This is a genomic window from Streptomyces sp. NPDC030222 (genome assembly GCF_055573115.1).
Map to the genome: position 1 here is coordinate 1 of NZ_JBVICA010000018.1, position 54701 is coordinate 54701.

The following is a 54701-nucleotide window of genomic DNA, read 5'->3' on the forward strand; positions in this document are numbered from 1 at the left end:
ACGCCCGGTTACATTCCGAACCCGGAAGCTAAGCCTTTCAGCGCCGATGGTACTGCAGGGGGGACCCTGTGGGAGAGTAGGACGCCGCCGAACTATTATTCAGCCGCTGCCCCGGACCTCAAAAGGTCCGGGGCAGCGGCTTTTTGCGTTCTAGGATCGGATCATGGAATTCGTGATCCGGCCCATCCGTGCGGACGAGTGGCAGAAGGTCAAGGAGCTGAGGCTCGCGGCGCTGTCCGACCCGGCGGCACCCGTCGCCTACCTTGAGACCTTCGAACAGGCCGTCCTCCGGTCGGACATGGCGTGGCAGGAACGCGCGGCCGGCTCCTCGCACGGTACGGAGAGCCTCCAGTTCGTGGCGGAGGCCGCCGACGGTGAATGGGTGGGCACCGTAGTCGTCCTGATCGAGCGTGAGGGAGAGGACGACTTCTTCGAGGGGAAGATCCAGATGCCCCAAGGGCATCTGGTGGGGGTATTCGTCCGGCCGGAATTCAGAGGGACCGGGCTGACGCAGCGGCTGTTCGCCGCGGCGCTGGAGTGGGCGTGGTCCGTGGAGCAGCCCCGGTTGGAGCGGGTACGGCTGTTCGTGCACGAGGCGAACTCACGGGCCCGTGCTTTCTACCGCAAGGCCGGCTTCGTCGAGACGGGCACCACCGTCCCGGTCCCGGGCGATGTGACGTCCAAGGAGTTCGAGATGGTGGCCCGCCGGGACGGCGGTACCCCGACGACCGGTGGGAGCAGCACGACCGGCACGAGCGGTCCCGGCTCGGACTGACGTATCAGCCTAGGCCGAAGTCGAAGCCGCGGCCCGCGCCGGAGGTCCGGGCGGATGCCTGTGGCCAGCGGGCGCGGCCCTGCTCCCGTGAGCGGAGGAGTGCCAGCGTGGGCATGCCCCGTTCCTCACCGGATGCGAGGAGCTCCGGGAGCAGGGGCAGCGGTGCCACCGCGGCGACGTCCTCCAGCACCAGGGTCATTGGTGGGTCGAGCCGACCGTCGGATGACCGTGCGGCCATGCGGCGGCCGTGCTCGACCACGCTTGATACGAGAGCGGTGAGGAAGGGCATCGCACCAGGGCGGGACCGAGGATTCTCGATCGCTTCGCCCACCACGTAAAGACTTCCCCCTTCGTCCACAAATGATTCCAGGACGAGCGAATCTGCCCGATTTGGTGTGCAGGCTTCCCGAATATGTACTGAGGAGAGTGACTCCAGGGCCCGGGACACCAACTGCTGGGCGATGTCCCGCCGTTCCGTGTGCGCGGTCAGGGCCGACTCCAGCAGTCCGGCGATCCCGGCGGCGGCCTTGGGGTGCGTACGCAGGATGCGTACCGCCTCCTGGGCGCCGCCGCCCTGGGCCCAGCGATGGACGTGCTTGAACGCGCGGCCGTCCACCGCGGCGGCGTGCAGCCAGCACCGCAGCAGTGTCTCGGCGGTGTCCGCCATCGCCGCATCGATCCGGGCCAGGGGGCGGACCGGTGCGAGCAGGGCTGCCGCGCGGGCCGCGGCGGTCTCGGCGGACTCGCAGCCGCTCGTCGGCGACCAGTGGAGCCGGGCGGGCGTGTCGCACAGATGGCCCGGGTCGTAGACGAGGGCCGGGCCGAGTTTGGCGCGGGAGTCCTTCGTCTCCGCCCAGACGGAGGGATCGGAGGTGACGACGAGGAGGGGGCCCTCCGCGACCCTGATGGCCGCCACGGCGGCGGGACGCCGGGTCTGCGGCCCGCCGTAGACGACGGGCGCTTGCCGGACGGCCGCCGTCCCGGTGTCGTGCCCGGCCGTGGCGGGCGGTGCGGCCGCCACGGTGGCGGTGGGTGAAGGGGCCGGGACATCCGTGACCGCCACGGATTCCTGCGGCCGGACAGCAGCCCGGGTGTCGACGGCTTCGGCTTCCCGGGACGGGTCGCTCCCCATGCGTACGCCGACGGCAGGTGCCCTTCCGGCAAGAGCCTCACGAGACGGAGCCTCGTGGTCCGCTGCTGCCCGATCGGAGGCGGACCGGGAGGCAGCCGAAGCGGTGGCAGACACGGCATCAGGCCCCGCAACCTGCTCCGGAACCCGCCCCGGAGCCGGAGCCGAACCGGGCTCGTCATCCAGCTGTCGATCCCCGGCCGCGGCCGCCGCCCGGCGCCTGGACAGCTGTTTCCGGGCGCGGCGGCGGGCGATCGCGGTCATCGTGGCGATGGTCAGCGTCAGCAGGACCATCAGCTGGCCGATGAGCAGCCCCCAGAACAACCCGTACCCGGAGAGTTCCGTCGCCGGGACCTGCGGCCAGGCGCCTGCTATGTCGTGCGGCTGGGACGCCAAGTGGCGTATGGCGAGGGGCGTATGGGCGAACGTCACACCCGCCGGCCAGGCGCCGTGGGTCAGCAGGGCGGCCAGGCCGGTCGCCGACCAGGTGAGCAGCGCCAGTCCGAGGAGGAACCCCAGCAGGCCGACGAGGAGCCCGTCGGGGATGCCTCCGGTCCCGGTCGACGCCTCGCGATGCCCGGTCGTGCGCGCCTCGCGCATGTCAGGCGACCGTCGAGCGGGACGACGGGGAGTCGTTCATCTGCTGTTCCATGAGCGCCGCGCGGCGTTCGGCGTCGAGTTCGGCGGCCAGCGCGTCCTCCGACAGCGGCGGTGTGCCCGAGGACTCCGTCATGGCGCGGTCCGTGTAGACCAATGGCCGTTCCCGTTCGGTGACCAGGTGCTTGACGACTTGGACGTTGCCGTTGACGTCCCAGACCGCGATGCCCGGCGTGAGCGTCGGGATGATCTCGACGGCCCATCGGGGCAGGCCGAGGACCTGGCCGGTGGCTCTCGCCTCGTCCGCTTTCTGGGCGTAGATCGTCCGGGTCGACGCCATCTTGAGGATGGCCGCGGCCTCCTTCGCCGCCGCACCGTCCACGACGTCCGACAGATGGTGGACGACCGCGACGAACGACAGGCCGAGCCGTCGTCCGAACTTCAGCAACCGCTGGAAGAGCTGGGCCACGAACGGCGAGTTGATGATGTGCCAGGCCTCCTCGACGAGGAAGATGCGCTTCTTCCGGTCGGGCCGGATCCAGGTGTGCTCCAGCCAGACTCCGACGATCGCCATGAGGATCGGCATGGCGATGCTGTTGCGGTCGATGTGGGAGAGGTCGAAGACGATGAGCGGGGCGTCGAGGTCGATGCCGACGGTCGTCGGACCGTCGAACATGCCGCGCAGGTCACCGTCGACGAGCCGGTCCAGCACCAGGGCGACGTCCAGGCCCCAGGCCCGTACGTCGTCTATGGCGACGTTCATCGCCTCGGCGGATTCGGCCTCGGGGTGGCGGAGCTGCTCCACGATGTCGGTGAGGACCGGCTGCCGGTCGACGATGGTCTCGTTGACGTAGGCGTGGGCGACCTTCAGGGCGAAGCCGGACCGTTCGTCCAGGCCGTGCCCCATCGCGACCTCGATGATCGTGCGGAGCAGCGCCAGCTGACCGGTGGTGGTGATCGACGGGTCGAGCGGGTTGAGGCGGATGCCGTCGTCGAGGGCGGCCGTCGGGTCGAGCCGGATGGGCGTTATCCCCAGCTCCTGCGCGATGAGGTTCCACTCGCCGACACCGTCCTCGCCCTGGGCGTCCAGGACCACGACCTGCCGGTCGCGGAACCGCAGCTGCCGCAGGACGTACGTCTTCTCCAGCGCCGACTTGCCGTTGCCGGACTCGCCGAGGACCAGCCAGTGCGGGGCCGGGAGCTGCTGCCCGTACAGCTGGAACGGGTCGTAGATGTAGCCCTTGCCGCTGTAGACCTCGCGGCCGATGATGACTCCGGAGTCGCCGAGTCCGGGCGCGGCCGTGGGGAGGTACACGGCCTGGGCCTGGCCCGTGGAGGTGCGGACGGGCAGGCGGGTGGTCTCCACCTTCCCGAAGAGGAAGCTGGTGAAGGCATCCGTCAGCGCGGACAGTGGATCTCGCACGGCGGCACTGCCCCTTTCTAGCGTCGGATGCCGGTGGCGAACGGCAGGGTGTTCACGAACGCCCGGTGGTGCTCGCGGTCGCACCACTCCAGCTTCAGGTACGACTTGCCGGCGGAGGCGCGGATCGTCCGCTTGTCGCGGGCGAGCGCCTCGGGGGAACGGGACGACACAGTGATGTACCCGACGAGGTTGACGCCCGCCGCGCCACTGGCGAGATCTTCACCCCGCTGGTCCAGCCTGCCGTGCGCGGCGACGTCACGCGGGTCGACCGTCCGGTTCATCTTGGCGGCGCGGCTGGCCTCCGCCTCGTCGTTGGTCTTCTCCGTCAGCATCCGCTCGATGGCGACCTCGGTGGGTTCGAGGTCCATGCAGACGGCGACCGTGCGGATCACGTCCGGGGTGTGGACGAGGAGCGGGGCCAGGAAGTTGACGCCGACGGGGGTCATCGGCCATTCCTTCACCCATGCGGTGGCGTGGCACCAAGGCTGGCGGGTCGACGACTCGCGGGTCTTCGCCTGGAGGTAGGTCGGTTCGACCGCGTCGAGTTCTGCGGGCCAGGCGTTGCGCCTGCTCATGGCCTGGATGTGGTCGATGGGGTGGTCCGGGTCGTACATGGAGTGCACGAGGGAGGCCAGCCGGCCCTGGCCGAGGGGCTGGCGGACGCGGATGTCGGCCTCGGCGAGGCGGGCGCAGATGTCGGTGAGCTCGCGGGCCATGACGACGGCGAGTCCGGCGTCGCGGTCCAGTTTGCGGCCCCCGTGGGGCCGGGCGGCGCGGGCCATGGCGTGGGCCTCGGCGGCCAGGTCGCGGCTGTAGTGCATACAGGCGACGAGGTAGGCGCGGTGCTGCTCGCTGGACGTGGACACCATCGACTGGAGCTGGTCGTAGGAGTCCTGGAGCCAGGTCGGCGCGTGTGCGTCGCCGCGCTGGGCGACGTCCTTGGCGTGGGCGTCGGGGTCGGCGGGGAGGGTACGGGCGAGCATCTGGAGGCGGGTCACGAACCCGTCGCCGTTCGCGACGTGCTTGAGCAGCGTGCCGAACCGGTCGACGAGGGCCTCCTGGTCCTCGCTGTCGCGCAGGCCGACGCCGGGCCCCTCGATCTCGATGGCGGCGGTGACGGTCCGCCGGTCGGCGTGCAGCAGCACGGCGATCTCGTCGGGTCCGAACGGCGCGGCGAGCCAGGTGATCCGCCCGATGCCGGGCGGCGGCCCGATCTCCACCTCGCGCCCGTCGGAGCGGGTGCCGGCCTCCATGGCGCCGGAACGGTACGTCGTCCCGCTGCGCAGGGTGCGCTTGTACGAGCGGTTGATCTCGAACCACTTGTAGAAGGTGCGCTGCTTGTACGGCACGTACACGGCCGCGAGGGCGAGCATCGGGAAGCCGGTCAGCAGGACGATGCGCAGCGACAGAAGGGGGACCAGCAGCCCGCTCATCATGCCGAGGAACGCGCCGGCGATGATCAGGGCGATCTCGCCGGTCTCGCGGTTCTTGCCGACGATCGCATTCGGCCGGGCCCGGCCGATGAGATACGTGCGGCGGGGCGCGATGGTCGGGGACTGCGTCGTCAACGCCCTCCACCTCCTGTGCTGTTGTTACCGGTGCTGCGGGAGCTGTGCGGGGTGCCGCCGGCCGGGCCGGCGCTCCGCGGGGCGGGCGCGGACACGGCACCGCCGCCTCCGCCCCCGGACGAACCGCGGCTGCTGTGGGCCGCCATGCCGCCGGACATCGCCTCGGCGGGGCGGGCCGACCCCCCGCCGCCGGAACGGTCGTGACTGCGGCTGCTGTGCGTCTTGATGCCCTGGGAGACGAGCGCGGCGGGCGAGCTGATGACGGCCGCGGCCTGGGCGCCGTCGGTGGCCTGCTTGCGGTTCGTGCGGGCCGCGGCGATCTCGTCGCCGAAGCCCGGTACGAAGCGGTAGATCATCGCCGACGCGAAGATGGCGAGCAGGATGATCGCCAGGCCGGACACCACGGCGGAGAGGGCGGTCGGTCCCTCCTCCGTCGCCAGCGCACCGGCGAGGCCGAGCACGATCACGATGACCGGCTTGACGAGGATGACCGCGATCATGATGCCCGCCCAGCGGCGGACGTGGCCCCACATGTTCTTGTCGACGAGGCCCGCGTAGACGATGGTGCCGAGCAGCGCGCCCACGTAGAGGAGTGCGGCCCTGATCACCAGTTCCAGGCAGAGGACGCCGGCGGCGAGCACGGTCACCAGCGACACGACGATCAGCATGATCGGTCCGCCGCCGATGCCCTCGCCCTTCTTCAGGGCCTCCGCGAAGGACCCGAAGAACACGTCCGTCTGGCTTCCGGTCCCGCTCGCGATGATCTCCGTGACCCCGTCGGTCGCCGACACGACGGTGTACAGGACGAGCGGCGTGAACGCGGACGCCAGGACGGTCAGCCAGAGGAACCCGATCGCCTCGGACAGCGCGGTGGTGAGCGGCACGCCCCGGATGGCCCTCTTCGCCACGGCCAGCAGCCACAGCACCAGCGTCAGGAACGTCGCGGCGGCGAAGACGATCGCGTACTGCTTCAGGAACTGGGGATTCGTGAAGTCCACGTCCGACGTCGCCTTCACGGCCTCGGACAGCTTCCCCACGATCCACGCCCCGGCATCGGCACACCCCTTGGCGAGGGAGCTGAGGGGGTCGAGGCTGTCGGCGGGGGCGAGGTCGGAGGGGGAGCGGGTGGGGGTCCGGGTGCTGTCGCCGTTTTCGCAGTAGTCGCGGGCGGGACCGCGGATGAGGTCGCAGGGGTTGTTGCTGGAAGTGGGAGTAGGCGTGGGTGTGGGCGCCGCCCACGCCTGTGCTGCGAGCAGGATTGTCACGGGAAGGCTTGTCGCCGCGGCAGCGAGAGCCCTCGGGCGGCTAGCGCGCATACGTGAACCCTCCGAACTGCTTCACAGCCTCGGCCATCTCTTCGGCTGTCGACGCCCTCTGGTCACGGCTCACAGGCGCCGGCCCGTCCTTCTGCGAGAAGTTCGTGACCTTCCAGTCCCCATTGACCCACTTCAGCTCGAAGGTGTTGGTGTACCAACTCTCGGATACGGGGTTCTTCGACCCCTCACCGGCGAGGCCGAACAGGGCGGAGTACCAGACAGCCACGCTTGCCGTGTCGCCGCTGAATCGCTCGACTCGGGCGCCCGCCGGGTTGGACCGCGAGATGAAGATCTGGCCCTTCGGTGCGCTGCCGTCAGGGCTGAGGCCGATTCTGGTGAGGAAGTCCTTGCCTGAGTACAGCTTGTCGAGGTCCCCTTGGCGGGCAACTGCCACGTCGGGTGCGTACACCTGGTTCACGATCGCGTGGCGGCGTTCCGCGTTGAACATGCCGTCCGACCCCAGCGCCACCGCGTAATTCGCTGCCGCGCTCTGCGCCCCCTGCTCGTCCTGGGCGTAGCCCGAGGGGATGCCGTCCGTGAGGGCCTTCACAGGGCGGACGCCCGTCGCCGCGGTGGAGTCGGCCTGGGGTCGGTCCGCGCCGGCGTTGGAGGCCGTGTCGCTGCCCGGCCCCCGGTTCGCGAAGGCGATCGCGGCGACGAGGAGGACGACGACGGCGACCACCGTGATGAGTGAGCGGGAGTTCCGGGCGGGGCGCCGGGCTCCGCCGTAGATCTCGCTGTGGTGGCTCTCGGGCAGCCGGGTACGGGTCTGGCCCGTGCCGCCGAACGTCTCGTCCGCGTGTTCGTCGTCGGGACTCATGCCGCGTACGCCCCCTCAGCCCCTCGCTCTTGCGCGCAGTAGTAGTACGACGGTAGCCGTGCCGGATTCCGTGCGGGCGCGGTGTGGTGAGTCGACATCAGGGAAACGCAACCTCTGTCGGTGGGCACGACGGACGGATGGTGTCGGGGTGGACGACGGGACCTGGGCGGCCGACCCGGAGGGTCAGACGGCCATCCCGTACACGATGGTGAAGAGCGTGCCCAGGGATCCGATGATGAAGACGCCCGTCAGACCCGCCACGATGAGACCCTTGCCCTGTTCGGCGCTGAACGTGTCCCTCAATGCGGTGGCGCCGATGCGCTGTTTGGCCGCACCCCACACGGCGATGCCGAGGCAGATGAGGATGGCGACCGCCATCACCACCTCGATCATCACGCGCGCCTCATTGCCGAGGCTTCCGAAGGGCCCCCAGTTCGGAGCGATCCCGCCGATGATCGTGGTGATGTCGCCCTTCTCGGCTGCCAGGTTCATGTAACTCACCGCCCCTGTTGGGTTGTTCGGACCCCTGCCCCCATGGCACGGGTCACGTTCTATCTTCCCTGATGAAACCGCATTCTTAGGCCGACTTGGCGGCTCTCTTTGCCCCCTTCCCCGTGTGGGGTCGGTCGCACCGCGCTGACCTGCGGCGGTCCGGGGATGACGGCCACCCGCATGATCACTCTGTGTACCACGGAGGGTGACCGTGGGCAACGACTGTCGTTGGAGCACCCTTGGGGCGAGTGTGGACACGCGGCATCGGCATACGGCAGCGCCGCCGCCATCACGTGACCCGGCGAAGGCGTGTCGCTACCGCAGCAGCTTGCCGTCCCGATCGTGGCCGGCCCCGAGCGGCGAACTGTCGGGGATGGTGTCTGTTCGCCGGGCCTCCGCTCCGTATATCTGCGCAGTCATCGGAGGGTTGCTGCCGTTGCCTGGTGGGGCGCTCAATCCATATTGATCAGAAACGGTTTGGGTTCTGGGTTGTTGGGCGGGCGTGAGCGACTTGGTGGGGGACGCGCGGCATCTGTCGCCGTCGGTGCAGGGGGCCCTGCGGGCGGTGGCAGCTCTGGTGGCGGGACGGGACCGTGAGGACGTGGCGGCGGCGTTCGGGGTGTCGCTGAAGGCGGTCGACACGTGGTGGGCGAAGTGGCAGGCCGGGCGGGGCGGGAGGCGCTGGTCATGACCCGTGGCAAGCCGGTCGGGGTGCACCAGGTGCTCGGGGGGCCGAGCAGCCCATGAGTTTCTGATCAATACTTCAAGCCATCCCCAAGGCCAAGGCCGAGCCCATTGAGTCCTCCCCTGCCCGGCAACGTGTATGCCGCCGTGCGTAGCGGCATGGCGCACTCGACGCTTCATGGGGAATTGAGGCTTCCGCAGGGGCAAATCAGGACCAACAGCCGAACAGGCTATGGCTAAATCCACACGCGGAAGCTCTGATGTTCCTCAAAGAACTTTTAAACACACTCGGTTACTCATAGGTTTAGGGCAGTTACACGGAGGGCGGGTAACCCCTTTCTGACCAATCGGGAGTTCACCGACGATCACCTCCACATATTGATTGAGGGGGAAACTTGTTTACTTCTGGTACACGTTCAGCATGGAATACTGCAGCCGTCGGTGTAGTGGCAGCGGCTGCGCTCTTGACGACACTCAGCCCCTCGGCCCAGGCCGCAGATAACGGCCGGGACCCTGCGGTGGCGGCTGCTCTTCAGAGGCATGGGGACGGGACGTGGACGCAGGCAGATGTTGATCTCATCCGTTCAATTCCCGAACTTGCCTCGGTGGTGCCGGACCCGACGCGGCCGGCCGAGGTCACCGTCAAGGAGGTGGAATTCACAGACAAGGGGCAAGCTGTTTCTTCGAGCAATGGCGAACCGATGTCTGCGGAAGAGCTTGCCGACATCGTGCCTCCCTCCCACCTGAAGGGAAGGCCGCAGCCTGGAGAGGTCACGCTGCCGGCCGAGGGTGGTGACGGTCCGGCTGAGCCGGGAGACCCTGAGGCGTTCCGGGGTGGCAAGTGGAAGATGACGCATGTCGTCCACACCCACCGTGCTTACACGGGCGGCGTCATCTTCAAGTACCACACCTGGGCCGAGGCTTACCTCAAGGGGGGCAAGGTCCGTTCCTGGCGCTTCCGCGACGACGACTTCACGAACAACACGGAAATCGTGAACATTGGCGACCGGCGTATCGTCGACAGCAGGACCGCCACTCCGGCCCGCCAGGCCACCAGCAAGATGAAGCGCAAGGTGGAGCTGTGCGTTCTCAAGTACGGTTGCTATTCCACAATGTACCCGTACGTGAACACGACCATCCACGGCGGCGGCAGGGTCACCTTCCAAAGCGGTGTCTAAGGGGAAATGATAAATGAAATCGCTCGCCGTAAAGATCATCCCGATCATCATCGTTTTCTTGGCGGTCCTGTTCTTCCTTGGTAAGCGATTCGGCGGAGTGGAACTTGCCGTCTGGTTCGCTGCTTTGACCGGCGTTCTGGCCTTTGTCATTCACCGGCACAAGCGCACCGTCGGCAGCGAATAAGAACAGCCATTCGGTGGGCATAGTGGGGACGTAAGCTGAAGGCGTTTCCCACTTGGATTTCTCCCTGCGGCATTCCAAAGGGGTCTCTTCACGTGTGAGGGAAGAGGCCCCTTCTGCCATGCTTGCCTGGGGGGCGACGGCGCAGAGGATGCGAGACGTGGAGTAGATGGTCAGCTGGCATCCGGGCGCCGGCGAGTCGAGGGAGCCCCCGGTGATATGGGCATATTGACCACTGGGGACTCAAATCCGTAAGGCGATCCTATCGGGTTGAGGACCGCTGCTTTATCAGTGCTCGAGGAAAATTGTGAAGATTGCGAGAGTCGGGGGCTAACGGGCTCTCTCGTCATGTTCGGATCAGGTGTGCCCGACTTCCCGCCGCGAGCGCGAACGTGGCGGGTTGCGGTGAACTCAGCAACGGCAGCCTCTGTATTCGTGGTCCGATCGGTAAGAAGGGGGATTTCCGAGTCTCTTACGATCGGCACAATGCCTCGGGCCGGATCACTGTCGGGCTGGGCTATCAGCGGAGAATGACAAGATCACGGCCTTTCCGGGATGGTTTGGTTACAAGCACACGGAGAATGACGTGGCCACTCTCCGCGGTATGATTCGACACCGAACCTGGCGAATGTATCCGCGGGCTCATGGAGTACGAGGGCACTACGTACGTGACGAAGTGGTGGTGCGACTGACCGGGGTGACCCTCGGTGGTGACCTGCTGGCCGGAACTGTGCATGGCGCGGCTCCGGCCAGTGTTGCTTGGACAATGTTCATCGAATCCCGGCTGGGGAAGTAGTCATGTGGCAAGTGATTCTCTATGTCGGCCCGGCAACAGTGGCAATTTCTGTTGCTGTGGTCATGGCCTTGTCATTGATTGCTTCCCGGTGGTCCGTCAGCGACCGTGGTGGCTCCTTCCCGGCTGTCATCCGAGTCCTGCTGATTGCGTGGACGATTGTCGTTCTTTTTGCGACGATCGCGCCGATGCAACCGATCGGTTCGAGCGGGTACACCATTTGGTGGATGCCCGGTGAGGGGCTGTGGGAGGCAGATTCTGCACAGTTCCTATTCCCGGAGGAACGGGATATGATCCTCCGGCTGCAGATCGCCAATGCTGCAATGTTTGTTCCTCTGGCCTCCTTGATGATGTTCGCGGCGGCGCGCCCTTCCGTTTGGAAGACCACTATGGCGTGTGCCTTGTTCAGTGTGGCCATCGAGGTTGTGCAGTTCGCCATGGCTGCTGGTCGGGTGGTGGATGTGGATGACGTCCTTTTCAACACGCTTGGTGGACTCGTCGGCAGCATATTTCCAATGCTTGCGAAGCGTTTGCTCGGAATTTCCGCTCCCATCGGGCCCCGTCATTCTCGATCAACTTGATCAATGGAGCCACTCCCGTCGAGGTGCGTGCCGGGCGCACACGACGACGCCGCCGTCGGAAGGGGATCCGGCGGCGGCGCGTGAGGATTGAGCGAGTGTCAGAGACTCGACTGGCCCCCCTGTGCGAAGAGGACGTACCCGATGGCCACGACGGCAATCGCGATCAGCGCGATGACCGCGACGGCGGCCACTGCTCCTCCGGCGTCTCCGCTGTGGCGCACGTTGTTCCCCACCTTGTTCTCCTGTGGTGCTCGTGGTGCTTGCCCCGCCGTGGTCGTGGGAGGGGCTGTTCAGCCTCTGGGCTGCATGACACAGCGTAACCACTGCTGGTTCAGACCACTTACCTCAGGGTGCCTCTGGAGCGGCAATGTGGTCGAACTCACCTTCCTTCACGCCCAGTACGAAAGTTGACCACTTGACGGAGTCGGTCGTGACGGTGGGCGCGTGGTCGGCGCGAATACGGAGAGTGTCGGTCCCGTCCGTCTCCACGGTGACGCCCGCGGCGCTGGTCGCCCCCGCCTTGATGGCCTCTGTCCAGGCCGTCCAGGTCGCGGGAGCGAGGGTGAGTATCGCGCCCGTGGGGTCACTGCTTTCGGTGAGGAGAACCTGGCGGTCGGCGTTGCGGGAGACGTACAGGCACGACTCTCCTTCGCCGCAGTAGGACGACTTCTGCCATATGGGCGTCGGCATGGGGCCTCACATGTCTCGGAGGATGTGGTGGATGAGGTTCCGGGTGTCCGCCGGGTCGAGCGCCATGGCTTCCAGCCGCGCCAGAACCTGGCGGTACTTCTCGAGCTGAGCCTCGGCGTCGAGCAGCACGGGCCCGTGGGACTGGTCGAGCTGCACGGTGTCGAGCTGGGGCACAGGGCCGTGCACGTAGTAGAGGGGCTGCCCGGAACCGGCAAACGCCTCGGCGGCGAAGGGAATGACCGCGATCGTGACGTGCTCGTGCTCGCTCATGGCCAGCAGGTGCTCCAACTGGGCGCGTGCCACGTTCCGCCCTCCGAACTGCATACGCAGACCCGCTTCGTGAACGACCGCCAGGTACGGTGCGGCGTGGTCCCGGAAGAGGACGGCCTGCCGTTTGATGCGGAAGGACAGCCGGTGCTCCACCTCGGGCGGTGACAGCGCCGGCACGACCTGCCTGAACACCGCTCGGGCGTGGTCCGCTGTCTGGAGCAGGCCTGGCAGATTGGCGATGTGGGCGGTGCGAAGCCGGTGGCCGTGATGCTCCAGTTCGGCCAGGTCGAGCACGCCGGCCGGCAGGATCTCCCGGTACTCCTCCCACCAGCCGCGTCGGCGTTCGCCGGTCATCGCGGCGAGTGCCTCGACCAGCTCCTTGTCGCCGCACTCGTAGTGGCAGGCAAGGGTGCGGACCCGATCGGCGCTCACGCCGTAGCGACCCGCCTCGATGTTGCTGATGCGGGCCTGGTTGGCGCCCAGCAGCGTGGCCGCGGCCGTGGCGGTCATCCCGGCGCGCTCGCGCAGGCGACGCAACTCGGTGCCGAGGCGCTGTCGGCGGGCGGTCGGAGTTCCGGTCGGCGGCATCGGTCACCTTCCCTGTCGAGTCGTCACCCACACGAGGGTTTATGGACTGCATTCCCTGGAATTCGTGGAATGCATTCCATGGAAGCTCATAGCGTGTGACCCAGGCCACCCGCCTGGAAGCGCACCGGTCGACGGATCGGCAGAGCCACCAGGCATTGCATGACCATTCGCAACTCGCCTCCCCGAGCGGAGACTTCCGTGACCTTCACCGTAACGCCGCCTTGGGCGTACACCCTCCAGCTTCCCCAGGACCCACGCGCACCGGGAGTCGCGCGGACGACGCTCCGGGCGGTCCTGGACACGCACGGCCTGACCGGGCTGGCCGCCACCGCCGAACTCCTCGCGAGCGAACTCGTCACCAACGCCTACCTGTACTCCGACGGCCCGTACGCGATCCGGCTGCGCGCCATGGAACCCGGGCGGCTGCGGGTCAGCGTGTGGGACGGAAACCCCGAGATCCCGCCTCCGTTCCGCGGGAGCGCGACCCCCCGACCGGGTGACGACGACGAACACGGGCGCGGACTGTTCCTCGTGGAGCACTGTGCGGACAACTGGGGGGCGTATCCGCTCGGCGGGGGCGGGCTGCTCGGCGAGGGCGGCGGGAAGCTGCTGTGGGTGGAGTGCGGGCAGGATTGATCACGAAGGGGTCACCCCGGTGCACGCACAAGGAGTCGTCGTGACATCGTCAAGTGGTGGATGCGCTCAGGGCTCAGGACCCCGTACAGATCGGAACCCACACGCTCCTCGCCCGGCTCGGTGCCGGTGGCATGGGGCAGGTGTATCTCGGGAGGTCGCCGGGCGGGCGGCTGGTCGCGATCAAGGTCATCAAGGACGAGATCGTCGACCACCCCGAGGCGCTGGCCCGCTTCCGGCGCGAGGCGGAGACCGTACGGGCGGTCCGCAGCGCGTACACCGCCAACCTGATCGACGCGTCGCTGGAGACCGCGCCCTACTGGCTCGCCACGGAGTACGTCTCCGGGCCCACGCTCAGTGGCGCGCTGGCCGAGGGCGGGGCGTTCCCGGCCGCCAGCGCGCGGCGGCTCTTCGCGGCGCTCGCCGAGGCCCTGGGGAGCGTGCACGCGTACGGGGTGACGCACCGGGACTTCAAGCCGCAGAACGTCATCCTGTCGCAGCAGGGGCCGCAGCTCATCGACTTCGGCATCGCGAAGGGCGCGGCGGACACCGGGCTGACCCGTACCGGCATGGCGCCGGGCACGCCCGGGTTCACCGCGCCCGAGGTGCTGATGCGCAATCAGGTCGGTCCGGCGGCGGACGTCTTCGCGCTCGGCGCGACGATGGCCTACGCGGCGACCGGGCGGCCGCCGTTCGGAACGGGGCCGATGGACGCCGTGTCGTACCGGGCCGTCCACGAGGACATCGACGTCGAGGGCGTCGAGCCGGGGCTGGCCGAGCTGATCCGGGCGTGCGTCGCGAAGGACCCGGCGGAACGGCCCTCCCTCGCGGAGGTCATCGCACGCTGCGCCGTCGACACGGCGCTGGTGGAGGATCCGTACTACCAGCCGCTCGCCGGCCTCGCGGAGACCGTGCCGACGCAGCCGCAGCGCACCGCGTCGGCGACGCACGACCTGCCGACCGCCGGGCCGGGCCTCGGGTACGTCCCGACCTACGCGCCTGCGGTGCAGCGGGAGCGCCCGCAGCGGAAGGTGACGCCGTGGATGGTCGCGGCTGCGGTGGGGGTGGTCATCGGGGTGACGGTGGCGGTCGCGGTCAAGCTGCTGCCGGACGGCGCGGGCGAAGCCGGCACGGGCTCACAGGCTCGCGACGGCGCACGGTCGTCATCGAAACCCAAGGCCGCTCCCCAGAAGGTCCCCGATCATATCGAGGGCAACCGCATCTCGCGCGAGTACTGGCGACTTTCCAAGGACGAGGGCACGGCATCGCATGGCATCGGCGAGTGCAGCTTGTACCCCGGGTCGGACATCGAGAGGCTGGAGGACCAGCCCGGTGAGTTCCAGGTCTCGGTCAGGAACGCCGACGACGACTCCCTGCCATATGTCAGGGACCGGGTGAAGATCTCGATGCGCATCAAGTACGCGGACCTCAAGAGGGAGCGGCCCAATCCGTACTACGTGTCGGTCGCGGTCAAGGCCCCGCACGAGATCGACCATGAGACGGGCAAGCCGTATGAGAACTTGCTGACGGACAACAAGCAGGTCGGCTTCACGAGCAAGCCGGTGGACATCTTCTCCAAGTGGCCTTCGGGAGACGATGTGGAGTTGACCTACCCCGATGACTTCAAGAGCTACTTCCGGGGTAAGCCCGGGGAGGCCATTCCGGTGCAGAACGACCCTGGAGACTGGACGGTGGTCTTCTACCACGTCAAGGGCAGCCCCACGGACTACTCGAGCATCATGTGCAGCGGCTTTCAGGTGAAGTAGCACGGCGGGTTCGCCGCGAAACCGGCGGTGAACCGTCCTTGTTTGGGGGATGGTTGAGGGGTGCGCAAAGTCTGGGTTGCCTCGGGGGTCGGGATAGGGCTCTGCCTGTGCTTCGTCGCACTGCTGGTCGTGGGCACGTACTCCGCTGCGGCGGGGATCTTCGGGGCCACCGGTGGTGGCAGGACCGTCGGGCTCGCCAAGGGTGCCGTACCCGCCGCGTACCAGGCGCTGGTGCAGAAGTGGGGCAACCTGTGCCCGGCCATAAACCCCGCGCTGCTGGCCGCCCAGCTGTACCAGGAAAGCGGCTGGGACCCAGAGGCGAAGAGTCCTGCGGACGCCAGGGGCATCGCCCAGTTCATCCCCGGCACATGGGCGACGCATGGTATCGACGGTGACGGCGACGGTGACCGCAACATCCTGGACCCGGCGGATGCCATCCCTTCGGCGGCGTCGTACGACTGTGAGCTCGCCGGCTACGTGAAGAAGGTTCCCGGCGACGCCACCAGCAACATGCTCGCCGCCTACAACGCCGGTGCGTACGCAGTCATCAAGTACGGCGGGGTGCCCCCGTACCGCGAGACGCAGAACTACGTGAAGACGATCCGCACCCTCGAGAAGAGCTTCGCCCGCCCCGTGGGCCGGGTGCAGCCCTCCCGGCAGGCGGCCGGGGCGATCTACTTCGCGCAGCAGAAGCTGGGGACGCCGTACCTGTGGGGCGGCGAGGGGCGGCCGGAGGAGGGCGGGCGGTTCGACTGTTCGGGGCTGACGCAGGCCGCGTACCAGACCGTCGGGATCGATCTGCCGCGCGTCGCCAACGACCAGTACAACGCGGGGCCGCACCCCAAGCGGGACGAGCTGTTGCCCGGTGACCTCGTGTTCTTCTCGGACGATCTCACCGACTCGCGGGCGATCCGGCACGTCGGGCTGTACGTGGGCGGCGGGTACATGATCAACGCGCCGTACACCGGGGCGGTCATCCGGTTCGACAAGATCGACACCCCGGACTACTTCGGCGCGACGCGGGTCACCAAGGACGGGGCGGCGGCGCTGCCGCGGCGGGGCGGCGGCGGGGCCGCCGATGGCCGGAACTCTCCGTAAGGCAGAGGCCCTGAGCTGCGGGAACCGATATCTCTTCGATAACGTCCGTGATCATTCGGTGGAGAGCGGAACGTCGTCGTCTCACCGGGCGTTTCCTGGTACTGGACAAGTAGCACTGATCGCAGACCTGACCACGGGGGTTCGCGGAAGCGGTGCACACGGGCGTGCGCCGGCAGGCAACAAGGCAAGGGGCCGCAGCAATGGCTGGACCTGAACTCGCAGTGGGTTTCCCCTTCCCCCTGGCACAGTCGTCATGGGGAACGTCGAACCCCGACGTCGGCCTGCTCTACGACATCAACGGACTCGCCCGGTCGGCGCCCACCTGGTTCGACCGGGTCATGGAGTTCGTCGGTGAGTACGGGATCCTGCTCGGCCTGATCCTGGTCACCCTGTGGTGCTGGTGGAGCGTCCGCCGGCGCGAGGACACGGCGACGGCGGTGACGTCGGTCGCCGGTCTGGTCTGGGCGCCGCTGGCCGCCGGGCTCGCCGTCCTGGTCAACGTCCCGATCCGCGGGTTCGTCGAGCGGCCGCGGCCGTTCCTCGACCACAAGGGGCTGGAAGTCCTCGTCGACGGGAAGACCGACTACTCCTTCGTCAGCGACCACGCCACCATCGCGATGGCGATGGCTGTCGGACTCTTCGTCGCCAACAAGAAGTTCGGGCTCGCGGCGATCGGACTCGCCTTCCTTGAGGGCTTCTGCCGGGTCTACATGGGCGTGCACTACCCCACCGATGTGATCGGGGGGTTCGCGCTCGGCACGGCCGTCGTGTTGCTCCTGGCACCGCTCGCGGCGGCGCTGCTGACCCCGCTGGTGTCGGCCGTGGCGCGTTCCCCGCGGGTGGGCCGGGTCGTACGGTCGCGCAGGATGCGGGAGATCGTGGAGCGTCCCCTGGGCCTGCCGGGATCGGTGCCCGGCGGGGACGGCGAGCGGGACCTCGCGGCCTGAACCGGAGGTCCCGTCGGGCGGGCCGCGCGGGGTGCTCCCGCACCCGGACGGCCGTCCCTACAGCGCCTGCGCGTAGTCGAAGAGCCGCGTCGGGTCGTACTGGCGCTTCAGCCGCACCAGCCGGTCGGCGGCGTCGCCGTAGTACGCCTTGCGCCAGTCGGCCAGGGACGGGTCGGGGTAGTTCTGGTACGCGGCGCCCGACGCGTGCCGGCGCATCGCCGCGTGTGCGCCGTTCAGCCACCCCTGCTGGGCCGAGCCGGAGTCGCCCGCGCGCCAGGACGCTATGTACTGGGCCAGCATGCGGGACCTGCGGTGCACGAACGCCGTGGCCTTGGGGTCGACCCGGTTCACCGCGCCGCCCAGCGCGGTCAGTGCGACGGAGCCGCCGCCCCCGCCCTGCGCCGAGGTGATCCGGGTGAAACGTTCCACCTGGGCGAGCAGTCCGCGGATGCCGTCCGCGGAGAGCGCCCGGTCGAAGAAGTCCGAACGGGCCGCGTACGTCTCGCGGTTCAGCTTGCCCTGCTCGGTGCGGCCGGGGGTGCGGCCCGGCAGGTGGCACTGCTCGTCGCTGAAGCCGGCGCAGCCCGCGTAGACGAGCATGGCCTGCTGGTAGGTCCGGCGGCGCAGGGTCACCGACCGGGCCGGGGCACCGACGAGGGACGCGAGCCGGTCGACGGCGTTCTGCAGGTCGTCGTACGTGCCGAGGGAGAACGCCGACACGCTCACACCGGGCGTGCGCCCGCCGGCGGCGGCGGACAGGTGCAGCGACGACCAGATCTCGTCCGGCTGGGAGGGGCCCCACTGCTGCCAGGCCGCGACGACGGCCTGGGCCTTCGCCCACGGCCAGGTGAGGTACGCGGTCACGGCGGCGGGCGCCGGGTGCGTGCGGAACTTCAGCTCGGTGACGACGCCGAAGTTGCCGTTGCCCGCGCCGCGCAGCGCCCAGAACAGTTCGGTGTTCTCCTCGGCCGAGGCGGTCAGCGTCCGGCCGTCGGCGGTGACGAGGGTCGCGGAGGTGAGGCTGTCGCACGTCAGGCCGTAGGCCCGGGAGGCGACGCCGTGGCCGCCGCCGAGGGTGAGCCCGGAGACGCCGACGGTCGGGCAGGAACCGGCCGGGATTGTGCGGCCGTGGTGGGCGAGTCCCTGGTAGACGTCGATCAGTTTCGCGCCCGCGCCGATCGTGCCGTCGCCGCCGACCTTGGCGAGCCGTGACACGTCGATGACGAGCCGGCCGTCGCCGCTGGACCATCCGCCGTAGGAATGGCCGCCGTTGCGGATGGCGACCTTGGCGATGTCGGGGTGCCGGCGGGCGAACTCCAGGCACGTCCTGATGTCGCCGGCGTGCTCGACGTACGCGACGCCGGCCGGCTTCAGCCCGTCGAAGCGGGTGTTGTAGAGCTGACGGGCGGTGGCGTAATCGGCGTCGCCCGGCCTGACGAGTCTTCCGTCGAGTCCGCGGGACAGGGCCCGCCACGCGGCGGCCGATGCCGCCGGGCCGGAGCGGGCCACGGTCCGAGTGGTGAGGGGTACGCCGCGGGCCGCTGTCGCGGCGGCGGTCAGTGTCGCCGCGAGTGCGGCCCCCGAAGTGAGCAAGGTACGCCGGTTCATGTGTCCTCCCGACGGGGAGACGGCATGGTGGCGGCCGGGGTTCCGTGCGGGTGCGTCGGGTCCGGGTTCGGCGCGTTGCGGGTGGTGGGCGGGTTGGGTTCGGTTCGGCCGGGGCGCGTCGGATCAGGGGGCGGGGCGCGCTGGATTCGGCCGGGGCGCGTCGGCTTCGGTCGAGGCCGGCCGGGGTCGGATGCCCTGAGCCCCGGATGGGATGCCGCCGACGACGCGTCGACGGCGTGACAGCCGCGGGCCTCGCCGAGCGCTCCGCCGTGGGTTCCGTCGGGGTTCGGCCGCCGGTTCCGTGGTCGGTCCGGCCGCAGGTTCGACTCAGTCGGCCGTGCCCGGCACGTCGGCGGTCGAGTGCGTCGCCGCGTCCGTGCGGGCGCGGTCGCGGGAGCGCCGGGCGGGGCCGGACCAGCCGCAGGTGCAGCGCGCCAGGCAGAACGCGCCGCGTTCCACGGTGGCGGTGCGGTGGGGAGCCGGGTCGGTCCCGCCGGAAAGGTCCTGCTGTCGCACGCCCCAACGGTACCGGCAACCACGGCGGAAGGTTCCTGCGCTGCGTGACGACGGCTGGACGCAGTCGTTATTCGGGACGGGTGCGGCTCTGGGAACTGGCGGCGTACTGGCGTTGGGGATTGGCGGGCGATGGTGGTGCAGCGGCGGCACAGGAACAGGGGCGGGGTCCTGGCGGTTGCCGCTGTGGCCGGGCTGCTGGTGACCACGGGATGCACGGGCGACCACACCCCCGTGGAGGACCACGGGACCGGCGATCCCGTGGACACCGTGCGCAGGTCGGCGGACGTGCTCATCGGCGCGGGCAGCGCGAAGGCGCGTACCGCCATGGAGATGGCGGCCGGCGGGACCCGGCTGACCATCCGGGGCGAGGGCGGCTACGACTTCGTCCGGCGCATGGGCGAGCTGAAGGTGGTGCTGCCCCCGGACCCGGCGGGCGAGGACGAGCACCGGCCCATCACCGAGCTGCTGACCCCGGGCGCCCTCTACATGAAGAACCGCGGTGCGGGCGTGCCCTCCGACAAGTGGGTGCGGGTGGACGTCACGACCCTCGCGGACGGGAACCTGCTCACGGGCGGGGCGACCGACCCGCTCGCCGCCGCGGAACTGCTGCGCGGCGCCCGGTCGGTGAGGTACGTGGGGCGTACCGAACTGGCCGGGACGAGGGTGCGCCACTTCCGGGGAGTGGCGGAGATCGCGCTGGCCGCGGGAATGGCCGGAAAGCATGCCAGGGGATCACTGAGCGCCGCGGCGCGGGGGTTCGTCGAGGACAGCGTGCCGTTCGACGCGTACCTCGACGACCAGGGGCGGCTGCGCAAGGTGCGGTACGAGTTCAGCTTCACCAACGACGGGCGGACGGTCGAGGTCGCGTCGACCACCCTGCTGTACGCCTTCGGGGCCCCGGTGACGGTGCGGCTGCCGGCCGACGGCGACATCTACGCGGGGCGGATCCAGCAGTAGGCGGCTCCCGGCCACCCGCGGCGGCCCAATACCGCAAGAGTCGGACTTTGACCATGCGGCAAATGGTCCGTCCGTGCCATGCGCGGTCCGTATTCCGCTCCCTAGGCTGAATACCGACGACGGGAGGAAGGGGTAAAGCGCGTGGCTCCGCCGAGCAGTACGACACTCCAGGACCCCGACTACGTGGCCCTTGCCGAGATCGAGCTGTGCGGTGAGCTGATGATCGCGGCAGCGGACGCGCTCGAGGACCGGCTGAGTCCGGACCGTATCGACGAGGTGCTGAACGTCGTGGCGGCGCGGCCTGCGCCGGACGGGCCGACGGCTGGTGACGAGGAGGGCCGGGCACGGCAGCGCTGAGCCGTCGCCGACGGGTTGGGGTGCTGTCGGGATGCCGTCGGGGTGTCGTCGGGGTGTCGTCGGGGGGCGTGCCCGGCCGGGCCGGGTGCGCCCCCGTGCATGTGGTGACAGGAGCCTGTACGTGTCAGGTGCGCAGCAGACGGGCGATCGCCTTGGTGGCTTCCTCGACCTTCGCGTCGATCTCGGCTCCGCCCTTGACCGCGGCGTCGGCGACGCAGTGACGCAGGTGCTCCTCCAGGAGCTGGAGGGCGAACGACTGGAGCGCCTTGGTGCTCGCCGACACCTGGGTGAGTATGTCGATGCAGTACGTGTCCTCGTCGACGAGCCGCTGGAGGCCGCGGATCTGGCCCTCGATCCGGCGCAGCCGCTTGAGGTGCTCGTCCTTCTGCTTGTGGTATCCGTGCACCCCCGCGTCGTGCCCGGAGGCGGCGGGCGTTCCGATCGGTGTCGTCGTGGCGGCGGTCTCGCTGGTGGTCATCGGGTCCTCCCGTTCAGGTCCTGCTCTGCCGTTCCGCGGTCACCGCCCGCAGGGTGGCCGATACCCCTCGTGGGTATATGGTAACGAATCGCCCGAAGGCGGGCGGGGGCCCGTGCCGATCACGGTGTCCGATGGGCGACACTGGGGTCTTGCCGGTTAGCCGCGGCCGGAGGATGCACCTACCATCAGCCTGTCCGAAACCCATGCACCCCGAGGACCACACGTGCGATTTCGTCTGACCCCCAGGGAGACGAGCTTCTACGACATGTTCGCCGCATCCGCGGACAACATCGTCACGGGCTCCAAGCTCCTGATGGAACTGCTCGGGGCTGACAGCGCCGGCCGGACCGAGATCGCCGAACGGATGCGGGCGGCGGAGCACGCGGGGGACGACGCCACGCATGCGATCTTCCACCAGCTGAACTCCTCGTTCATCACGCCGTTCGACCGTGAGGACATCTACTCCCTCGCGTCGTCCCTCGACGACATCATGGACTTCATGGAGGAGGCCGTCGACCTGGTCGTCCTCTACAACATCGAGGAACTCCCCAAGGGCGTCGAGCAGCAGATCGAGGTGCTGGCCCGGGCGGCCGAGCTGACCGCCGAGGCGATGCCGCACCTGCGCACCATGGACAACCTCACGGAGTACTGGATCGAGGTCAACCGGCTCGAGAACCAGGCCGACCAGATCCACCGCAGGCTGCTCGCGCACCTCTTCAACGGCAAGTACGACGCGATCGAGGTGCTGAAGCTGAAGCAGATCGTCGATGTGCTGGAGGAGGCGGCCGACGCGTTCGAGCACGTCGCCAACACCGTGGAGACCATCGCGGTCAAGGAGTCCTGAGCTTCGTGGACACCTTCGCCCTGGTCGTGACCATCGCGGTCGCGCTCGGCTTCACCTACACCAACGGATTCCACGATTCCGCGAACGCGATCGCGACGTCCGTGTCGACGCGGGCCCTCACTCCGCGGGCCGCCCTGGTGATGGCCGCGGTGATGAACCTCGCGGGTGCCTTCCTGGGCAGTGGCGTCGCCAAGACCGTCAGCGAGGGGCTGATCGAGACGCCGACCGGCGACCGGGGCATGGGCATCCTCTTCGCCGCGCTGATCGGCGCGATCGTGTGGAACCTCATCACCTGGTACTTCGGGCTGCCCTCGTCGTCCTCGCACGCGCTGTTCGGCGGCATGGTGGGTGCGGCGCTGGCCGGCGGGACCGAGGTGATCTGGTCCGGGGTGGTCGACAAGGTCATCATCCCGATGTTCGTGTCGCCGGTCGTCGGCCTGCTGCTCGGCTATCTGGTCATGGCCGGGATCCTGTGGATGTTCCGGCGCGCCCACCCGGGCCGGACGAAGCGGCACTTCCGTATAGCGCAGACCGTCTCGGCGGCGGGCATGGCGCTCGGTCACGGTCTGCAGGACGCGCAGAAGACCATGGGCATCGTGGTCATGGCCCTCGTCATCGCCGACGTCGAGGACGCCGGTGCACCGATCCCGACCTGGGTGAAGATCGCCTGCGCGGTGATGCTGTCGCTCGGTACGTACGCGGGTGGCTGGCGGATCATGCGGACGCTGGGCCGCCGGATCATCGAGCTCGACCCTCCGCAGGGGTTCGCGTCCGAGACGACGGCGGCGTCCGTGATGTACACGGCGTCGTTCCTGTTCCAGGCGCCGATCTCCACGACGCACGTCATCACCTCGGCGATCATGGGCGTGGGGGCGACCAAGCGGGTCCAGGCCGTGCGGTGGGGTGTCGCGAAGAACATCGTCCTCGGGTGGTTCATCACGATGCCGGCGGCGGCGTTGGTCGCGGCGGCGGCGTTCGGTGTCGTGAACCTGGCGTTCGGCTGAGGCGCGGCGCGTTCGGCTGAGGCCTGGTGGCTTCTCCCCTGACCCGCCCCTTCCCGAAACTGGGGTGAGCCCCCAGGCCCCGGGTCGTTGCGGCTGCGAGGCAATGACGACCGGTCCCGACCCGGTGGGACGAGTCGAGTCCAAGTAAGCGTCCCACCCCAAGTCGCCCTGCCGCGCGAGGCGGAAGCCGTGGCGGGGCGCAGACGAAGGATGGGCCCGCCCCCTGGTTGGGGGCGGGCCCATCTGCCGTGCGGTGGCACCGCCATGCAGCACCGCAGGCAGTTCCGGGGGGCGACGGTCAGCCGAAGCGGCCGGAGATGTAGTCCTCGGTCGCCTGGACGGACGGGTTGGAGAAGATGCGCTCGGTCTCGTCGATCTCGATCAGCCGGCCGGGCTGGCCGACCGCCGCGAGGTTGAAGAACGCGGTGCGGTCGGAGACACGGGCCGCCTGCTGCATGTTGTGCGTCACGATGACGATCGTGAAGCGCTCCTTCAGCTCACCGATCAGGTCCTCGATGGCGAGGGTGGAGATCGGGTCGAGGGCGGAGCAGGGCTCGTCCATCAGCAGGACCTGCGGCTCGACCGCGATCGCGCGGGCGATGCAGAGACGCTGCTGCTGACCGCCGGAGAGGCCGGAGCCGGGCTTGTTCAGCCGGTCCTTGACCTCGTTCCAGAGGTTGGCGCCCTTCAGCGAGCGCTCGACGACGTCGTTCAGCTCGCTCTTCCGGTACTTGCCGTTCAGGCGCAGGCCCGCCGCGACGTTGTCGTAGATCGACATGGTCGGGAAGGGGTTGGGGCGCTGGAACACCATGCCGACGGTGCGGCGGACGGCGACGGGGTCGACGTTCGAGCCGTACAGGTTCTCGTCGTCCAGCATCACCTTGCCCTCGACGCGGCCGCCGGGGGTGACCTCGTGCATACGGTTCAGGGTGCGCAGGAAGGTGGACTTGCCGCAGCCGGACGGGCCGATGAAGGCGGTCACGGAGCGGGGCTCCACGGTCATCGAGATGTCCTCGATGGCCTTGTGGGAGCCGTAGTAGGCGGTCAGGCCGCTGACGTCGATTCGCTTGGCCATTTCACATCACTTCCAGGAGGCCTCAGCGGCCGGTCTTCGGGGCCTTCCAGCGGGCGATGCCGCGGGCCACCAGGTTGAGAATCATGACGAAGGCGATCAGCACCAGGGCTGCTGCCCAGGCGCGGGCGATCGAGGCGTCGGTGCCGACGGCGTACTGCTCGTACACGTACAGCGGCAGCGAGGACTGGGCGCCTTCGAAGGGGTTCGGGTTGATGAGCTTCGTGCCGAAGACCAGCAGGAGGACGGGGGCGGTCTCACCGGTGATACGCGCGACGGCGAGCATCACACCGGTGGTGATGCCACCGATGGCGGTCGGCAGGACGACCTTCAGGATGGTCCGCCACTTCGGTACACCGAGAGCGAGGGAGGCCTCGCGCAGCTCGTTGGGGACGAGCTTGAGCATCTCCTCCGTGGAGCGCACGACCACCGGCATCATCAGGATGGCGAGGGCAAGGGCGCCGGCGAATCCGGAGGGGCCGAAGCCCAGCATCAGGTTCCAGGTGGCGAGGACGAACAGGCCCGCGACGATCGAGGGAATGCCGGTCATGACGTCGACGAAGAACGTGACGGCACGGGCGAGTGTTCCGCGTCCGTACTCGACCAGGTAGATCGCGGTGAGCATGCCGATGGGCGCGGCGATCACCGTCGCGATGAGGACCTGCTCGATGGTGCCGAGGAGGGCGTGGTAGATGCCGCCGCCGGGCTCGGCGTCGAGGACGCCGTTCATGGAGTGGCCGAGGAAGTAGCCGTCGAGGACCTGCAGGCCCTTGGAGACCGTGACCCAGCTCAGGGAGAGCAGCGGTACGACGGCGAGGACGAAGCAGACCCAGACCAGGCTGGTGGCGACGCGGTCCTTCGCCTGGCGGCCGTTCTCGACGGCGGCGGTGATCACGTACGTGGCGATCACGAAGACCAGCGCGGCGATCAGGCCCCATTGGACGCGGCTCTGCCATCCCGCCGCCAGGCCGATGCCGCAGCCGGCGGCGACGGAGCCGACCGCGATGGCGGCCGGGGCCCAGCGCGGGAGACGCGCGTGTGAGAGCGGTGCGTTGCGCACGGCGGCCACCGGACGCTTGTCGTGGACGACCTGGCTCATGCGTTGGCCCCCGAGTACTCCTTGCGGCGGGCGATGATCGCGCGGGCCGCACCGTTGACCAGCAGAGTGATGACGAAGAGGACGAGACCGGAGGCGATCAGCGCGTCCCGGCCGAACTCGTCGGCCTCGTTGAACTTGGCGGCGATGTTCTGGGCGAAGGTGCCGCCGCCGGGGTCGAGGAGGTGCCCGGAGATGACGAAGCTCGGGGAGAGGACGACGGCCACGGCCATCGTCTCGCCGAGCGCACGGCCCAGGCCCAGCATGGAGGCGCTGATGATGCCGGAGCGACCGAAGGGGAGCACCGACATGCGGATGACTTCCCAGCGGGTGGCGCCGAGGGCGAGCGCGGCCTCTTCATGCATGCGGGGCACCTGGAGGAAGACCTCACGGGTCACGTTGGTGACGATCGGCAGGATCATGATCGCCAGGAGGATTCCCACGGTGAACAGGTTGCGGGCGACGCCTTCGGTGGTCTTCTCGAAGATGTACGTCCAGCCCAGGTACTCGTTCAGCCACGAGTTCAGGCCGCCGAGGTACGGCACCAGGAAGATGGCGCCCCACAGGCCGTAGATGATGCTGGGCACGGCGGCGAGCAGGTCGACGATGTAGGCCAGCGGGCCGGCGACCTTGCGCGGTGCGTAGTGGGAGATGAAGAGCGCGATGCCGATGGCGACCGGCACGGCGATCAGCATCGCGATGACCGAGCTGACGATCGTGCCGAAGGCCAGGACGGCGATGCCGAAGACCGGCGGGTTGCCGGCCGGGTTCCACTCGGAGGTGGTGAAGAAGTTCGCGTCGTCCTTCGAGATGGCGAGCGCGGCACGGTAGGTGAGGAAGCCGCCGATCGCGGCCATGATCACGAGGAGTGAGATCCCGGACCCCCGGGACATGCCCAGGAAGACGCGGTCGCCGAGGCGGCTCCGTCCGGCGCCCGCACGATCTCGGTCGCGGGGCGGCGGTGGTGTGGTGGTGGTTGCGGTATCCATCGGGGTCTCCGGTCTGCGGAGCCGGTGGGCTCCTGGCGGCGGTGCACCGGATGCCGGGGCCGGCCCGGGATTGGGCCGGCCCCGGCCGGACATCAGGACAGGTTCGGGACGATCTGACGGACCTTGGCCGCCACCTCGGCCGGCAGCGGCGCGTATCCGGCCTCGGAGAGGACCTTCTGGCCCTCATCGCTGACGGTGTAGTTGAGGAACGCCTTCAGGGTGGGCAGGGTCTCCGCCTTGTTGCCCTTGTCGCAGGCGATCTCGTAGGTCACCAGGATGATCGGGTAGGCGCCATCGGCCTTGGTCGTGTAGTCGAGGGACAGGGCCATGTCGTTGCCGGTGCCCTTGACCTTGGCCGCGGCGATGGCCTTGGAGGCGTTCTCGGTGGTCGCCTCGACGGGGGCGGCGGCACCGGTGTTCAGCTTGACGGTCTTGATGGACTGGGCGGTGGCGTACGACAGCTCGAAGTAGCCGATCGAACCCTGCGTCTGCTTCACCTGGGCGGCGACACCGGAGGAGCCGTTGGCGGCCTGGCCACCGGGGGCGAGCCACGACTTCGACTTCGGGTCGTGCTTCCAGTCCGACGCGGCGGCCTCGGACAGGTACTTGTGCAGGTTCTGGGTGGTGCCGGACTCGTCCGAGCGGTGGAAGGCCTGGATCGCGGCATCGGGGAGCTTGACGCCCGGGTTGAGCTTGGCGATCGCTGCGTCGTTCCACTTGGTGATCTTCGAGTCGAAGATCTTCGCCAGGGTGGAGGCGTCGAGGACGAGGTTGTCCACGCCGTCCAGGTTGTAGCCGATCGCGACCGGGCCGCCGACCATCGGGAGGTTGATGCCCTGGCCGCCCGTGCAGACCTTCTTGGACGCCTCGACCTCCTCCGGCTTCAGCGCGGAGTCGGAGCCGGCGAAGGCGACCTGTCCCTGGTTGAACTTGGTGATGCCGCCGCCGGAGCCGATGGCCTGGTAGTTGATCTCGACGCCGGAGCAGGCCGCCTGGAAGTCCTTCACCCACCGGTCCATGGCGTTCTTCTGGGCCGTCGACCCGGCTGCGAGCAGCTGGCCCTTGGCGTCGTCGCACTTGATGTTGGACGCGGCAGTCGTCTTGTCGCCGCCGCCGGTACCGCCGGTGGAGCCGGTGTTGTTGTCCGAACCGCACGCCGTGAGGACCAGGGCGCCGGAGACGGCGAGGACGCCGAGCGCGGTGGCGCGAAGCCGGTTCTTGCGCTGAAGCTTCACTTTCGGGTGTTCCTTCCAGGAGCCGCCGGTTTCTCACTTTGTACGGCGGCGTGCGAAGAGGGAGGGGGCGCACTCGGTCGAGCTGCCCACCGTGACGACTCGAAATTAGGCAGGACAGGTGAAGCGGCCGACGGGGGAGAGTGAACGGAAGGTGAACCATGCCGGACGGCGTGGTGCCGCGCCTCCACTCGGATGTTCACGCGGAGTGAAAGATCGACAGCAGAGCGTGGAGGAGGTCCTGGTCGCGGGGCTGCGTGAGACGCCGTCTGGCGGCCCGCGGTGGCAGCCACGCCACCTGGTCGACTTCCCGGCTCGGTTCGAAATTCCCCCATTCGGGTGCTTCGGCTGCCCAGTATGCAACCTCCTTCGGGCGGCCGTTCGCCCAATAGCGGACGGTGGGCAGCGGGGGACCGAGCGTGCACCGGATCCCGGTCTCCTCCAGCACCTCGCGGACCGCGCACTCGCGCAGCGTCTCGCCCCGCTTCAGCTTCCCCTTCGGATGCGACCAGTCGTCGTACTTGGGGCGGTGCACCAGACAGATCTCGATCCCGGCGCCGTACGGCAAGAGGCGGGGGCCGGGAGGCCGGAAGTGGCCGCCGGTGGGATCGGTGTCGTCGCCGGCCGACAGGAAACCGCTGCCGGGCGCCGGGGCGCCGCCGCCGGACGGCGAACGGCGCCAGAGCACGCACCCGGCGGCGAGTACGGGGGTCGCGCCGGAACCGGCCATGTGCGTGCCGGCGGAGCTCATCAGGTGACCGCCACCGCCGGCTGCCACGCCTGCTGGAACGCGAACCGGGCCGCCTCCACCTCGTGTCGCTGGTCGGCGTGCAGCACGCCGAGGGCGTAGGCGGTGGCCGGGGCGATTCGCGGGGTCCTCGCGGCGGAGGCGGCCGCCGTGGCGGCCTCCGCCGCGTCCCGGTGCCGGTCCAGGGCGCGCGCGGCGACGCGCAGCCGTTCCGCGCCGGGGTCCGTCCCCGTTGCGGGATCCGTCCCGGTCCCGGGGTCCGTGCCCGTTGCGGGATCCGTCCCGATTCCGCGGCCCGTGCCGGCTGCCGAGCCGACGGTGCCGTGGGTGTCGGCCGGGGTGGCCGTGGCGGGCGCGCACCGGCCGAGCACCTCCTGCGCGTACCGGTGCAGCCTCAGCTGGAGCCGCACCTGGAGCCAGGGGGCGTCCTGCGCGACGGACTCGGCGAGTCCGTCGACGAGGGCCTCGGCGTTGTACGGGTGGGCGGCGCGCTGCAGGGGCAGCGCGGCCACCGCCTCCGTGAGCTTCCGCTCGGCGAGTTCGGCGACGGCCGGCAGGACCTCGGCGGCCGACGCGTCGGCCGCCGGGCCGAGGGGCACGTCGGAGGCCAGTAAGGCGACGGCGTCCGCGACGGCGTGGAACCGGGACGAACCGAGGGCCTGCAGCGCCGCGGAGTGGGCGCGGTTCCGGGCAAGGGTGAGCTGCCGGTCCAGGAGCGCGCCGGCCCGGGCCGCGCCCACGTTCACGGCCCCCCGCTGGGCCCCCGCCACCGCGGGTGCCACCGGGCCGGCCGCCCGGTCGCCGTCCGGATCGGTACGGGGAGCCGGGACGGGGCGGGTGCCGCTGAGCCGGGACAGCGCGTCGAGCAGCCGGGCGAGGCGTGCCGCGTACGCGTGCTCGCGGGCCAGCGTGCCGGACAGCCAGGCCAGCTCCGTGCGCAGGTGGTCGGCCCAGACGGGGTCGAGCAGCGGCCGGAAGGTGTGCAGCGTGGCGCTGATCCGCCGGGCCGAACACCTGAGCGCGCGTACGGCCGCCTCGGACTCCTCGGCGGCCGGCCCGCTCTCGCTGTGCCGCCGCAGGCTCCGCAGGAACTCCGCGGCCCGCTCGTTCAGGTAGGGCACGACCGCCTGTCCGGCGGGAAGCCCGGGAGTCATCGCGACGAGGACGCCCTGGCCGGTGATCGCGCCGTGGGCCGCCGTGCCGCCGTAGCCGCCGGTCGTGCCGTCGGCGGTCGTGCCGTCGTCGGCCGTGCTGTCGTCGGTCGCGGGGGACGTCGTCCCGGCCTTCCGAGGCTCCCTTGCAGCCGGGGCGTCCGGAGCGACCGCGTCGGACCCCGAAAATCCGAAGTGCCCGGGGGCCCCGGGGAGCCCGGCGGTGAGGGCCGGGGCACCGTCGGTGCTCGGACGGGGCGCGAGCAGCGAGGTTTCCGGTCGAGCGCCGGGGACCGGCATGCCGGGTGCCGGCTGCCGCCCCGTGGGGTGTAGGTCCGTAGGGGGCCGGGAGGTGGGCAGAGGGATCGCGTCAGGGTTTTGCACGCCGCCGCCTCCGGGCGTCGATCAGCATTTCCTGGATGTGGGGCAGCTGCTGCCCGTCCCCGTCCGTCGAGTGCCGGGTCCAGTTGCCGTCGGGCCCCAGGTGCCAGGAGGACGTGGTGTCGGCCATGCCGGTTTCCAGCATGCGCATGAGGGATGCGCGGTGCGCGGGGTCGGCGACCCGCACCAGCGCCTCGATCCGCCGGTCGAGGTTGCGGTGCATCATGTCGGCGCTGCCCAGCCACACCTCGGGCTCTCCGCCGTTGCCGAAGGCGAAGATCCGGGAGTGCTCCAGGAAACGTCCGAGGATCGAGCGGACCCGGATGTTCTCCGACATACCGGGCACCCCGGGGCGGAGTGCGCAGATGCCGCGCACCCAGACGTCGACCGGTACACCGGCCTGCGACGCCCGGTAGAGGGCGTCGATGATCGCCTCGTCGACCATCGAGTTGGCCTTGATGCGCACGGAGGCGTGCCGGCCGGCCCGGTGGTGCGCGATCTCCTTGTTGATGCGGGAGATCAGACCGTCGCGCAGCGACTTGGGGGCGACGAGCAGCCGGCGGTAGGTCTCGCGGCGCGAGTAGCCGGACAGCCGGTTGAACAGGTCGGAGAGGTCCGCGCCGACCTGCGGGTCGGCGGTGAGCAGGCCGAGGTCCTCGTAGAGCCGGGCGGTCTTCGGGTGGTAGTTGCCGGTGCCGACGTGCGCGTAGCGACGCAGCGTCTCGCCCTCCTGGCGGACGACCAGCGACAGCTTGCAGTGGGTCTTCAGACCGACCAGGCCGTAGACCACGTGGCAGCCGGCTTCCTCCAGCTTCCGCGCCCACTTGATGTTGGCCTGCTCGTCGAAGCGCGCCTTGATCTCGACGAGGACGAGGACCTGCTTGCCGGACTCGGCGGCGTCTATGAGCGCGTCGACGATCGGCGAGTCGCCGGAGGTCCGGTACAGGGTCTGCTTGATCGCGAGGACGTCCGGGTCGGCGGCCGCCTGCTCCAGGAACGCCTGTACGGACGTGGAGAACGAGTCGTACGGGTGGTGCAGCAGCACGTCCCGTTCGCGGAGCGCGGCGAAGATGTCCGGTGCGGAGGCGGACTCGACCTCGGCGAGGTCGCGGTGGGTGCCGGCCACGTACTTCGGGTACTTCAGCTCGGGCCGGTCCTGCGCCGCGATCCCGAAGAGGCCGGTGAGGTCCAGCGGCCCGGGCAGCGGGTAGACCTCGGACTCGGAGATCTTCAGCTCGCGGACCAGCAGGTCGAGGACGTACGGATCGATGGACTCCTCGACCTCCAGCCGCACCGGGGGCCCGAAGCGGCGCCGCATGAGCTCCTTCTCCAGGGCCTGGAGCAGGTTCTCCGCGTCGTCCTCCTCGACCTCCAGGTCCTCGTTCCGGGTCACCCGGAACATGTGGTGGGCCAGGATCTCCATGCCGGGGAAGAGCTCTTCCAGGTGCGCCGCGATGACGTCCTCCAGCGGCACGTACCGCTGCGGCGAGGCCTCCAGGAAGCGGGACAGCAGCGGCGGGACCTTGACCCGTGCGAAGTGGCGGTGGCCGCTGACCGGGTTCCGCACCACGACGGCGAGGTTCAGGGACAGGCCGGAGATGTACGGGAAGGGGTGTGCCGGGTCAACGGCCAGCGGGGTGAGCACGGGGAAGATCTGCTGCCGGAAGAGGGTGAACAGGCGGGCCTGCTCCTTCTCGGTCAGCTCGGGCCAGCGGATGAGGTGGATGCCCTCGTCGGCCAGGGCCGGGGCGACGTCGTGCTGGAAGCACGCGGCGTGCCGGGCCATGAGCTCACGGGAGCGGGTCCAGATCAGGTCCAGCACCTCACGGGGCTGGAGGCCGGACGCGGAACGGGTGGCGACGCCGGTGGCGATACGGCGCTTCAGGCCGGCCACCCGGACCATGAAGAACTCGTCGAGGTTCGACGCGAAGATCGCGAGGAAGTTGGCGCGCTCCAGCAGCGGGGTCGCCGGGTCCTCGGCGAGTTCCAGCACCCGCTCGTTGAACGCGAGCCAGCTGCGTTCCCGGTCCAGGAACCGGCCGGGGGGCAGCTCTCCGGCACCGGCCTCCTCTTCGTAGCTGTCGAGGTCCGAATCCACCTCGGGCTCGAGTTCGGAGACGGTGGCCGTCACGACGTGCTGCCGGTGCGCGGCTATGGAGCCGACGGACGGCTGGACGTTCTGGAGCGGGACCTCGGCGCTGGGCTGCTGGCTCATATACCCATTGTTCCGCGCAGAGGGGGTTTCGGGCGCGTCGGAGTCCACCGAAATGATCGCGGGTCTCAGCTTCCGAGGTGAGGGCACGGCGGGCTGCATTCCGTGAGCCTCGCAAGCGCGTCTGAATGCCCGGTAACGGGGACATGACGTGCGGGGTACCCGGGGGTACCCCGCATGCGTCGATCATGTCGGCCGGTGGTGGCGGGCCTGGTCAGGCGTGCCTGCTGCGCAGGACGCGGAACGCCGCGCAGAGCACTGCGGCGGTGAGGGCGAGCGCGATGCCGGTCTCGACGAGTTGGATGGGCCAGAGGTGCGAGGAGGGGTGGTAGTCGACGAACTCCTGCACCGGCCGCCCGAGCGTGGCCATGCACGCTTCGGGGGCCTGGTCAACGGGGCACTCGTCCCAGGCGAGACGCTCCCCCTCGGCGTTCACCATGCCGAACGTGACCCACCAGTTGGTTCCGGAATCCGGGCTGTCGCCGACGACGGTGAGCACCGGCCAGAAGTACGGACGGAGCACGATCGCCGCGAGCACCGTCCCGGAGGTCACCGCGCCCGCCACGGCCATGGCGAGGAACGCCCGGCGCAGCAACAGCCCGGCCAGGACCCCGATCGCGAGCCCCAGCAGGGCATGGGCGGGCGCGGTGGTTCCGGTGGCCGCGTACACGATCTTGTCCCACAGTACGAACCAGTCCTGCGGGAGGGCTTCCCGGCCCCACCGGAACGCTGCGCCCGTCAGGAGCGCACCCGCAGAGACGATCACGGCGACCAGCAGCAGCCTGGCCGTGAGCCATCGGGCAGGGGTGCCCGACTGGGTCCATGCCAGCTTGTACGTCCCGGACTCCAGCTCGCGGCCGACGAGCGGTCCGGCCGCGAACGCCGCGACGGCGACGGGCAGGACCATGAGGGCCAGACCGGCGTACTGGAGGACCAGCCGCAGCCAAGTGCCGACGAACCCGTAGACCGCGCCCGTGTCGTCACAGAGGGCGTCGCTGATGCACAAGCTCTCGCTGTGGGGCGCATAGGTGAGACGCAGCACCGCCAGCGCCCCGATCCCCACCACGAGCAGTCCCAGCACGCTCCACAGCGCCGTGCGGTGCTGGCGTACCGCGACCCAGTACGGGCCGCGCAGCGTGAGTGCGCTCATGCCGCCACCCCCGCCTCGTTCGCGTCCCGGCCGGCCGCGCTCGGTGTCAGCAGCGGTGGCGCGTCGGGGGCGCGCAGGTGGGCGAGCAGGAGGTCCTCCAGGGTGGGTTCGACGGTCTGCCAGTCGTCGGGGAGGCGGCCCTCGGGACGTACGAGGGCGGTGAGCTGACGACCGGTCGTGCGGGACTCGACGACGGTGTGCGGTGCGAGGTCGCGGACCGGGCCGGTGACGAGGGCGTGTGCGGCGACGATGTCCTCGGCTTCGCCGCCGAGGCGTATCCGGCCGCCGTCGACGAGGAGGACGTAGTCGCAGGCGCCCTCCAACTCGGTGAGGATGTGCGAGGACATGACGACCGTGGTGCCCCGTTCGGCGGTGTCGGCCATGAGCGTACCCATCATCCGGTGCCGGGCGAGCGGGTCGAGGTCGGCCATCGGCTCGTCCAGGAGCAGGAGTTCCGGGCGCTTTCCGAGGGCCAGGGCGAGCGCGAGCCGGGTGCGCTGGCCGCCGGAGAGGGAGCGGACGCGGGCGCGCGGGTCGAGGTCGTCGGCGATGCGTGCGGCGGTCGCGGCGTCCCAGCGGCCGGGGTTGAGCTCGCCGCCCAGCCGCAGTGTGTCGGCGACGCTGAGCTGGGGGTAGAGGGGCTTGTCCTGACTGACGTAGGCAATGCGTTCGCGGGCAGTGGCAGGGTCGGTGCCCAGCACGCGGATGCTGCCGGAGCTGGGGCGGACCAGTCCGGCGGCGAGCGCCAGCAGGGTCGACTTGCCGGCGCCGTTGGGGCCGACGAGGGCGCAGACGCGTCCGGCGGGCAGCCGGAACGAGCAGTCGTGCAGCGCGGGGCCGCGCCGCCGTCCGTAGCGCTTGCCCAGCCCGGCCGCCTCGATGGCGGAGTCGGTCATGCGGGTTCCCCCTTGTACGTCTGGTCCAGTACGGACGTGAAGAGCGCTGCCACGTCGTCCCGTTCGAGGCCGTCGCGCTGTGCGCGGGCCATCCAGTCGGCGAGTTCGGCGCGGAGCGGTGAGTCGGCCGGTGCGGTCCGGCCGAGGGTGCGGCGGACGAAGGTGCCGAGGCCGCGGCGGGCTTCGACGAGACCTTCGCGCTCCAGTTCGCGGTAGGCCTTGAGCACGGTGTTCGGGTTCACGGCGGTGGCCTCCACGACCTCGCGGGCCGTGGGGAGGCGGTCGCCGGGTTCCAGGAGTCCCAGCCGCAGGGCCTGTTTGGTCTGTTGGACGATCTGGAGGTACGTGGCGACGCCGCTGCGCCTGTCGATGCGGTATTCCACGTCGAGGCCTCCACCCTTTCACTAATTGAGTAGTGAAAGGGTGATCCAAAAGAGGGGTGCTGTCAACCGACAGCACCCCTCGGGGGTTTCGGGGCCACCGCGGACACGGCGGCTCGGGACCGGCTCGGGGCCGGATCAGGATCGGCTCGGGGTCGGATCAGGACCGGCTCAGGGTCGGATCAGGACCGGCTCGGGGTCGGATCAGGACCGGCTCAGGATTCCGTTCGGTACATCAGGTCCACGTCGTGCACCGTGAAGCCCAGCCGCTCGTAGACGGAGACCGCGGCCTTGTTGTCCGCGTCGACGTAGAGCATCGCCGTGGGGAGCCGCTGCGCCGCGAGGTGGCGCAGCCCGATCGCGGTGAGGGCCTTGCCGAGGCCGCCGCCCTGGGCGTCCGGGCTGACGCCGAGCACGTACACCTCGCCGAGCTGCTCCTCGGCGTGCACCTTCGTCCAGTGGAAGCCGACGATCGCGCCGTCGCTCTCGCGCACGGCGAGGAAGAAGCCCTTGGGGTCGAACCACGGCTCGGCCTTGCGGTCGTCGAGGTCGCGCTGGGCAAGCGAGCCCTGCTCGGGGTGGTGGGCGAACGCGGCCGCGTTGGCGGCGAGCCAGGCCTCGTCGTCGTCGCCGGGGACGAACGCGCGGACGGCGACGCCGGGCGGCAGGACCGGCTCGGGGAGGTCCGCGGTGCCCTCCAACGGGCGGCGCATCTGCCGCAGTTCCCGGAACAGGGTGAGGCCGAGCACCTGTGCGAGATGACGGGCGGCGGACTTGCCGCCGTGCGCCCACACCCGCAGCCGTTTGCCGGAGGCGCCCAGCAGCGCCGAGCCGAGCGCCCGCCCGTGGCCGCGTCCGCGGTGGGCCGGATGCACGACGAGTTCCGCGGCGGGGGCCTCCACCGGGTCGGTGTCCTCAAGTTGGGCGTATCCGGCGAGTTCCCCGCCTTCGGTGAGCAGCAGGTGCGAGACGCCTTCCCGCCGGCCGCCGCGCAGCCGGAGCCGTCCCTGCTCGGAGACGGCCTGTGCGCCGTCGGTGCGGGCCGCCTCCGCGAGCAGTGCCAGGACGTCCTGCGCCTGCTCGTCGCTGAGCTCGTCGAAGGTGTTGATCTCGCGTCCGGGGTTGAGTGCGGGTGGCACGTTCGTCATGTGTACGAGCCTACGGCGCAAGGGCGCAAAAGCTGACGGTCCGGCAACGGCAACCAGGTCGTAACCCCTCTGCCCTGTTGCGCTACGCGCGTTGACCGTATTCTTCCGGTCGCAGCCGCGAGCCTGCAGAACTCAAAAGGGGAACATATGTCAGCGAAACACAAGCAGCGCACGACCAGGCGCATACTTGCCGGCGCTGCCGGACTCGCCACCGTCGGTGCGCTGGTCGCGGCTCTGCCGGCCGGAGCAGCCCAGAACCGGAGCATGCCGTCGTCGCGCACCGTCGACGTGCAGCTGCTGTCGTTCAATGACCTGCACGGCACGCTGGAGCCGCCGCAGGGTTCCTCCGGAACCGTCACCGAGAAGCAGGCGGACGGCACCACCAAGGCCATCCCGGCCGGCGGCGTCGAGTACCTGGCCACCAGCCTCCGCAAGGCGCGCGAGGGCCACCGCTACTCCGTCACCGCCGCGGCCGGTGACATGATCGGCGGCAGCCCGATGCTGTCGGGGCTCTTCCACGACGAGCCGAGCATCGAGGCCATGAACAAGCTGGGCCTCGACGTCACCAGCGTGGGCAACCACGAGTTCGACGAGGGCCGGGCCGAGCTGCTGCGCATGCAGTACGGCGGCTGCCACCCCAAGGAAGGCTGTTACGAGAAGACGGCCAAGGGCAAGCCGAAGCGCTTCGAGGGCGCGGACTTCCCCTACCTCGCCGCCAACGTGACGGACGAGAAGACCAAGAAGCCGATCCTCAAGCCCTACTGGGTGTGGAAGAAGAACGGCGTCAAGATCGGCTTCATCGGCGTGACCCTGGAGGGCACCCCGGACGTCGTCACCGCCGACGGCGTCAAGGGCCTGAAGTTCGGCGACGAGATCGAGACGATCAACAAGTACGCCCGCAAGCTCAACCGCCAGGGCGTGAAGTCGATCGTCGCGCTGATCCACGAGGGCGGCCAGCCGGCCTCCGGCGCGTACAACTACGACTGCGACACCCCGGGTGCGGGTGCCGGCATCTCGGGCGCGATCGTCGACATCGCCAAGAACGTCACGCCGAAGGTGGACGCGCTGGTCACCGGCCACACCCACCAGGCGTACGCGTGCACCGTTCCGGACCCGGCGGGCAACCCGCGCACGGTCACCTCGGCGGCCTCGATCGGCCGGCTGTACACGGACACCACGCTGACGTACGACCGCCGCACGGGTGACATCGTCCGTACGGCCGTGAAGTCCGCGAACCACGTCGTGCACCGGGACCAGGAGAAGGCCGCCGACATGACGGCCCTCATCGGCCGCTGGAACACCCTCGCCGCGCCGATCGCGAACCGGCCGCAGGGCTACATCTCCGCCGACATCCCGGGCCGCGGTTCCTCCGCGCCCGAGAAGCCGCTCGGCAACCTGATCGCCGACGCCCAGCTCGAGGGCACGGCCCCCGCGGACAAGGGCGGCGCCCAGCTCGCGCTGATGAACCCCGGTGGCATCCGCTCCGACCTCGCCCACAAGGCCTCGGGCGCCGAGGGCGACGGCGTCGTGACCTACGGCGAGGCCTTCACCGTGCAGCCCTTCGGCAACATGATGAACGTGGTCGACCTGACCGGCGCTCAGCTGATCACCGCGCTCCAGCAGCAGGTGTCGGGCCCGGTGAACGGCGCCTCCCCGAAGATCCTCCAGGTCTCCAAGGGCTTCACCTACACCCTCGACATGACGAAGACCGGTGCCGACCGCATCGTCGTCGACTCGGTGAAGCTGAACGGCCAGGCCATCGACCCGGCGAAGACCTACCGCGTCGCGATGAACGAGTTCCTCGCCGGTGGCGGTGACGGCTTCACCGTGCTGAAGGAGCACAAGAACAAGCTGGTCGGCGTCGCCGACCTGGAGGTCTTCAACGCCTACCTGGCGGCCCACTCCAGCGCCTCCGCGCCGCTCGCCCCGCCGGCGACCGACCGGATCAAGGTCCTCAGCTAGTCCTTGTCTCAGGGACCGGTCCTAGTGGCCGGTCCCCGTGGCTGGTCGCAGTGGCCGGTCCTTGCGCCGGCCCTTGCACCATCCCTCGCACCCACCCTTGCGCCAGTCCTTACGCCAGTCTGTGGCGCACCCAGGGGCGGTGGGCCGGAAGGCCCGCCGCCCCTTCGCCGTACCGGGGGGCCGGAAATCCGGGATTCCGTTTCGTCGTAAACCATTTTCTGACATGCCCATGTCTGCCATCCTCCCGTGTGCCGATCGCGATCCCCCCACGATCGCGGGGCCGACGAAGGAGACGGCACATGACCACAAGCCGACGGAACTTCCTCGTGGGCGCGGCGGCGCTCACCGCCACCGCGCTCCTCGGCGCCCCGGCCGCCGCGGCGAGCCGGACGCTCTCGCTCCAGGACTGGATGGGCGCGATCGACGGAGGCGCCGTGCTCGGCTCGCTGACCATCCCCGGCACCCACGACTCCGGCGCCCGCTACGGCGGGCTCTGGACCGCATGCCAGAACATCACCGTCGCCGAGCAGCTGAACCGCGGGATCCGGTTCCTCGACGTGCGCTGCCGGGCCATCGAGTCGGTGTTCGCGATCCACCACGGCTCGTTCTACCAGAACATGATGTTCGGCGACGTACTGACGGCCTGCCGCGACTTCCTCCGGGCGCACCCCACCGAGACCGTGCTGATGCGGGTCAAGCAGGAGTACTCGGGAGTGAGCGACGCCGAGTTCCGGCGGATCTTCGACGTCTACCTCGACGACAAGGGCTGGCGCCCGCTCTTCCGTATCGGCGACGGGCTGCCCCCGCTCGGCGAGGCCCGCGGCCGGGTCGTGCTGCTCGCCGACAACGGCGGACTGCCAGGGGTCCGGTACGGGGACCCGGCGCTCTTCGACATCCAGGACGACTACATGGCCGCGCCCGGCGCCAAGTACCCCAAGATCGAAGGGCACTTCAGGAAGGCGGCCCAGCAGCCCGGCAAGCTGTACGTCAACTACGTCAGCACCTCCGCCTACCTGCCGCCCCGCTGGAACTCCGACACCCTCAACCCGCGCGTGCACTCCTTCGTCGACGGCGCCGAGGCCCGGGACTGGCGTGGCCTCGGCATCGTGCCGATGGACTTCCCCGACACCCGCTCGGGACTGGTCGAGTCGCTGCTCAGGCACAACCCTTAGGAAGCGCCCGGCGGAGCATGCCCGGCCCGGCCCGCCTGGCACTCCCTAAGGGGTGTCCGGCGGCGGCACCGGCGCACCCGGCAGGCGGATCACCGCCTCCGTGCCCGGGCCGCCGTCCGCGGCCGCCCGGAGCGCGGCCGAGCCGCCCGCCTGCTGCACCGTACGGGCCACGATGGACAGGCCCAGGCCGGAACCGGGCAGCGAGCGGGCGGACGGGGAACGCCAGAACCGCTCGAAGACATGGGGGAGTTCCTCCGCGGGGATCCCCGGGCCGTGGTCGCGGACCCGCAGCTCGCCGCCGCTCAGCGTCACATCGACCGCACCGCCCGGCGGGCTGAACTTCACCGCGTTGTCGAGGACGTTGACCACCGCCCGCTCCAGCGACGCCGGCTCCGCCCGTACGTACCAGGGATCGAGCGCCGAGGCGAACGTCAGCTCCGGACCCCGCAGCCGGGCCCGCTCCAGCGCGGTGGCCACGATGCCGTGCAACGCGACCACCTCCAGCCGGCCCTGCTCCGGGGCGTCCGGACGGGCCAGCTCCTGGAGGTCCCCGATGAGCGACGCCAGCTCCGTCATCTGCGCCTTCACGGACGCCAGCAGGGCCCGCCGGTCCTCCGGGGGTATGGCCCGGCCCGTCTCCTCGCTGCGGGCCAGCAGCTCGATGTTGGTCCGCAGCGACGTCAGCGGAGTCCGCAACTCGTGCCCGGCGTCGGCGATCAGCTGCGCCTGCCGGTCCCGGGACGAGGCGAGCGCGGCCGTCATCGCGTTGAACGACCGCGACAGCCGTGCGATCTCGTCCTCGCCCTCCACGGGGATCCGCACCGTCAGGTCCTCCGTACGGGCCACGTGCTCCACCGCGCCGGTGAGCCGGTCCACGGGACGCAGACCGGTGCGGGCCACCCACAGTCCGGCGGCGCCCGCGCCGAGCACACCGAGCCCGCCGACGAGCGCCAGCATCAGCGTCAGCCTGTTCAAGGGTTCGGTGACCTCGCTCAGCGGCCGCGCCACCGACTGGGCGAGGCCGGGGACGGGCAGCGGGGACGTCAGGACCCGGTAGTCCGAACCGTCCGCCGCCTTCACCGTGTGCAGCACCTGCTGCGGGGACCCGCCCGCGACCGCGATGTCGGCCGCCGTCACGGCCACCTTCTGGGCGCCCGTCAGGATGCAGCTGCCGCCCTCCCGGTCGACGATCTGCACGGTGACGGCGTTCGCCGCCCCGAGCCCGGGGGGCTTCGCCGTGCAGGCGCCCCGGCGGAACTCGTTCAGCACCATCGCCGGGCGGAGGGGATTGCTCAGCAGCTTGTCGTCCAGCGCGCCCAGCAGCGCCCCGCGCACCACGAACCAGTAGACGACCGACACCGCGGCCACCGCGACCGCGACGGCGGTGGCGGTGAGCAGCGCCAGCCGGGACCGCAGCGGCAGCGCGCGGAAACGCCGGATCACTCCCCGGCCCCCGTGCGCAGCACATAGCCCACACCGCGCACGGTGTGCACCAGCCGCGGCTCGCCGCCGGCCTCGGTCTTGCGGCGCAGATACATCACGTACACGTCCAGGGAGTTGGAACTGGGCTCGAAGTCGAATCCCCACACGGCCTTGAGGATCTGCTCACGGGTCAGCACCTGCCTCGGGTGCGCCAGGAACATCTCCAGCAGGGTGAACTCGGTGCGGGTCAGCTCCACCGGCCGGTCCGCCCGGACGACCTCGCGGGTCGCCCGGTTCATCCGCAGGTCGGAGAACGTCAGGACCTCGTCGTCCCCGGGAACCTCCGGGCCCGATGCCGTCGCGTACGAGCTGCGCCGCAGCAGCGCGCGGATCCGCGCGAACAGCTCGTCCAGCTCGAACGGCTTGACCAGGTAGTCGTCGGCCCCCGCGTCCAGGCCGGTGACCCGGTCGCCGACGGCGTCCCGGGCCGTCAGCATCAGCACCGGCGTCCGGCAGCCGGCCGTACGCATCCTCCGGGCCGCGGTCAGTCCGTCCATCCGGGGCATCTGGATGTCCAGCACCACCAGGTCCGGCCGGTACGCCTCCAGCTTGTCCAGCGCGTCCAGACCGTCGACGGCGGTCTCCGTGTCGTACCCCTCGAAGGCGAGACTGCGCCGGAGCGCCTCCCGCACGGCGGGCTCGTCGTCGACGATCAGGATGCGGTCCGGGCTGCGGTCGGTCATGGGGTCCAGACTGTCATCCCGACCGCCGTTCCGGCCGGTCAGGCGTCGCCCCCGGACCGCAGCCCGTCCAGGTCGGCCTTCACGGTGTCGATCGGAATGGCGAAGCCGAGCCCGACGCTGCCGGCCGCGGAACCGCCCGGGGTGCCGGACGAGCCCGGTGCGTACATCGCCGAGTTGATGCCGATGATCCGCCCGTCCATGTCGATGAGTGCGCCGCCGGAGTTGCCGGGGTTGATCGACGCGTCGGTCTGGAGGGCCTTGTACGTGGTCGTCGACGAGCCCGTGTCGCCGTTGAACTCCCGGCCCCCGAACTCGAACGGCCAGCCGCCCGCACCGTCCTGCTGCCGGCCGCGGTCCTGCTCCTTGGACACGGTCACGTCCCGGTCGAGCGCGGAGACGATCCCGCTGGTCACCGTGCCGGTCAGCCCCTCGGGCGAGCCGATCGCGACGACCTGGTCGCCGACCCGCAGGCGCGAGGAATCGCCGAGCGTCGCCGCCCGGAGGTCCTTCGCCCCGCGCACCTTGATCAGTGCGAGGTCCTTGTCGGGGTCCGTGCCGACCACGTCGGCGGTGTACGCGGTGCCGTCGCTCAGCCTGACCTTCACGGTGTCCGCGCCCGCGATCACGTGGTTGTTGGTGACGATCTCGCCGTCCGAGGTGATGATCACGCCGGAGCCGGTCGACTGCCCTCCGGGCAGCGCGGCGCGGATCTCGACGATGCTGGGGCCGACGGCCGCCGCCACCCCGGCGACGGTGCCCTTGCTGCTCGCCGCGACGGTCGTTCCGTTCACGGCGCCGCCGCCCCTGTATACCTCGGGGCCGGCCAGCCGGTCCACGAACGTGGCCGCACCGCCGCCGACGGCCGCCGCCACGATCGCCACCGCCGCCAGCAGGCCCACGGGACGCCGCGCCCGGCGCGAACGGCGGGTGGCCGGCGCGGAGTCGGGGGCGTACGGCGGGGGCGGCGGGAAGGTGCCGTAAGGCTGCGGATGCTGCGGGGTCTCGGTCATGGTCAGAGAATCCACGCCGATGATGAGAGTTTCCTGAGCGCCCGCTGAGAAGCCCGACAGAACCCTGTATGCCCGACATAAGGGCCGACCGAGTCCGGCTGAATCCGGGTACGGGCCCCGGCCGGGCTGCGGCTAGCCGCAGCCGCAGGACCGCCGGACGACCAGCCGTGCCGGGAACTGCTTCAGCCGCTCCCGCCGTGATCCCGCGACCCGCAGCCCGTCGTCGAGGACCAGGTCGACCGCGGCCCGTGCCATCGCCGGGCGGTCCGACGCCACCGTCGTCAGCGGCGGATCCGTCAGTCCCGCTTCCTTCACGTCGTCGAAGCCCGCCACCGCCAGCTCGGTCGGCACGTCGATCCGCAGCTCCCGCGCGGCCCGCAGCACACCGATCGCCTGGTCGTCCGTCGCGCAGATGATCGCGGTCGGCCGGTCGGGCCGGTCCAGCAGCTTCAGCGCGACCTGGTAGGCGTCGTAACGGTTGTAGGGGGCCTGGAACAGCCGACCCTCGGTGTGCCGACCCGACTCCTGCATGGCGCGGCGCCAGCCCTCGACGTGGTCGGTGACCGGGTCGCCGATGACCGGGGTGGACTCGACGCCGCCGAGACAGGCGACGAAGGAGTGCCCGTGCTCCAGCAGATGGCGCGTGGCGAGCTGGGCGCCGCCCACGTCGTCGGTCACGACGGCCACGTCGTCTATGGCGTCGGGCCGGCGGTGCAGCAGCACCACCCGGGCGTCCCACGCGTCGATCTCGGCGGCCGCCCGTTCGCTCGGGCCCTGGCTGACGAGGATCAGCCCGGAGACCCGCATCCCGAGGAACGCGCGCAGATAGTGCACCTCGCGCTCGTCGAGGTAGTCGGAGTTCCCGACCAGGACCATCTTGCCGCGCTCGGCCGCGGCCTGTTCCACGGCGTGCGCCATCTCCGCGAAGAACGGCTGCCGGGCGTCCGGCACGATCATGCCTATGAGGTCCGTACGCCGGGACGCCATCGCCTGGGCGACGCGGTCCGGCCGGTAGCCCAGCTCCTTGATCGCGGCGAGTACCCGCTCGCGCGTGGCCGGGGCGACCGGCCTCGGTCCGTTGTTGATGACATAGCTGACCACCGCGGTGGAAGTCCCCGCCAGTCTCGCCACATCGTCACGCGTCACCTTGGCCACGCGCGAAGTCTACGCGGGGTGACCTACGTCCGGGCAGGGCGGACGGCCGCTTCCTCGACCTCGTCGGTCTCCTCCGAGCGGGTGACCGGCGAAGCGGACTTCGTGTTGGCCTCCTCCGCCGTCCGGTCCGTCTTCTCGGGGGTCACGAAGCGGTAGCCCACGTTACGGACGGTGCCGATCAGCGACTCGTGCTCGGGCCCGAGCTTCGCGCGCAGCCGCCGCACGTGCACATCGACCGTACGGGTGCCGCCGAAGTAGTCGTAGCCCCACACCTCCTGGAGCAGCTGCGCCCGCGTGAACACCCGGCCCGGGTGCTGCGCCAGGTACTTCAGCAGCTCGAACTCCTTGAACGTGAGGTCCAGCACACGACCCTTCAGCTTGGCGCTGTAGGTCGCCTCGTCCACGGACAGATCGCCGTTGCGGATCTCCATGGGGGAGTCGTCCACGCCGATCTGCTGCCGGCCCATGGCCAGCCGCAGCCGTGCCTCGACCTCGGCCGGCCCGGCGGTGTCCAGCAGCACGTCGTCGACGCCCCAGTCGGCGGTGACGGCGGCCAGGCCGCCCTCAGTGACCACCAGCAGCAGCGGACAGCCGGGGCCGGTGGAACGCAGCAGCTGGCAGAGGCTGCGCACCTGCGGCAGATCACGGCGGCCGTCGACCAGGATGACGTCGGCCCCGGGGGTGTCGACCAGCGCCGGTCCCTCGGCGGGGGCCACCCGGACGCTGTGCAGCAGCAGGCCCAGGGCCGGCAGCACCTCCGTGGACGGCTGGAGGGCATTGGTCAGAAGGAGCAGAGAACTCATCGCAGCCCACCGCCCGTCCCGGCCGGTGCCGTCGGATTCGTCGGTTTCGTCGGACTCACCTGCACGTATCGCTCGCCCATTGCGTCGGTTCCTCCTCGGTCCCTGCGAGGACGTAGTGGCACTGCTCCTGGAACTGCCTACCGCTACTGCACTCTGCCTGCCGGGTTCTGCCGTACTGCTTCCTGCTGTACTGCTTCCTGCCGTACTGCGCTGCGTTCGTTCATCCGTACCGCCGCACCGTCAGGTGCGTACCGTCCGTCTTCCGTGCCTCCAGGCCGCTGTTCCACGCCCCGGGGGCCGCATCCTGTGCCACTTCCTGTGTAACGCGGAAAAAGCACAAAAGGACCCGGGGGCTGCGTCGCCCGGATCCTCTGCCCAGCAGAATAGCCCACATGAGTTCCGCGTCCGAGGGCCGAGCGCACAGCTCCGCTGTTTCCTTGCTCACGCCGCGTGGTCGCCGGACCGTCCTCCGCACGGAGGACGGGGTGCCGATCGAGGCGCGTTACGAGCCGTGCCGGGGCGGCGCGGCGGACACCGTGATCGTGGTCGCGCACGGCTTCACGGGTTCCCTCGACCGGCCTGCGGTACGCCGTACGGCGTGGACGTTCGCCCGGTACGCGGCCGTGGTCACGTTCTCCTTCCGCGGGCACGGCGGATCCGGCGGGCGGTCCACGGTCGGCGACCGCGAGGTGCTCGATCTGGCCGCCGCGGTGCGCTGGGCCCGCTCGTACGGCCCTGCACGCGTTGTGACGGTCGGTTTCTCCATGGGCGGCTCGGTGGTGCTGCGTCACGCGGCGATGCACACGAGGCACACGGGGGCGCACACCGACGCCGTGGCGGCCGTGAGCGCCCCCGCACGCTGGTACTACCGGGGGACTGCGCCGATGTGGCGGCTGCACTGGCTGGTCACCCGCCCCGCCGGGCGGCTCGTCAGCCGCTACGGCCTCGGTACGCGGATCGACCACCGGGCGTGGGACCCGGTCCCGCTCTCCCCGGTGGAGTCGGTCCCGCTGATCGCGCCGACCCCGCTGCTGATCGTCCACGGCGACAGCGACCCGTACTTCCCGCTGGACCACCCACGGATGCTGGCGGCCGCCGGACCGGCCGAACTGTGGCTGGAGCCCGGCATGGGCCACGCCGAGAACGCGGCGGACGACGCGCTGCTGGGCCGCCTCGCGGACTGGCTGCTCCGGCCGTAGCCCATCATGGAGTCGACGATCCACCGAGAGACCGAGGAAAAAGGAGCGCCGCTATGGCAGCGGGAACCATCCGCTACTGGGCCGCGGCCAAGGCCGCGGCAGGCACCGCGGAGGAGCCCTATGCGGCCGACACCCTCGCGGAGGCGCTGGACGCGGCCCGCGAACGGCACCCCGGGGAGCTGGTGCGCGTCCTGATGCGCTGCTCCTTCCTCGTCGACGGTGATCCCGTCGGAACCCGCAGTCATGAGACCGTACGGCTGGCCGAGGGCGGCACGGTCGAGGTGCTCCCGCCGTTCGCAGGAGGGTGACCCCCCAACATGAGCCAGCACGACCAGCAGTATCCGTACGACCCGTACGGCCGCGGCCCGGAACAGGACGCCGACGCCACCCAGACGTGGCAGACGGAGACCTGGGACACCCAGTACCAGCCCGCGCTCCCGGCGGACGCCGCGTCCCCGCACACGGGGTACCCGCAGACGTCGTACCCGCAGGGGGCCGGTTCTCAGGGGGCGGGCTCGAACGGCGCCGGTTCGCACGGGGCAGGCTCGCCGTCCTCCGGTGGGTACCCGGCCGTCCCGGGCAGCGGCTCCACTTACGACCAGCCGTCTTACGACCAGCGGGCTTACGACCAGCCTTCGGGCCACCACCAGCCGTCCGGTCACGACCAGTCGTGGGGCCAGGCCCGGCCCTCCGGTCACGGCCGGCCGTCCGCCGCGGCCGCCGAGACCGCGTACCTGCCGCCGGTGCGGAACGGACAGCACCCGACGGGTCCGCTCGCCCCGCAGTCCGTGGACGCCTCCGCGGCCGACACCGCGTACCTGCCGCCGGTGCAGGGCGGACCGGTGTCCTCCGGTGCCGTGGCGCGGGACGGCGTGAGCAGTGCGCCGCAAGCGGCGCACACCGGTGCGGTACCGCTGCCTCCCGAAGACGGCGCGGCGCGGGGCGGCGCCGGCGCGGCGGCGCTCACGCCGGACGAAGGTCCCGCCTACAGCGCGCCCACGACGAGCGGGAGCATGCGGATGACCGACGCGCAGCGCGCCCGCGCCGAGGGACGGTCGCCGATCATCCCGCCCGGGATCCAGCCCGCAGGGCTGACGGCGCTGCTGGGACTGCTGCTCGCGGTGGCCGCCGCCATCGGCTCGTACGCGCTGGCCGTGCCCGTGGTGCTGCTCCAGGCGGTGACCGCCGCCGGATGGTTCCGGCTCAACGGCATGTGGCCCGCCCGGCAGGGCATCGCGCTCGCGTTCGCGGGCGGGTTCACCGCCGACGTCGCCCTGTTCGTCGCGGGCCGGGAGCACTCGGCCGCCGCGATCCTCGGCACGCTCGGCGTCTGGGTGCTGCTCTGTCTCGTCCTCCAGCTGCGCAGCCACGCGAGCCCGGACGAGCGGATGTACGGACTGATGGCCACGGTCGTCTCCGCGGCGCTGGCCGTACTGGCGGCCGGATATCTGGCCGCCGACGCGGACACCGTGACCGTCGGCGCGGTCGCGGTCGCGGCGGCCGTGGTGGCGCGGGCCCTGCCCATGCCGGGTCCGGCGTCGGTCGTGGTGGCTCTGCTGGCCGCGGTGGGCGGCGGTCTGGCGGCGGCCGGACTGACGGACATCGGCGCCGGCGGCGGCGCCCTGCTCGGCCTCGGGGCCGGGGTGGGTGCGCTGATCGGACTGCGGGTCGCGAGCTACGACTACCCGTCGCGTTTCGTCCACTTCACCGCGGGTGTGGCGCTGCCGCTGACGGTCGCGGTGCCCGCGGTCTACCTGCTCGGCAGGGTCGTCGCCTGACGGACCCGCCGGGAGCGGTTGCGGCACACCTCACCGGGGCGCATCCGGGGAGACCCCTGGCGCGCGAGCTAGGCTCGCAGGGGTCAGGGGCTGACCGTCTATCAGTGGGGGACATCCGGCAATGCGCGCCATGCGAATACTGTTGATCATCGCGGTGGTCCTGGGCGGCCTGTTCGTGGCCGCGGACCGTCTCGCGGTCTCCTTCGCGGAGAGCGAGGCCGCCGCGAAGATCAAGGCGAGCCAGGGGCTGGCCCAGGACCCGGTGGTGTCCATCGCCGGATTCCCGTTCCTCACCCAGGTCGCCGGGAAGAACCTCGACCAGGTCGACGTCCGGCTCGGCGGGGTGCGGGCCAGCGCCGAGGGCCACCAGGTCGACGTCACCGAGGTGCAGGCCGAGCTGCGGGACGTCTCCTTCGACAGCAGCTTCTCCGACGTGACGGCGGACCGGGCCACCGGCTCGGCCAGGATCTCGTACGCGGACCTGACGAAGGCCGCCCCCAAGGGCGCGACGGTCGGCTACGCCGGGGCCGAGCGCGCTGCGAAGGGCCAGGTGAAGGTCAGCGGCCCGCTCGGTGACCTGCTGAAGGGCGCCGGAATCCAGGTGCCGCCGCTTCTGAACGCCCTGGTCGAGGGCCGCACCCTGACCACGTACAGCACGGTGTCGATCGTGAAGGGCGACACGGTGGTCCTGAAGGCCGACACGCTTCCGGGGCTGCCGGTGCCGGGTCTGCAGGACAAGCTGCGCGAGACCGTGGACTACCAGATGAAGATCGACGGACTGCCGGGCAGCATCAAGCTGGACAAGGCCGAGGCGACGGACTCCGGTGTGCGGTTCTCCGGAACGGGTACGAAGGTCTCGTTGGCCGGGTAGAGCCGGCGCCGTCCCCCGAGGGCCCCTGGGCCTCTGTTCCCGGGAGTCCCGGGAGCGGGACTCCGGTTCCCCGGGCGCGGATGTCCGGTCCTCGTGGCGCGGACCTCTGGTCGTGGCGAGGGCCTCTGAGCCCGGGCGGCGATGGCCGCTGATCATATGGTGAGACGGTCGTGTCCGGTGGGTAGATGGGACGGACATGGTGCGGGACGCGGTACGTGCGAAAGGCCCGGAGCGGTGCTCCGGGCCTTTCCTGTATCCCGCTATGCGGACGATCGCGTCTCAGAATGCGACACGCCGATGACATGGCCGCCGGTACGTCCCTACGATCTGACCCATGAAGCGACAGGCGGATCTCACGAAGCGGCGGGCAGTAGACCTGTGCCGCGTCGCCGCCATGCTCTGTCGCACCGCCTGAGCGGACTCTTCTCGGTCCGCGTTCCCCGGGCCCTGCCGACGCCACCGTCGGGCGCAGGGCCAGTCGTCACCCCGTGCCGGACCGGCCGCATTCCCGTACGCCCGGGTGCCGCCGCACGCACCACGCACCATCTCGCCGCACACTGCCCCGGAGGAGAAGAATCATGAGCCGCAGCGACGTCCTGGTAGACGCCGACTGGGTCGAGGCCCGCATCGACGACCCGAAGGTCGTCATCGTCGAGGTCGACGAGGACACCTCGGCCTACGACAAGAACCACATCAAGAACGCGATCCGGATCGACTGGACGAAGGACCTCCAGGACCCGGTGCGCCGCGACTTCATCGACCAGGAGGGCTTCGAGAAGCTCCTCTCGGCGAAGGGCATCGCGAACGACAGCACCGTCGTCCTCTACGGCGGCAACAACAACTGGTTCGCCTCCTACGCGTTCTGGTACTTCAAGCTCTACGGCCACGAGGACGTCCGTCTCCTCGACGGCGGCCGCAAGAAGTGGGAGCTGGACTCCCGCGACCTGGTCGCCGAGGTCCCGTCCCGCGCGGCCACCGACTACAAGGCCCAGCCCCAGAACACCTCGATCCGTGCCTTCCGCGACGACGTGGTGGCCGCGATCGGCAACCAGAACCTCGTCGACGTGCGTTCCCCCGACGAGTTCTCCGGCAAGCTGCTCGCCCCGGCCCACCTGCCGCAGGAGCAGTCGCAGCGCCCCGGCCACGTGCCGACCGCCCGCAACATCCCGTGGTCGAAGAACGCCAACGACGACGGCACGTTCAAGTCGGACGAGGAGCTCAAGGCCCTCTACGCCGACGAGCAGGTCGACCTCTCGACGGACACCATCGCGTACTGCCGCATCGGTGAGCGTTCCGCGCTGACCTGGTTCGTGCTGCACGAGCTGCTCGGCGTCGAGAACGTCAAGAACTACGACGGTTCCTGGACCGAGTACGGCTCCCTCGTCGGCGTGCCGATCGAGCTCGGCGCCAACAAGTAAGCCCCGGCAACCCCCGACCGTAAGGACAGAAGAGACATGTGTGGAGCGCAGGTCGGCGGCCCCGACGCCTCGACGATCAAGCCCGGTGAGACCACCATCCAGGGTCAGGTGACCCGCAACGGCGAGCCCGTGGTCGGATACGTCCGGCTGCTGGACTCGACCGGAGAGTTCACGGCCGAGGTCCCGACCTCGGCGACCGGCCAGTTCCGCTTCTACGCGGCCGAGGGCACGTGGACCGTGCGTGCGCTGGTTCCGGGCGGCACCGCCGACCGTACCGTCGTCGCGCAGACCGGTGGCCTTTCCGAGGTGGCCATCGCCGTCTGACAAACGGCACCGCCGTCCGGCATACGGCACTCGCCGTCTCCCGCACGGCACCACTGATCGGCCGGAGGGTCGCATCCCAGGGGGTTGGACGCTCACTGCACGGGATGCGGCCCTCCGGTGCGTCCGGAACTACCCTGGAAGGGTGCTCGCCCGGAGGCGCAGGACCTACTTCTGGATGATGGGCGGATGCCTCGTCCTCTTCGTGTCCGCCTGGTCCTTCGTGCGCCTCTTCTCCGTCCAGGCGGCCGTCGCCATGTGCTTCGTCGCCATGGCCATCCCCCCGATCGCGGCAATGATCGCGAACCGCAGGGGACCCGACGACCGGTGGTGGGACGACCCCTCGGGCGACCCGCAGTCCGACGAGTGGTGGGACGAACTCGACGGCAAGAAGCGCTACAAGTAGCGCCGCGGACGCTGCGGGAGCCGCGGGCAGGGCGGCCACCCGCGACATCGACGTCCGAGTGGATGGTGCCCGGACGCGTCAACGCCCGGGTGCCTGGACGCGTCAATGCCCGGGTGCCCGGACCCATCGGTGCACGGGTGACGGAACGCCTCAGTACACTAGTGCCTGGACGCCGTCCGCCATGATCTCGCTGACGAACACCTGCGCGCCGGCGATCCGCACGCCCTCGAGCACATCCTTCTCGGTGATCCCCCGACGCGCCGCGCACTGCGTGCACAGCGTGATGGTCCCGCCCGCCAGGATCGCGTCGACCAGATCCGGCAGCGGAGCGGCATGCGGCAGTTCGAACGCGGCCGCCCGACCCGGCAGCGAGAACCACGACGACTCACCGGTCAGCCAGAGCGACACCTCCACCCCGCTGGCCACGGCAACCGCCGCCACCGTGAAGGCCTGGGAGCAGCGTTCGGGTGCGTCGGCCCCTGCGGTCACCTTGATCACGAGCTTCTTCGCCATATGCGGAACTGTAATCCGCGGCGGCACGCACCCCTTGCCCCCGCTGCGGGCCGGCTCCCCCTGCTCCACGGTCCGGCTCCCGGCCGTCGCCGGGTGCGCGGAGGGCCGCCCGGGTGCCGCCTGCCGTCCGAGCCCGGGACCAGCCGCTCGGCCGAACCTCGCGGACCTCGCCGAGAGCCGCCGGTCCGCACCCATTAGGCTGGGGCCCGGCCCTGTAATGCCCATACGCCATCGAGGAGCACCCCGTGCTTGAGGCTTTCTTCTCCGCCCTGCTGGTCCTGGTCTGCGTCGGTGTCGTTGCCTTCGCCGGCCTGACCGTGAAGAAGCTGTACCAGGGTCAGCGCTGATCATCCTCCGAGACACAGATCGCCAGAGCAGCTCATGATCGAGATTCCGTCCGACCTCAATCCGGCCCTCGTGCCCTTCGCCTTCCTCCTCGGCACCTGGGAGGGAGCGGGCGTCTCCGACTTCCCCGGCGCGGAGAAGTGCAACTTCGGCCAGGAAGTCACCTTCCGCCATGACGGCCGGGACTTCCTCGAGTACGTCTCGCACAGCTGGGTGCTCGACGACGAGGGCAAGAAGGTCCGCCCGCTGGAGAGCGAGAGCGGCTACTGGCGTGTCGACAAGGACCGCAAGGTCGAGGTCGTGATGATCCGCGACCAGGGCGTCGTGGAGATCTGGTACGGCGAGATCGCCGACCAGAAGCCGCAGATCGACCTGGTGACGGACGCCGTGGCCCGCACCGCGGCCTCCGGCCCGTACAGCGGCGGCAAGCGGCTGTACGGCTACGTCAAGGGCGACCTGATGTGGGTCGGCGAGAAGGCCACGCCCGAGGTGCCGCTGCGCCCGTACATGTCGGCGCACCTGAAGAAGGTCGTCACCCCGGAGGAGGTCGCCTCCTGGGCGAAGGACCTCGGGGACCTGCCGGACGACGGAATCGCCTTCTTCAAGTAGGCCGTCGCCTTCCTACACTGGTGGCGTGGTGACCACCGACTGGCAGAGTGACCTCCGCAGGCGCGGCTATCGGCTGACCCCCCAGCGGCAGCTGGTGCTGGAGGCCGTGGACACGCTGGAACACGCCACGCCCGACGACATCCTCACCGAGGTGCGGAAGACGGCGGGCGGCGTGAACATCTCCACGGTCTACCGCACCCTGGAGCTGCTGGAGGAGCTCGGCCTGGTCTCCCACGCCCACCTCGGTCACGGCGCCCCCACGTACCACCTGGCGGACCGGCACCACCATCTGCACCTGGTGTGCCGGGACTGCGGGGACATCATCGAGGCGGACGTCGAGGTGGCCGCGGGATTCACCGAGAAGCTGCGTGCCACGTTCGGTTTCGAGACCGACATGAAGCACTTCGCGATCTTCGGGCGCTGCAGCGACTGCACCGTGAAGGCCACGGCCGACGAGTCGTAGGCTTTTCGTCATGCAGCGACATTCAACGACCAGTCCCCTGCTGTCCCTGCCCGGCGCCGTTCCCGCCGAGGGGCGCGACGAAGGCGTCGCCGCGCACTACGGCGATCTGTTCCGCGAGCAGCGTGCGCTCGCCGACGGCACCGGGCTGGTGGACCTCTCGCACCGCGGAGTCGTCACCGTCAGCGGCGAGGACCGGCTGAGCTGGCTGCATCTGCTGCTCACCCAGCACGTCAGCGAGTTGCCGCCCGGCCGGGCCACCGAGGCGCTGATCCTCTCCGCGCACGGGCACATCGAGCACGCCCTGTCGCTCGTCGACGACGGTGAGACGGTGTGGGCGCACGTCGAGCCGGGCACCCAGGACGAGCTGATCGCGTACCTGGAGTCGATGAAGTTCTTCTACAAGGTGGACGTGGCCGACCGCACGGCCGACTTCGCCGTCGTCCATCTGCCGGCCGGCTCGATCGTCCCCGCGCCCGAGGGCGTCGTCGTCCGGGAGGTGCCGTACGGCCGCGACCTCTTCCTGCCGCGGGAGGACCTCGCGGCGTACGCCGCCGAGAACGGCCCGGCGATCGGCGTGCTCGCCTACGAGGCGCTGCGCGTCGAACAGCACCGGCCCCGTCTCGGTTTCGAGACCGACCACCGGACGATCCCGCACGAGATCGGCCTGATCGGCACCGCCGTGCACCTCCAGAAGGGCTGCTACCGCGGCCAGGAGACCGTGGCGCGCGTCCACAACCTGGGGAAGCCGCCGCGTCGTCTGGTCTTCCTGCACCTCGACGGGAGCGATGTGCACCTGCCCGGCCACGGCACGCCGGTACGGCTCGCCGAGGACGGGCCCGACGGCCGCCAGCTGGGCTTCGTCACGACGTCGGCCCGGCACCACGAACTCGGCCCGATCGCCCTCGCGCTGGTGAAGCGCAACGTGCCGGTGGACGCGCGGCTCCTCGCCGGATCGACGGCCGCCGCGCAGGAAGTCGTCGTCGAACCGTAGAACCGCGGTGCCCCGGCGGGGACCGTAGAGCCGTGGTGCCCCGGCGGGGACCGTAGAGGCGCGGTGCCCCGGCGGCCACCGCCGTCGTGCCTTCGGCGTAGGGCACCCCGGGAGGGGCACGACCCGGGCGTCTACACCTCGACCAGGACCGTGAACGGGCCGTGGTTGGTCAGCGAGACCCGCATGTCCGCCCCGAACCGGCCCGTCTCCACGCGCGCGCCCAGCTCCCGCAGACGTGCGACCACCTCGTCGACCAAGGGCTCGGCGACACCGCCGGGGGCCGCCGCGTTCCACGTGGGCCGGCGGCCCTTCCTGGCGTCCCCGTAGAGGGTGAACTGGGAGATCACCAGGAGCGGCGCGTTCACGTCCGAGCAGGACTTCTCGCCGTCCAGGATCCGCAGGGACCACAGTTTCCGGGCCAGCTGGGCGGCCTTCTCCGCGGTGTCCGTGTGGGTCACCCCCACCAGGACGCACAGGCCCTCGCCGACGATCTCCCCGACCGCCTCGCCCGCCACGGTCACGCTCGCACCGTCGACCCTCTGCACTACTGCACGCATACGCACCATGATGCCCGGGACGGAGAAGCTGCGGCTGAACGGGTGCTGTGGGCCTGCACGGGCTCCGGCGGAGTGGCACGATGCACGGAGGCGGTGCATCGCCCCGGCCCTCCGGGCCCGGGGAGGCCCATGCACCGGTCGAGGGGACGGTTTCACGCATGACCACATCTGGCGCCGGGCAGTCGTCCGGTCCCGTTTCGACGTCAACGCCCGTATCCGCGGGACGTACGACCGCCACGGCCGTCGTGCGCCCGCCCGCGCAACGCTCACCACAGGACCCCGAACTGGGCGCGCTGGGGCTGCCGGAGCTGCGCGCGCTGCGCCGCGACGCGCAGCGCGACGAGGCCGACCTGAGCTATGTACGCCGGCTGCTGCACGGCCGGATCGACATCCTGCGTGCCGAACTCGCCCGCCGCAGTGGGCCGCAGACGCCGGAGGTGGACCGGGTGGACCGGGTGGACGGGCTGTCGGAGATCCTCGCGGACCCGCCCTCGCGGAGGTTCTCCTCGGCCCGCCATGTGACCGTGTCCACCCCGCGCAGCGAGGAATCCCGCACGCTGGCGGCGGAGATGCTCGCCGAGGTCGAACTGTCCGACCTCGACGCGCGCACCGACGAGGAACTGCACGCCGCGATGGGCCGGCTCGTGCGGTACGAGCAGGAGGTCTCGCGGCGTCGGCAGCAGCTTCAGCGGACGGCCGACGACTGCAGCGCGGAGATCGCCCGCCGCTACCGGGAAGGCGAGGCGCAGGTCGACGACCTGCTGGCGTGAACGCGGAGGCGGGGCGGGAGCGGTACCGGGATGGACGTCGTGCTGCGGTGGACGCCCTGCCGGGCGGACGCCCTGCCGGGCGGATGCCGTGCCGGGGTGAGCGCGCCGCGGACATCCGGTGCGAGCGCGGGGCCCGTGCGGGTGTCCGGCGGCAGGACGCCGACGGGAACGATTGCGCTGTTCGGCCGTGGTGCACGGCCCTCCGCGGCTGCCGGGAAAACCGGATGCGTCGGCCGATCGGGTGTGTCTAGCGTGGACGCATGAGCCTTGCGGTCCGGAACATCTCCCGTCCTGAACTCGGTGACTGGCTGCGCGCCCTGTCGGTCGGATTCCTGCGGCCACCCACCATCACGGACGAGGAGACCGAGTCCCGAGCCGCGTACACCGGACTGTCCCGGGCCCAGGGGGCCTTCGACGCCGGCCGGATCGTCGCCACGTTCCGTTC

General features: G+C 70.3%; 58 protein-coding genes and 1 rRNA gene (1 of these 59 running past the window's edge). 29 read left to right on the top strand and 30 right to left on the bottom strand.

All coding sequences use genetic code 11. The features are described from left to right. Positions 1-93 (top strand): 5S ribosomal RNA (gene rrf / locus ACZ4Z5_RS23840); the annotation flags it as partial. 70 nt (positions 94-163) lie between these two features. Next, positions 164-775: a GNAT family N-acetyltransferase gene (locus ACZ4Z5_RS23845; protein ID WP_468265952.1), complete on the top strand. Its 612-nt coding sequence runs from the start codon at positions 164-166 to the stop codon at positions 773-775. 4 nt (positions 776-779) lie between these two features. Here ACZ4Z5_RS23845 and ACZ4Z5_RS23850 read toward each other — a convergent pair whose 3' ends face one another. From ACZ4Z5_RS23850 to ACZ4Z5_RS23875, 6 genes are all read right to left on the bottom strand, one after another. Continuing rightward, positions 780-2504 carry a type VI secretion protein gene (locus ACZ4Z5_RS23850; protein WP_468265954.1) on the bottom strand — a complete coding sequence of 575 codons (1725 nt, stop codon included), beginning with the start codon at positions 2502-2504 and terminating at the stop codon, positions 780-782. A 1-nt stretch (position 2505) separates the two neighbouring features. Continuing rightward, a complete protein-coding gene (locus tag ACZ4Z5_RS23855) occupies positions 2506-3924 on the bottom strand; it encodes an ATP-binding protein (RefSeq protein WP_468265956.1) in 1419 nt (472 codons plus the stop codon). A gap of 17 nt (positions 3925-3941) precedes the next feature. Continuing rightward, positions 3942-5492 carry an SCO6880 family protein gene (locus ACZ4Z5_RS23860; RefSeq protein WP_468265958.1) on the bottom strand — a complete coding sequence of 517 codons (1551 nt, stop codon included), beginning with the start codon at positions 5490-5492 and terminating at the stop codon, positions 3942-3944. After that, complete coding sequence (locus ACZ4Z5_RS23865) at positions 5489-6808, bottom strand: hypothetical protein (protein WP_468265960.1); 1320 nt, start codon at positions 6806-6808, stop codon at positions 5489-5491. The genes ACZ4Z5_RS23860 and ACZ4Z5_RS23865 overlap by 4 nt, the downstream gene beginning before the upstream one ends. Further along, entirely contained in the window at positions 6798-7628 is an 831-nt protein-coding gene (locus ACZ4Z5_RS23870; protein WP_468265962.1) for a DUF8175 domain-containg protein, read from the bottom strand. Before ACZ4Z5_RS23870 ends, ACZ4Z5_RS23865 begins: the two co-directional genes overlap by 11 nt. A 183-nt stretch (positions 7629-7811) precedes the next feature. Then, positions 7812-8120: a hypothetical protein gene (locus tag ACZ4Z5_RS23875; protein ID WP_345037657.1), complete on the bottom strand. Its 309-nt coding sequence runs from the start codon at positions 8118-8120 to the stop codon at positions 7812-7814. A 502-nt stretch (positions 8121-8622) separates the two neighbouring features. On the opposite strand from ACZ4Z5_RS23875, the gene ACZ4Z5_RS23880 reads away from it, so the two are divergent. From ACZ4Z5_RS23880 to ACZ4Z5_RS23895, 4 genes are all read left to right on the top strand, one after another. Beyond that, a complete protein-coding gene (locus tag ACZ4Z5_RS23880; protein WP_468265964.1) occupies positions 8623-8811 on the top strand; it encodes a hypothetical protein in 189 nt (62 codons plus the stop codon). Positions 8812-9268: 457 nt separating this feature from the next. Continuing rightward, positions 9269-9982: a hypothetical protein gene (locus ACZ4Z5_RS23885; protein WP_468265966.1), complete on the top strand. Its 714-nt coding sequence runs from the start codon at positions 9269-9271 to the stop codon at positions 9980-9982. A gap of 13 nt (positions 9983-9995) precedes the next feature. Further along, entirely contained in the window at positions 9996-10166 is a 171-nt protein-coding gene (locus ACZ4Z5_RS23890) for a hypothetical protein (RefSeq protein ID WP_468265968.1), read from the top strand. Positions 10167-10961: 795 nt separating this feature from the next. Further along, positions 10962-11537: a VanZ family protein gene (locus ACZ4Z5_RS23895; protein ID WP_468265970.1), complete on the top strand. Its 576-nt coding sequence runs from the start codon at positions 10962-10964 to the stop codon at positions 11535-11537. Positions 11538-11635: 98 nt separating this feature from the next. Here ACZ4Z5_RS23895 and ACZ4Z5_RS23900 read toward each other — a convergent pair whose 3' ends face one another. From ACZ4Z5_RS23900 to ACZ4Z5_RS23910, 3 genes are all read right to left on the bottom strand, one after another. Continuing rightward, positions 11636-11770, bottom strand: coding sequence for a hypothetical protein (locus tag ACZ4Z5_RS23900; protein WP_468265972.1), 135 nt, complete (start codon positions 11768-11770; stop codon positions 11636-11638). 112 nt (positions 11771-11882) lie between these two features. Continuing rightward, complete coding sequence (locus ACZ4Z5_RS23905) at positions 11883-12227, bottom strand: DUF397 domain-containing protein (RefSeq protein ID WP_468265974.1); 345 nt, start codon at positions 12225-12227, stop codon at positions 11883-11885. Between the two features lie 6 nt (positions 12228-12233). Continuing rightward, complete coding sequence (locus tag ACZ4Z5_RS23910; RefSeq protein ID WP_468265976.1) at positions 12234-13085, bottom strand: DUF5753 domain-containing protein; 852 nt, start codon at positions 13083-13085, stop codon at positions 12234-12236. A gap of 159 nt (positions 13086-13244) precedes the next feature. On the opposite strand from ACZ4Z5_RS23910, the gene ACZ4Z5_RS23915 reads away from it, so the two are divergent. From ACZ4Z5_RS23915 to ACZ4Z5_RS23930, 4 genes are all read left to right on the top strand, one after another. Beyond that, positions 13245-13721: an ATP-binding protein gene (locus ACZ4Z5_RS23915; RefSeq protein ID WP_468265978.1), complete on the top strand. Its 477-nt coding sequence runs from the start codon at positions 13245-13247 to the stop codon at positions 13719-13721. 56 nt (positions 13722-13777) lie between these two features. Then, positions 13778-15484 (top strand): serine/threonine-protein kinase, encoded by a 1707-nt coding sequence (locus ACZ4Z5_RS23920; RefSeq protein WP_468265980.1) that lies wholly within the window; start codon positions 13778-13780, stop codon positions 15482-15484. 60 nt (positions 15485-15544) lie between these two features. After that, a complete protein-coding gene (locus ACZ4Z5_RS23925; protein WP_468265982.1) occupies positions 15545-16582 on the top strand; it encodes a C40 family peptidase in 1038 nt (345 codons plus the stop codon). Between the two features lie 239 nt (positions 16583-16821). Beyond that, on the top strand, positions 16822-17529 hold the full coding sequence (locus ACZ4Z5_RS23930) for a phosphatase PAP2 family protein (protein WP_468266235.1): 708 nt from the start codon (positions 16822-16824) through the stop codon (positions 17527-17529). A gap of 57 nt (positions 17530-17586) precedes the next feature. Here the strand turns inward: ACZ4Z5_RS23930 and ACZ4Z5_RS23935 are convergent, their stop codons facing one another. Continuing rightward, positions 17587-19137 carry an FAD-binding oxidoreductase gene (locus ACZ4Z5_RS23935; protein ID WP_468265984.1) on the bottom strand — a complete coding sequence of 517 codons (1551 nt, stop codon included), beginning with the start codon at positions 19135-19137 and terminating at the stop codon, positions 17587-17589. 327 nt (positions 19138-19464) lie between these two features. Next, the gene (locus ACZ4Z5_RS23940) at positions 19465-19653 is read right to left on the bottom strand and encodes a hypothetical protein (protein ID WP_468265986.1); all 189 of its coding nucleotides are present in this window, start codon (positions 19651-19653) and stop codon (positions 19465-19467) included. A gap of 129 nt (positions 19654-19782) precedes the next feature. Here ACZ4Z5_RS23940 and ACZ4Z5_RS23945 point away from each other — a divergent pair, with 129 nt between their 5' ends. Beyond that, positions 19783-20610: an SCO4651 family lipoprotein gene (locus ACZ4Z5_RS23945; RefSeq protein WP_468265988.1), complete on the top strand. Its 828-nt coding sequence runs from the start codon at positions 19783-19785 to the stop codon at positions 20608-20610. Between the two features lie 141 nt (positions 20611-20751). Beyond that, on the top strand, positions 20752-20967 hold the full coding sequence (locus tag ACZ4Z5_RS23950; RefSeq protein WP_468265990.1) for a hypothetical protein: 216 nt from the start codon (positions 20752-20754) through the stop codon (positions 20965-20967). Between the two features lie 124 nt (positions 20968-21091). Here ACZ4Z5_RS23950 and ACZ4Z5_RS23955 read toward each other — a convergent pair whose 3' ends face one another. Then, the gene (locus tag ACZ4Z5_RS23955) at positions 21092-21445 is read right to left on the bottom strand and encodes a metal-sensitive transcriptional regulator (RefSeq protein ID WP_468265992.1); all 354 of its coding nucleotides are present in this window, start codon (positions 21443-21445) and stop codon (positions 21092-21094) included. A 223-nt stretch (positions 21446-21668) separates the two neighbouring features. Between ACZ4Z5_RS23955 and ACZ4Z5_RS23960 the strand changes: the two genes are divergently transcribed. Together ACZ4Z5_RS23960 and ACZ4Z5_RS23965 are read left to right on the top strand one after the other, a co-directional pair. After that, positions 21669-22289 (top strand): DUF47 domain-containing protein, encoded by a 621-nt coding sequence (locus ACZ4Z5_RS23960; protein ID WP_468265994.1) that lies wholly within the window; start codon positions 21669-21671, stop codon positions 22287-22289. A gap of 5 nt (positions 22290-22294) precedes the next feature. Further along, the gene (locus ACZ4Z5_RS23965; RefSeq protein WP_468265996.1) at positions 22295-23293 is read left to right on the top strand and encodes an inorganic phosphate transporter; all 999 of its coding nucleotides are present in this window, start codon (positions 22295-22297) and stop codon (positions 23291-23293) included. A gap of 298 nt (positions 23294-23591) precedes the next feature. Here ACZ4Z5_RS23965 and pstB read toward each other — a convergent pair whose 3' ends face one another. The 11 genes from pstB to mshD form a co-directional block, all read right to left on the bottom strand. Next, complete coding sequence (gene pstB, locus ACZ4Z5_RS23970) at positions 23592-24368, bottom strand: phosphate ABC transporter ATP-binding protein PstB (RefSeq protein WP_468265998.1); 777 nt, start codon at positions 24366-24368, stop codon at positions 23592-23594. 22 nt (positions 24369-24390) lie between these two features. Beyond that, positions 24391-25464, bottom strand: a complete 1074-nt coding sequence (pstA, locus tag ACZ4Z5_RS23975) for a phosphate ABC transporter permease PstA (protein ID WP_468266000.1) — start codon at positions 25462-25464, stop codon at positions 24391-24393. Then, entirely contained in the window at positions 25461-26450 is a 990-nt protein-coding gene (gene pstC, locus ACZ4Z5_RS23980) for a phosphate ABC transporter permease subunit PstC (RefSeq protein ID WP_468266002.1), read from the bottom strand. The genes pstA and pstC overlap by 4 nt, the downstream gene beginning before the upstream one ends. Before the next feature lie 92 nt (positions 26451-26542). Beyond that, entirely contained in the window at positions 26543-27685 is a 1143-nt protein-coding gene (gene pstS / locus ACZ4Z5_RS23985) for a phosphate ABC transporter substrate-binding protein PstS (RefSeq protein ID WP_468266004.1), read from the bottom strand. Positions 27686-27881: 196 nt separating this feature from the next. Further along, positions 27882-28412 (bottom strand): NUDIX hydrolase, encoded by a 531-nt coding sequence (locus ACZ4Z5_RS23990; protein ID WP_468266237.1) that lies wholly within the window; start codon positions 28410-28412, stop codon positions 27882-27884. A gap of 20 nt (positions 28413-28432) precedes the next feature. Further along, positions 28433-29584 (bottom strand): CHAD domain-containing protein, encoded by a 1152-nt coding sequence (locus tag ACZ4Z5_RS23995; RefSeq protein WP_468266239.1) that lies wholly within the window; start codon positions 29582-29584, stop codon positions 28433-28435. A 367-nt stretch (positions 29585-29951) separates the two neighbouring features. Next, positions 29952-32177, bottom strand: coding sequence for an RNA degradosome polyphosphate kinase (locus tag ACZ4Z5_RS24000; protein WP_468266006.1), 2226 nt, complete (start codon positions 32175-32177; stop codon positions 29952-29954). A gap of 211 nt (positions 32178-32388) precedes the next feature. Then, positions 32389-33324 (bottom strand): ABC transporter permease, encoded by a 936-nt coding sequence (locus tag ACZ4Z5_RS24005; protein WP_468266008.1) that lies wholly within the window; start codon positions 33322-33324, stop codon positions 32389-32391. Continuing rightward, a complete protein-coding gene (locus ACZ4Z5_RS24010) occupies positions 33321-34220 on the bottom strand; it encodes an ABC transporter ATP-binding protein (RefSeq protein ID WP_468266010.1) in 900 nt (299 codons plus the stop codon). The genes ACZ4Z5_RS24005 and ACZ4Z5_RS24010 overlap by 4 nt, the downstream gene beginning before the upstream one ends. Next, positions 34217-34603: a GntR family transcriptional regulator gene (locus tag ACZ4Z5_RS24015; protein ID WP_468266012.1), complete on the bottom strand. Its 387-nt coding sequence runs from the start codon at positions 34601-34603 to the stop codon at positions 34217-34219. The genes ACZ4Z5_RS24010 and ACZ4Z5_RS24015 overlap by 4 nt, the downstream gene beginning before the upstream one ends. A gap of 212 nt (positions 34604-34815) precedes the next feature. Next, positions 34816-35748: a mycothiol synthase gene (gene mshD / locus ACZ4Z5_RS24020; RefSeq protein WP_468266014.1), complete on the bottom strand. Its 933-nt coding sequence runs from the start codon at positions 35746-35748 to the stop codon at positions 34816-34818. 147 nt (positions 35749-35895) lie between these two features. Here mshD and ACZ4Z5_RS24025 point away from each other — a divergent pair, with 147 nt between their 5' ends. Further along, positions 35896-37710 carry a bifunctional metallophosphatase/5'-nucleotidase gene (locus ACZ4Z5_RS24025; protein WP_468266016.1) on the top strand — a complete coding sequence of 605 codons (1815 nt, stop codon included), beginning with the start codon at positions 35896-35898 and terminating at the stop codon, positions 37708-37710. A 299-nt stretch (positions 37711-38009) separates the two neighbouring features. Then, positions 38010-38882 (top strand): phosphatidylinositol-specific phospholipase C, encoded by an 873-nt coding sequence (locus ACZ4Z5_RS24030; RefSeq protein WP_468266018.1) that lies wholly within the window; start codon positions 38010-38012, stop codon positions 38880-38882. Between the two features lie 45 nt (positions 38883-38927). Here the strand turns inward: ACZ4Z5_RS24030 and ACZ4Z5_RS24035 are convergent, their stop codons facing one another. From ACZ4Z5_RS24035 to ACZ4Z5_RS24055, 5 genes are all read right to left on the bottom strand, one after another. Continuing rightward, positions 38928-40325, bottom strand: a complete 1398-nt coding sequence (locus ACZ4Z5_RS24035) for a sensor histidine kinase (protein WP_468266020.1) — start codon at positions 40323-40325, stop codon at positions 38928-38930. Continuing rightward, complete coding sequence (locus ACZ4Z5_RS24040) at positions 40322-41047, bottom strand: response regulator transcription factor (RefSeq protein WP_468266022.1); 726 nt, start codon at positions 41045-41047, stop codon at positions 40322-40324. The genes ACZ4Z5_RS24035 and ACZ4Z5_RS24040 overlap by 4 nt, the downstream gene beginning before the upstream one ends. 38 nt (positions 41048-41085) lie before the next feature. Further along, complete coding sequence (locus ACZ4Z5_RS24045) at positions 41086-42057, bottom strand: S1C family serine protease (protein WP_468266241.1); 972 nt, start codon at positions 42055-42057, stop codon at positions 41086-41088. Positions 42058-42189: 132 nt separating this feature from the next. Further along, entirely contained in the window at positions 42190-43212 is a 1023-nt protein-coding gene (locus tag ACZ4Z5_RS24050) for a LacI family DNA-binding transcriptional regulator (protein WP_468266024.1), read from the bottom strand. Between the two features lie 23 nt (positions 43213-43235). Beyond that, complete coding sequence (locus tag ACZ4Z5_RS24055) at positions 43236-44015, bottom strand: response regulator transcription factor (RefSeq protein WP_468266026.1); 780 nt, start codon at positions 44013-44015, stop codon at positions 43236-43238. 392 nt (positions 44016-44407) lie between these two features. On the opposite strand from ACZ4Z5_RS24055, the gene ACZ4Z5_RS24060 reads away from it, so the two are divergent. From ACZ4Z5_RS24060 to ACZ4Z5_RS24095, 8 genes are all read left to right on the top strand, one after another. Next, complete coding sequence (locus tag ACZ4Z5_RS24060; protein WP_468266028.1) at positions 44408-45214, top strand: alpha/beta hydrolase family protein; 807 nt, start codon at positions 44408-44410, stop codon at positions 45212-45214. Between the two features lie 53 nt (positions 45215-45267). Further along, the gene (locus tag ACZ4Z5_RS24065; protein ID WP_468266030.1) at positions 45268-45522 is read left to right on the top strand and encodes a MoaD/ThiS family protein; all 255 of its coding nucleotides are present in this window, start codon (positions 45268-45270) and stop codon (positions 45520-45522) included. A 9-nt stretch (positions 45523-45531) separates the two neighbouring features. Beyond that, positions 45532-46992 carry a hypothetical protein gene (locus tag ACZ4Z5_RS24070; RefSeq protein WP_468266032.1) on the top strand — a complete coding sequence of 487 codons (1461 nt, stop codon included), beginning with the start codon at positions 45532-45534 and terminating at the stop codon, positions 46990-46992. Positions 46993-47122: 130 nt separating this feature from the next. Continuing rightward, a complete protein-coding gene (locus ACZ4Z5_RS24075; protein WP_468266034.1) occupies positions 47123-47863 on the top strand; it encodes an LmeA family phospholipid-binding protein in 741 nt (246 codons plus the stop codon). A 334-nt stretch (positions 47864-48197) separates the two neighbouring features. After that, positions 48198-48278: a putative leader peptide gene (locus ACZ4Z5_RS24080; protein WP_351257108.1), complete on the top strand. Its 81-nt coding sequence runs from the start codon at positions 48198-48200 to the stop codon at positions 48276-48278. 163 nt (positions 48279-48441) lie between these two features. Then, positions 48442-49281 (top strand): sulfurtransferase, encoded by an 840-nt coding sequence (locus tag ACZ4Z5_RS24085; RefSeq protein WP_468266036.1) that lies wholly within the window; start codon positions 48442-48444, stop codon positions 49279-49281. A 36-nt stretch (positions 49282-49317) separates the two neighbouring features. Then, positions 49318-49605, top strand: a complete 288-nt coding sequence (locus ACZ4Z5_RS24090; protein ID WP_468266038.1) for a DUF1416 domain-containing protein — start codon at positions 49318-49320, stop codon at positions 49603-49605. Between the two features lie 142 nt (positions 49606-49747). Next, positions 49748-50008 carry a DUF3099 domain-containing protein gene (locus ACZ4Z5_RS24095; RefSeq protein WP_468266040.1) on the top strand — a complete coding sequence of 87 codons (261 nt, stop codon included), beginning with the start codon at positions 49748-49750 and terminating at the stop codon, positions 50006-50008. 150 nt (positions 50009-50158) lie between these two features. Here ACZ4Z5_RS24095 and ACZ4Z5_RS24100 read toward each other — a convergent pair whose 3' ends face one another. After that, complete coding sequence (locus ACZ4Z5_RS24100) at positions 50159-50521, bottom strand: DsrE family protein (RefSeq protein ID WP_468266042.1); 363 nt, start codon at positions 50519-50521, stop codon at positions 50159-50161. A 381-nt stretch (positions 50522-50902) separates the two neighbouring features. On the opposite strand from ACZ4Z5_RS24100, the gene ACZ4Z5_RS24105 reads away from it, so the two are divergent. Genes ACZ4Z5_RS24105 through ygfZ form a run of 3 tightly spaced genes read left to right on the top strand, consistent with a single transcriptional unit; the run spans position 50903 to position 52929 of the window. Next, entirely contained in the window at positions 50903-51475 is a 573-nt protein-coding gene (locus tag ACZ4Z5_RS24105) for a heme-binding beta-barrel domain-containing protein (RefSeq protein WP_468266044.1), read from the top strand. A gap of 25 nt (positions 51476-51500) precedes the next feature. Further along, positions 51501-51938, top strand: coding sequence for a Fur family transcriptional regulator (locus ACZ4Z5_RS24110; protein ID WP_468266046.1), 438 nt, complete (start codon positions 51501-51503; stop codon positions 51936-51938). A 10-nt stretch (positions 51939-51948) separates the two neighbouring features. Next, positions 51949-52929 carry a CAF17-like 4Fe-4S cluster assembly/insertion protein YgfZ gene (gene ygfZ / locus ACZ4Z5_RS24115; protein WP_468266048.1) on the top strand — a complete coding sequence of 327 codons (981 nt, stop codon included), beginning with the start codon at positions 51949-51951 and terminating at the stop codon, positions 52927-52929. Between the two features lie 131 nt (positions 52930-53060). On the opposite strand, the gene dtd is transcribed toward ygfZ, so the two are convergent. Continuing rightward, positions 53061-53486 carry a D-aminoacyl-tRNA deacylase gene (gene dtd / locus ACZ4Z5_RS24120; RefSeq protein WP_468266050.1) on the bottom strand — a complete coding sequence of 142 codons (426 nt, stop codon included), beginning with the start codon at positions 53484-53486 and terminating at the stop codon, positions 53061-53063. A 158-nt stretch (positions 53487-53644) separates the two neighbouring features. Between dtd and ACZ4Z5_RS24125 the strand changes: the two genes are divergently transcribed. Together ACZ4Z5_RS24125 and ACZ4Z5_RS24130 are read left to right on the top strand one after the other, a co-directional pair. Beyond that, positions 53645-54256, top strand: a complete 612-nt coding sequence (locus tag ACZ4Z5_RS24125) for an RsiG family protein (RefSeq protein ID WP_468266052.1) — start codon at positions 53645-53647, stop codon at positions 54254-54256. Positions 54257-54516: 260 nt separating this feature from the next. Next, on the top strand, positions 54517-54701 hold the start of the coding sequence (locus ACZ4Z5_RS24130) for a GNAT family N-acetyltransferase (protein ID WP_468266054.1). It continues 1060 nt past the right edge of the window; 185 of the gene's 1245 nt are visible here — the first part of the coding sequence; its start codon is at positions 54517-54519; the stop codon falls past the right edge of the window.

Bases quoted from the DNA above. Each gene is read 5' to 3' on its own strand.
- ACZ4Z5_RS23955 (WP_468265992.1), bottom strand. From the start codon at position 21,445: ATGACCACCAGCGAGACCGCCGCCACGACGACACCGATCGGAACGCCC.
- ACZ4Z5_RS23915 (WP_468265978.1), top strand. From the start codon at position 13,245: ATGACCATTCGCAACTCGCCTCCCCGAGCGGAGACTTCCGTGACCTTC.
- ACZ4Z5_RS23945 (WP_468265988.1), top strand. From the start codon at position 19,783: ATGGTGGTGCAGCGGCGGCACAGGAACAGGGGCGGGGTCCTGGCGGTT.
- ACZ4Z5_RS24045 (WP_468266241.1), bottom strand. From the start codon at position 42,057: ATGACCGAGACCCCGCAGCATCCGCAGCCTTACGGCACCTTCCCGCCG.
- ACZ4Z5_RS23895 (WP_468265970.1), top strand. From the start codon at position 10,962: ATGTGGCAAGTGATTCTCTATGTCGGCCCGGCAACAGTGGCAATTTCT.
- ACZ4Z5_RS23990 (WP_468266237.1), bottom strand. From the start codon at position 28,412: ATGGCCGGTTCCGGCGCGACCCCCGTACTCGCCGCCGGGTGCGTGCTC.
- ACZ4Z5_RS23905 (WP_468265974.1), bottom strand. From the start codon at position 12,227: ATGCCGACGCCCATATGGCAGAAGTCGTCCTACTGCGGCGAAGGAGAG.
- ACZ4Z5_RS24090 (WP_468266038.1), top strand. From the start codon at position 49,318: ATGTGTGGAGCGCAGGTCGGCGGCCCCGACGCCTCGACGATCAAGCCC.
- ACZ4Z5_RS24075 (WP_468266034.1), top strand. From the start codon at position 47,123: ATGCGAATACTGTTGATCATCGCGGTGGTCCTGGGCGGCCTGTTCGTG.
- ACZ4Z5_RS23865 (WP_468265960.1), bottom strand. From the start codon at position 6,808: ATGCGCGCTAGCCGCCCGAGGGCTCTCGCTGCCGCGGCGACAAGCCTT.
- pstC (WP_468266002.1), bottom strand. From the start codon at position 26,450: ATGGATACCGCAACCACCACCACACCACCGCCGCCCCGCGACCGAGAT.
- ACZ4Z5_RS23935 (WP_468265984.1), bottom strand. From the start codon at position 19,137: ATGAACCGGCGTACCTTGCTCACTTCGGGGGCCGCACTCGCGGCGACA.
- ACZ4Z5_RS23910 (WP_468265976.1), bottom strand. From the start codon at position 13,085: ATGCCGCCGACCGGAACTCCGACCGCCCGCCGACAGCGCCTCGGCACC.
- ygfZ (WP_468266048.1), top strand. From the start codon at position 51,949: ATGCAGCGACATTCAACGACCAGTCCCCTGCTGTCCCTGCCCGGCGCC.
- ACZ4Z5_RS23995 (WP_468266239.1), bottom strand. From the start codon at position 29,584: ATGACTCCCGGGCTTCCCGCCGGACAGGCGGTCGTGCCCTACCTGAAC.
- ACZ4Z5_RS24085 (WP_468266036.1), top strand. From the start codon at position 48,442: ATGAGCCGCAGCGACGTCCTGGTAGACGCCGACTGGGTCGAGGCCCGC.
- ACZ4Z5_RS23890 (WP_468265968.1), top strand. From the start codon at position 9,996: ATGAAATCGCTCGCCGTAAAGATCATCCCGATCATCATCGTTTTCTTG.
- ACZ4Z5_RS24100 (WP_468266042.1), bottom strand. From the start codon at position 50,521: ATGGCGAAGAAGCTCGTGATCAAGGTGACCGCAGGGGCCGACGCACCC.
- ACZ4Z5_RS24040 (WP_468266022.1), bottom strand. From the start codon at position 41,047: ATGACCGACCGCAGCCCGGACCGCATCCTGATCGTCGACGACGAGCCC.
- ACZ4Z5_RS24065 (WP_468266030.1), top strand. From the start codon at position 45,268: ATGGCAGCGGGAACCATCCGCTACTGGGCCGCGGCCAAGGCCGCGGCA.
- ACZ4Z5_RS24060 (WP_468266028.1), top strand. From the start codon at position 44,408: ATGAGTTCCGCGTCCGAGGGCCGAGCGCACAGCTCCGCTGTTTCCTTG.
- pstA (WP_468266000.1), bottom strand. From the start codon at position 25,464: ATGAGCCAGGTCGTCCACGACAAGCGTCCGGTGGCCGCCGTGCGCAAC.
- ACZ4Z5_RS24080 (WP_351257108.1), top strand. From the start codon at position 48,198: ATGAAGCGACAGGCGGATCTCACGAAGCGGCGGGCAGTAGACCTGTGC.
- ACZ4Z5_RS24055 (WP_468266026.1), bottom strand. From the start codon at position 44,015: ATGAGTTCTCTGCTCCTTCTGACCAATGCCCTCCAGCCGTCCACGGAG.
- ACZ4Z5_RS24125 (WP_468266052.1), top strand. From the start codon at position 53,645: ATGACCACATCTGGCGCCGGGCAGTCGTCCGGTCCCGTTTCGACGTCA.
- ACZ4Z5_RS24000 (WP_468266006.1), bottom strand. From the start codon at position 32,177: ATGAGCCAGCAGCCCAGCGCCGAGGTCCCGCTCCAGAACGTCCAGCCG.
- ACZ4Z5_RS23845 (WP_468265952.1), top strand. From the start codon at position 164: ATGGAATTCGTGATCCGGCCCATCCGTGCGGACGAGTGGCAGAAGGTC.
- ACZ4Z5_RS23875 (WP_345037657.1), bottom strand. From the start codon at position 8,120: ATGAACCTGGCAGCCGAGAAGGGCGACATCACCACGATCATCGGCGGG.
- pstB (WP_468265998.1), bottom strand. From the start codon at position 24,368: ATGGCCAAGCGAATCGACGTCAGCGGCCTGACCGCCTACTACGGCTCC.
- ACZ4Z5_RS23850 (WP_468265954.1), bottom strand. From the start codon at position 2,504: ATGCGCGAGGCGCGCACGACCGGGCATCGCGAGGCGTCGACCGGGACC.
- ACZ4Z5_RS24030 (WP_468266018.1), top strand. From the start codon at position 38,010: ATGACCACAAGCCGACGGAACTTCCTCGTGGGCGCGGCGGCGCTCACC.
- ACZ4Z5_RS24010 (WP_468266010.1), bottom strand. From the start codon at position 34,220: ATGACCGACTCCGCCATCGAGGCGGCCGGGCTGGGCAAGCGCTACGGA.
- dtd (WP_468266050.1), bottom strand. From the start codon at position 53,486: ATGCGTGCAGTAGTGCAGAGGGTCGACGGTGCGAGCGTGACCGTGGCG.
- ACZ4Z5_RS23870 (WP_468265962.1), bottom strand. From the start codon at position 7,628: ATGAGTCCCGACGACGAACACGCGGACGAGACGTTCGGCGGCACGGGC.
- ACZ4Z5_RS24025 (WP_468266016.1), top strand. From the start codon at position 35,896: ATGTCAGCGAAACACAAGCAGCGCACGACCAGGCGCATACTTGCCGGC.
- ACZ4Z5_RS24005 (WP_468266008.1), bottom strand. From the start codon at position 33,324: ATGAGCGCACTCACGCTGCGCGGCCCGTACTGGGTCGCGGTACGCCAG.
- ACZ4Z5_RS24105 (WP_468266044.1), top strand. From the start codon at position 50,903: ATGATCGAGATTCCGTCCGACCTCAATCCGGCCCTCGTGCCCTTCGCC.
- mshD (WP_468266014.1), bottom strand. From the start codon at position 35,748: ATGACGAACGTGCCACCCGCACTCAACCCCGGACGCGAGATCAACACC.
- ACZ4Z5_RS24070 (WP_468266032.1), top strand. From the start codon at position 45,532: ATGAGCCAGCACGACCAGCAGTATCCGTACGACCCGTACGGCCGCGGC.